This is a genomic window from Hymenobacter sp. IS2118, assembly GCF_000715495.1.
Lineage (GTDB): Bacteria > Bacteroidota > Bacteroidia > Cytophagales > Hymenobacteraceae > Hymenobacter.
The window spans coordinates 1-51,014 of record NZ_JNLX01000175.1 but is presented as its reverse complement, the minus strand read 5'-3'; the positions used below and the strand labels follow the sequence as shown (position 1 = coordinate 51,014).

Here is a 51,014-nt window from a genome sequence, read left to right as displayed (position 1 = left end):
GGCGGTGGTCTAATCTAAGGTGAAATGATTAATTTTAGGGATGGTTTTTACGCAACATTTCTGCGCTGCTTGCGGCAGTGAACATATTCGCCGTAACGGCAGCGCTGGGGGCCATGCCAAATACCAGTGCAAAGGCTGCGGGCATCAAGCCCGTTTTACCCCCGCCGCCGTGGCCAAAGCGCTGCAGTATGCGCAGGTGGACGAGTTGCTGGGCGAGCGCAACTCGCAGCGCAGCATTGCCCGCGTGACGGGTATCTCGCGGGTGACGATTGCCAGCCGGATAAAAAAAAGCGCAAGCGGCTTCGCCGGCGCTCCCGCGCTTGCGCCCCAAAAAGGACCAGAAAAAGGAGTGGGAAGCGCTGGAGCTGGATGAAATGTGGACCTTCGTGGGCCGCAAGAAGCGCAAAGTCTGGCTGTGGTTGGCCGTCGAACGGGCCAGCCGGCGCATCGTGGCCTGGGTGCTGGGCCGACGGGACGCGGCCACGGCCCGGCGCTTGTGGTTGGCTCTGCCTCCGCGCTACCACCGCCATTGCTGGTATTTTACCGACCTGTGGGAGGCCTACGTGGAGGTGTTGCCCCGCTGGCACCATCGCCGCTGCCCCAAGGGCAGCGGCGGAACAAGTATTGTCGAAGCCATCAACTGTTCGCTACGCCAGCGCTGTGGGGTGCTCGTGCGAAAATCTTGTTCCTTCAGCAAGTCGCTGAGTATGCACACCGCCCGGATTAAAATTGTAATTGACCGGTACAATACCACCTTGAATTAGACCACCGCCAAAATGAGTTCTTCGACGAGGTTGTAAAAGACCAAGCGAATGAAAACTTGAGAGCCAATTTCACTCTGTCATTCACCCCTAATGACATTGAATACATAATTGTCAAGAATAAACGAGAAATACCGCTGATTATTAATGACATAATGTCTATCAAGCATGCTTACAATGAAGACACAAAAAGGTTGTTAATTTCAAAAATCATTTCTTGCGAAAATATCGGCAACGATTTTTAGCACAAATTCTCATAAAAACCTTTCCCGGCTCCAGCGCTTCTTTTGTTACTCAAGCTTCCCCATCTTACTTCTTCTCGTCCACGAAGTTTTGGAAGGCGTAGGCGATGCCGATGTTGAGGCCCTGGGAGTATTGGAGGCCGGCGTCCTGGTCGAAGTCGTAAAGGGCTATACCGTTGATGGCCACGTTGATGTATTTGCCCACTTTGGCGGTAAGGCCGAGGTCGAGGCGGTGGTCGGTTTCTTTGCCGTTGAGGTTGCGGTAATTGGCAAACAGCACGTAACGGGCCTTAAGGGCCACGGTAGGACTCAGGGGCTTGTCGTACTCGGCCAGGATTTGGGCGGCCAGGATTTCCCAACGGGCGCTGCGGCCGGGGTTCACGCCATAGGGCGTGTCGCCGAGCACGGCCACGAACCGCTCGGCCCGGTTTACCACCGTGAGGCGGGGCGCGAAGGGCGCCAGGCGCACCCGAAACGTGGGATTGGGGTGGTACTCGAAGCCGTAAGCGGCGGTGATGAAAGCCGGCGCGAAGAAGCTGGACACCTGCCGGGCGCGCTCGTTGCCGAGGGCATCCTTGTCGTACTGGAAGCCGCCGGCAAACTGCGTGAGCAAATTCAGCGACAAAAACATGTTCCAGTCGGAGCTGATGTCGCGGCCGTATTTGGTGTCGAGGTACAGTCGGTCCTGGCCCTTGCGGTAGCCCAGGCCGCGGGTTTCGGAAAAGGCAAACAGGAAATCCGATTCGTTATCGAAGCTGTGCACGCCCAGCTTACGGTTGGCTTTCAGGTTGGCCAGGGCGTTGAAGCCGATGGTATTGACGCCGCCGCCGCGCCAGTTGCTGCTCAGCAACGACTCGTTGAGGCCGAGGGCGGTTTTGCCGGACTTGCGCCAGAGCGGTGGCGGCGGCGTGGCGGCCACGCGGGCAGTATCGGCAGAGGGCGTGGTTTGAGCGTGGGCGTTGGGAGCCAGCAGCCCGGCTGCCAGCACCCAGAGAAGCGGTAATCGCATGGGCAAAGGGATGAAGTGGAGCAGCAAAGAAATAGTTGGAGGAGCAAAGGAAACAAAAAGCCGCCGGGCCGCGCCTGCCGGTGGGCACCATTTTGTGCGCGGTAGAAACCTCGCTTTTGATGTGTAAATTTTGTATCTTGCCTGAGCCGAGAGTTTCCGCCCAGGAAAAGCCCCAAAAAGGCGCGATTTCTGGCTTGGCATCGGCTTTTGTCCACTTACTAGGAGTGCGCTATGGCCCTGCACCACCTCATTTATCAAAGCCAGGCGATGGTGCCCTTTGAGCAGCCGGAGTTGGCTGCCCTGCTCCAGCGGAGCCGGAATTTCAACCGCATCCATCACATCACGGGCTTGCTGCTGTATACTCCCGACGGCCGCTTCATGCAGGTGCTCGAAGGCGAGCAAGCCGTAGTCCGGAACCTGTATTTCAACCGCATCGTGGCCGACCCGCGACACTACAACTGCCGGGTGATTGCCAACGGTCCCGGCCTGCAACGCTGCTTTACCGATTGGACCATGGACTTCCGTAGTGCCACCGCTCTGGACCTGCGCCACCTGCTGGGCAACGTACCGCCGGATATTCCCGGCCTGCAGGTGCCCCGCCCCCGCACCTGCCCCGAGCTGCTGGAATTGCTGCTCGAATTTGTGGCCAGTGGCGCCCCCGAACCCTGGCTGGAAGCCTTACCGAGCTAGCGCCCGGCGGGACCGTACCGCCGGGCAAGGGGCCGGGACCGCGCGGTCCTGTTTGGCCTTCCCGGTATCTTTACCGCAATGCCTGCCCAGCCCACCTCCTACCCCGCTCCCGACGCCGTCGCGCCGTCCGTGGCTTCTGTTTCTTTCCTGGCCGCTACGGCCCGCGCGCTGCTGGACCGCTACGGCTCCGGCCCGCTCGATGAGTTGTCCGATTTGGTGGTGGTAGTGCCCACGCGCCGGGCCGTGGTGTATTTGAAAAACGAGCTGGCCTTGGCCTTGCCGGTGGGTGCGCCGCTGTGGGCGCCCCGCGTGGCCGCGATGGAAGACTACATGGTGGAGCTGGCCGGCGTACAGGTAGAGGAGCCCATCGCGCTGCAGCTGCTGCTGTTCGACATCCTCAAAAATATCGATACCAGTCTGGATTTCGACCGGTTCGTGGGCTGGGCCGGGCTGCTGCTGACGGACTTCTCGAACCTCGACCAGAACCTGGCGCCCACCCGCAAAGTGTTCGAATACCTGAGCCAGGCCAAGGCGCTGGAGCGCTGGGACCTGGCGGCCCTGCCCGCCAACAGCAAAGCCGCCGCCCACTCCTTCAGCTTCTGGGACCAGCTCGAAAAAGTGTACCGCGAATTGAAGCGGCGCATGCTGGCCACGCACCTCGCCTACCCCGGCCTGGCCTACCGCATGGCCGTCGAGAAGCTCGAAAAGCGCCTCCAGGACCCCGCCGAAGCCGAAGTAGCGCGCCATATTTTCGTGGGGCTGGGCAATTTATCGAAAGCTGAGGAGCAGCTGATTCGCTTGCTGATGGCCAGCGGGCGGGCCGAAGTGCGCTTCGACGGCGACCCATTTTACCTGGAAGAGGGCTCGCCCAACCGGGCGGGCCAGCACCTGCGCCGCTACCTCACAAACTGGAATCTGCCGCTGGAAAGCTTCGGCGGCGGCACCGAATGGCTGCGCGGCCAGCCCCGCCATGTACGCTACCTGGGCGTGGCCAACCCCAGCATGCAGGGCAAGCTGGCCGGCCAGCTTTTGGCCGAAGCCCGCCGCCAGTACCCCGATGCCACCGTGGCCGTGGTGCTACCCGACGAAACCCTGCTCCTGCCCGTGCTCCACGGCCTGCCACCCGACGAGGTGCCCGACTACAACGTGACGATGGGCCTGAGCTTCCAGGCCACGCCGCTGTTTAACCTGGTCGATTTGCTGTTTGAAGTACACCTCACCGGCATCCGGGAGGGCGGCGCCGAAACGGACTTCGGCGTGCCGCGCTATCACCACCTGGCCGTGACCAAGCTGCTGAGCCACCCCTTTTTGCGCCGCTACCAGCAGTGGCAGGACCGCCAGGCCGACCAGCCCCAGTATCACGGCGTGCTCGACCAGGTGTGCCGCGAAATCGTGCGCCTCAACGCCGTGCTGCTGCCCGCCGCCGAGCTGCTGAAGCTGGGCGCCCACCATCCGCTCATTGCGGCCCTGTTCAAAACCTGGAACAACTGCGACGACATTATTGCGGCCTGCCACGCCCTCATCGACCTACTCAAGCAAGTGTATGCCGATAAACAGTCGGGCATCGAAGCGGAATATTTGTACCTGTTCTACACGCTGATAAAGCAGCTCGATTCGGCCTTCGACTGCCGCGAGCAGCGCCTGTCGGTGCGCTCGTTCCGGCGCTTTCTTTATGAGCAGATGGGCCGCACGCGCCTACCGTTTTCGGGTGAGCCCCTGGCCGACGTTCAGGTGATGGGCCTGCTTGAAACCCGGGCCCTGGATTTCGACCACGTCATCATCCTCAGCTGCAACGAGGGCGTACTGCCGACACCCAAAAAGGCGCAGTCGCTGTTTCCGTACGACGTGCTGCAGGAATTTAAGCTGCCTACTTATGCCGATGCCGAAGCCATCACGGCCTACAATTTCTGGCGGCTGCTGCAACGCGCCCAACGGGTGGATTTGGTGCACGTGCTGCCCGGCGCCGACGGCATGAAGAGCGGCGAGCGCAGCCGTTTCCTGCTCCAGCTACAAAACGACCTGCTGCCCCAGAACCCGCACATGGTGCTGGAAGATTTAACAGTTTCGGTTCCGTCAACTGAGGTAAGAGTGGAGAGTGAAGGGTTAATAACTGAGCATGTGGCAGCCGTTGATTTAACGCTTCACGCTTCACGCTTAACTCCTAACGCCTCTTACACCGGCGACTTTGTGCTGGAAAAGGATGAGGAAATGCTCGCTGCCCTGCGCGGCGTGCTGGAACGCAACATCTCGCCCTCGCGCCTGAATGATTTTCTGGCTTGCTCGCTGCGGTTTTACTTTTCCAAGGTGGCCCGCTTTCAGGAGAATGAGGCGGTGGAAGAAACCCTGGAAGCGGGCAGCTTCGGCACGATGGTACACGCGGCGCTCGAAAACCTGATGCTGCCCTTCGAGCAGGACGCGCGGCCTATCACCGCCGCCGACATTCCCGAATTGCTGAAACAAGTGCCGGAGAAAGTGCGCAAGGCCCTGCGCCAGGAAGAAACCGAGAAGCACGCCCGCCCCGACGAGGGCCTGAACCACGTGTACGGGCAGGTGGCCGGGCGCCTCATTTCGCGCTACCTCGAAGGCCTGGAGCAGAGCGAAGGCTTGCCCCTGCGCCTCTTTAGCCTCGAAAAAGACCTGGCCGCCACCGTATTTGTGGACGTGCCCGGCGCGGGCCCGCTGGCCGTGCGCCTCTTCGGCAAAGCCGACCGCGTGGACCAGCTGCCCGACGGCCGCCTGCGCGTGGTAGACTACAAAACCGGGCTCGTGGAAGCCAACGACCTGAACCTGACCAACCGCGGCAAGCTTACCCCAGCCGAGGCCACCGAGCGCCTGCTGCACGAAGCCACCTCCAGCGCCGACAAAGTGCGCCAGCTCTGGCTCTACCGCCTCATGCTGGCGAGCACCGAAAAGCGCGAAACCGAAAACACGGCCATCGTCTCCATGCGCAACCTCGATAAAGGCCTGCTCTCGGCAGACTTGGGCTTCCTAACCCCCAACGGGGAAGATTTTGTCCGGGTTTCCGAGGACTTAGTGCGTAAAATTGTGCTGCGAATCCTGGACCCAGCGGAGCCCATCCGCAAAACCGACGATTTTAAGAAGTGCGAGTATTGCCCCTACCGAGGCATTTGCGCCCGCTAATTAGCCTTCCCCTTCTGTCATCCTGAGCTTGCGAAGGCCCTTATCAGGTTTGAACAGTTTGCAGTATTTGTAAACGGCGCAAGCGTGATGAGGGCCTTCACAAGCTCAGGATGACAAACGAATATTTTAGAAAATCCACCCATGACTGACCACAACATCAAAGACGAATTCATGCAAGCTGCCATCGACGAAGCCCGACTGGGCCGCTCGCAGGGCGGCATTCCCATTGGCTCGGTACTCGTGCGCGATGGCAAAATAGTGGGCCAGGGCCACAACAAGCGCGTGCAGGAAGACTCCGCCATCAAGCACGGCGAGATGGACTGCCTCACCAACGCCGGCCGGCAGCGCACCTACCGCGACACCGTCATTTACACCACGCTCATGCCTTGCTACATGTGCGCCGGCACCATCGTGCAGTTCAAAATTCCGAAGGTAATGGTGGGCGAGTCGCGCACGTTTGGCGAGTCGCGGGCTTTTTTGGAAAGCCACGGCGTGGAAGTAGTAGACCTGGACTTGCAGGAATGCGTGGATATGATGGACGAATTTATTGCCGCCGAGCCCACGCTCTGGAACGAGGACATCATGGAACTGTAATTAAAAAGAAGGCCCGCCGACAATTTAGGCGTGGTTTTTGGCGGGCCCACCGAGCTATTGTTTTGCTAAGCCGCAATCTGCCCGCCTTCTTTTTGCGTTGCTGCTTCTGCGTTAACCCTTTGTTATAGCTCATGCCCCACCACGCCGTTCACCGCTTGTTGCGTCCGCTGCTGCTATGGCGGGCCCGCCACGTCAGCGAGCGGATGTACATGCTGCTGCTGAGCATTTTGGTGGGCGTGGGTGCGGGCCTGGCGGCGGTGCTGCTGAAAACGGCCATTAGCGCGCAGCAGGAAATGCTGCAAGTGGCCATCTCGGAGCCGCAGCGGGTGTTCGCCCTGTCCATTTACCCCATCATCGGCATCACGCTCACGGTACTGGTTACCAAATACTTGCTGGGTGGGCAGCTGGGCCGGGGCATCGGGCCCATCATCTACAGCACGGCCCGCGAAAACAGCGTGGTGCCGCGGTCCAAGCTGTATTCGCAGATGATTACGGCTTTTCTTACGGTGAGCTTCGGCGGCTCGGCCGGTACCGAGGCCCCCATTTCCGTGACCGGGGCCGCGCTGGGCTCCAACATCGGCCGGGTGCTGCACGTGGACCGGCGGCGGCGGCGCCTGCTCACCGGCTGCGGCGCGGCGGCGGGCGTGGCGGCCATCTTCAACTCCCCCATCGCGGGGGTGCTGTTTGCGGTCGAAACCATTCTGTTGGGGTTACCAGCGCAGTATTTTATCCCCCTCCTGATTTCCTCGGCCACGGCCACGGTGGTTTCCAAAGCCCTCTACGCCGGTCAGCCCTTCGTGCTCATCACCACCAGCTGGCCCGTCGATGCCGTGCCGTTCTATATTCTGCTGGGCTTGTTCACCGCCTTTTTCTCGGTCTACATGATTCGGACCTACCATTGGTTCGAGCAGTTTTTTGGCCAATGGCCGGGCCTGAACTGGCGGAAGGTGCTGCTCGGAGGCACCTCGCTGGGCGTGCTCATCTTCCTGTTTCCCACCCTCTACGGCGAGGGCTACAACACGGTGGAGCTACTACTTGAGGGCCACGCCGAACGCCTCACCGACGGCAGTATTTTCTCGGTTTATCAGGATAATAACCCCTGGCTGCTGCTGGTGCTGGTGCTGTTCAGCCTGATGCTGAAGGTGGTGGCCACCAGCATCACGGTGGGGGCCGGGGGCAACGGGGGCATGTTCGGCTCGTCGCTGTTTGCGGGCGCGTTGGCGGGCTTTTTCTTTGCCCGGCTCATCAACCTGAGCGGCCTGATTTATATTCCGGAGGTTCACTTTGTGGTGCTGGGCATGGCCGGCACGCTGGCCGGCGTCATTCACGCGCCGCTCACGGCCATCTTCCTCATTGCCGAAATCACGGGCGGGTACGCCCTGTTCGTGCCGCTGATGGTAGTAAGCAGCTCTTCCTACCTCATCACCAAGTACTTCGAGCCCTATTCCGTGTACACCCGCAAGCTCACGGCCCGGGGCGTGGACGTGTACGCCAACCGCGACCAGGGTCTGCTGTCGCAGCTCGACCCACGCAAGTTGCTGGAAACCGATTTCATCGCCGTGCGCCCCAACACCACGTTGGGCGAGCTGGTGGACATTTTCCGCCACACCTCGCGCAACCTGTTTCCGGTAGTGGCGGCTGGCGGCCGGCTCCTGGGCATCGTCAGCCTGGATTCGGTGCGCGACGCCCTTTTCGATGATGCCCACTACACCACCACCCAGGTGCGGGAGCTGATGCAGCCCGCCCGTGCCGTGGTAGGCCCTACCGACGACCTCCAGCACACCCTAACGCTCTTCGACCGCCACGACGCCTGGGCCCTGCCTGTGTGCGAAGAGGACGGCCGCTACCTCGGCTTCATCCTGAAATCAGCCATTCTCGCCCGCTACCGCCGCCAGCTCATCCAGGAAAGCGAAGCTTAATTGGCAGTGAACAGTTATTTTTTGACTGCCAGCTGTTCACTACCAGCTGTTCACTACCAACTCATAACTTACGCAGCCAGCCGCTGGCGCGCGTCTCCGACGCGTGGCCTCCTGGCCTGGCGTTTCCAAACGCCGCCGTTCGCCCCGGCTGGTCTCGTTGGGCCGGCGCGTCAGAGACGCGAAACCAAGGGGCAACGCGTCGGAGACGCACGCCAGCAACTGAGTACCCGCAATGGTTACTTGCTTTAGACCTCAAGCATATCCGGGGTTCGGTGCGCGAGCATCAGCCCTATCATCATCAACAGCCCGGTGAAGAGAATCACGACGAAAAGGATGTTTTCGCTAACCTCACCGATGAGCATGTTTTGGGGAATGCTGTAGAAGAGCAGGACTGAAATCAGGCCTTTGGGTGCGATGAAAAGCTCGGGAATGAGGTCGGTTTTGGCCACGTACTTGAGGTACAAAAACCGAATAAAGGTGAGGACCGCCACGATGAGGACGCCCTGAAAAAGCAGCGACCAGCTCACCAGGTTGGAAAGCGTGATGGAAAAGCCGAACAGCAAGAAGAAGAATGTGCGGATGAGAAACGCCGATTCGGCGGTGATGCTTTTGAGCTGCTGGAGTTCGGCGGCCAGTTTTTCGGGCCGGAACCAGCGTTGCATGCGCGCGCCCCGAGCCAGCAAATCAGCGTTATTCACCACCAGACCAAACACCAGCACCAGCACCAGGGAAGACAAATGCAGCTTTTTGGCCAGGCTGTAAATGAGCACCAGGAAGGCAAACAAGAGGAAGAACTTGACGTGGGCACGCAACCGGCCCAGCAGGAAAACCAGCAGCGCGGTACTGAGCACGGCCACCACTATCACGGCAATCACATCGCGCCCGAAGGTGACTACCGACAGCCCCTGCGCAAAGTTGTCCTGCAGGGCAAAATTGAACAGCATGATGCCGATGATATCGGAAAACGTGCTTTCGTAAACGATAAACTCCTGTTTCTCACCGCCCAGCCCGGCCACGCTCGGAATGGCCACCGCGCTGCTCACCACGGCCAGCGGCACGGCATTGACGATGCAGCTCTGCCAGCCCACGTGTAGGTACGCATGCAGCAGCGCCGCAATGGCGCCCACCTGCACCAGCATAATGACCAGCGCCGCCAGAAATGAACGCTGAATAAGCGGAAACTTTTCCGGTGTCAGGCGCAGGTCCAGAGAACCTTCCAACACAATGAAAATCAGGCCGACAATGCCGAAAAGCTGCAGCACAACAGAGGGCACCACAATGGGCATTTCCCAGTAGGAGCTGGCCTGGCCGAGGGCAATGCCGGCCAAAAGCAGCAGCAGCACCGAGGGAACTTTGGTAGCCCGCGCCGTGAGGTCAAATAAGTACGACAAGAGCACGGCGAGGCTCAGGCCAATTAGTATCGTGTAAGGTCCCATGGGCCAAAACTAACGGCAAAGCCGCGCTTTAGTTGGTTTGCTTGCCAGCAGGGGGCCGTACTTTGCAGCTTTCCCCCTTCTGGCTGTGGCTGAAATTCCCCGCGATAACGCGTCTTTTGTAGCAGTGGTGGGCGGCGGACCGGCCGGCCTGCTAGCCGCCCAGCGCCTGGCCGAAGCGGGCTGCCGGGTGCGGGTGTACGAAGCCCAGGCCACGGTGGGGCGCAAGTTTCTGGTGGCCGGGCACGGCGGATTCAACCTGAGCAACGCCGAAGAGCTGAGCCGCTTTGCCAGCCGCTACGGCCCCGAAGAACCCCGGTTCCGGGACTTGCTGCACCACTTTTCGCCGGCCGAGCTGCAGGCCTGGGCCACGGGCCTGGGCATAGAAACCTTTGTGGGCACCAGCGGCCGCATTTTTCCGGTGGCCGCCCACAAACCGGCCGAGCTGCTGCGCGCCTGGGTGGCCCGGCTGAATGATTTGGGGGTTGAAATCCTGACCCGCCACCGCTGGCTGGGGTTTGCGGGCGCCTCAGGCCTGCGCGTGCGCGACGAGCGCGGCGGCCCGGAAGCAGCCCGCGAGCTGGTGCTGCAACCCGCCGCTACCATTCTGGCCCTGGGTGGTGCCAGCTGGGCCAAAACCGGCTCCGACGGCGCGTGGGCGCCCTTATTGGAGCAGTTGGGCGTGGCCGTTACCCCGTTTGCGCCGTCCAACTGCGGCGCCGAAGTGGCATGGTCCGCCTTCTTTAAGGAGAAAGCGGGCCGGGCGCCGCTCAAAAACATTGCCCTGCGCGTGAACAACGACCCGGCCCTGCGCGGCGAAATCATGCTGACCGAGTACGGCCTGGAAGGCACGCCCGTGTACGCCAGCACGCCCCAGCTCCGGGCCACCCTGGCCACTGGCGGCCCAGCCATCCTGCACCTGAACCTGAAACCCGACCTCACACCCGACGCCCTGCTAACCAAGCTACGGCAGCGCCGGCCGGGCACCTCCCTGCCCGATTTCCTCCGCAAAACCCTGCACCTGGGCCCGCCGGTGCCCACCCTGCTACGCGAAGTGCAACCCAACGCGGCCACGCTGAACCCGGAAGCGCTGGCCGCGCTGCTGCTAGCCGTTCCAATTGCCGTAGCGGGCCTGCGCCCCTTAGACGAGGCCATTTCCACGGCCGGCGGCGTCGCCTTCGCGGCCCTAGACGAGCACCTGATGCTGCGGCAGCGGCCGGGTACTTTCGTGGCGGGCGAAATGCTGGATTGGGAAGCGCCCACGGGCGGCTATCTGCTGCAGGGCTGCTTCAGCACCGGAGCATGGGTGGCCAAAGGCGTGCTGGCTTGGCGTGGTTATTAACTCACTAAATTCACGCAGTCAGAAACGCTGGCGCGCGTCTCTGACGCGTTGCCCACTGGTTTCGCGTCTCTGACACGCCGGACCAACGAGACCAGACGGTGCGAACGACGGCGTTTGAAAACGCCAAGATGGAAGTCACGCGTCAGAAACGAGCGCCAGCGCCTGATTGAGTTAGCCCTGTTGACGAGAATTTAGTTTCGACCAGAGACTAACAACTGCCAACTAACAACCAGTCACTAAAAACGCTATTTCCCGGCCCGGATGCGGGCAGCGGCTTGTTCGGCTTCGCGCAAAATTTGTTTGGCTTCGCTCAAAAGGCGGCGGGCGGGGGTCAGCTCGTCGCGGGCAATGAGGGCGAAAAGCAGGAAGAACGACACCAGGGGCAACACCCACCCCAGCACAAACCAGAGCCAGAACGAACGGCCACGGCTGTGGGCGCAGTAGCCAGTCAGAATCGGAATAAAGGAGATGGCCACCACCATCACAAAAAGCATGTCGACGAAAAGCATAGGCTTGCGTGCTTGGCGGTGGTGAGGGCTAGACCAGTAGCCGGGGTCCGGACAGGTCGAAGTTACAACTTTGTGGGGAGTAGAAGAAGCACCACGCAAGGAAATTTGTTTAAGCCTTACCACTATGCCGCGCTTTTTTCCGTAGTTCGGGGCGAAGTCGCACCTGCAACAGGGTTCGGCCGTCCTCTAACTTGCCCATGTGGGAACACCAAAGTCTGTTTCGCGTCTCTGCTCAGCTCTTCGCTGAAGGTATTTTTAATTTGCTGGACCGTAACCTCCGGCCCGAGGTTTTTTTGGTCGGCTTTGCCTCATCCAAAGAGCCCGACGAACCCGGCGCCGTAATTGTCGAGCCAACGACGCTGCGCTACACGCCCCTCGATTTCAGCGGCGTGAAGAACATGGCCGCGTCTCTGGAAACGAATACCGGCCCGCAGGGAATCGTGTACCACCTGCACCCCAACGACCACGACCGCGCTGCCAAACACCACTGGTACGAGCTGGTGTGCCGGGCCACCGAATCGACGCTGCAGGACCTGGCCACTACGCGTCAGGAAAACCGGCGCTCCTTTTGTGCCGTGCCCGTGAGCCTGCAGGGCTATCTCGTAACAGTAGTGCTGCAACTCTCGGCCGATTGCTACGACGGCTACTACACCCTGCCAAAATCGACTACCGGCCGGCCGGCCAACCTGCCCCACGCGGCTATTATCGAGTTTTTGCACGACTGCAACCGCGCCCTGCGCGAGGCCGACACGGTGGACAACGACCAACCCGTGCTCGACCGCGACTACAACGAGCTGCTGCGCTCGGCGGGCCGCCGCCTGATGCTGCGCGTGGCCCCGGCCGGCACCCACGGCCTCTACGATGCCTGCAACGGCGTGGCCGCCCTGCGCCACGAAGGCGACGAGGGCGTGGGCACCATGCTGGTGAGCCGGCGCCTGCACCAGGCCATTGTGCCGGTGCTTACCCTGGAAACGCCCGTGCCCATGCGCGACCACCGCAGCATTCGCAAGCTGCTGGAGCTGAGCGAAGGACACACAGCCCTGATTTCGGATGCCTCGCACGTATTCGGGTTGGGCCAGCTGGTGCCCGAGTCCGATGGCCAGTACGAGCCGCTGGTCACGGTGCACTTCACCAACCACTACAGCTGGGAAATGAGCCACGCCGGCCACGTGCTGATGCGCGTGGTGAGCAACACCCCGCGCCTGCCGCAGGGCCAGGTAGCGGCCGATAACTTTACGCGCACTGCCCGCATCGTTTTCCCCAACCTCTCCCTCGATAGCATCGGCTACCTCTGGGATTTGGCGCAGAAAGCCACCACCCAGCCCACCGGCACCATCCTGGTTATCAGCACCGGCGCGGCGAGGGAAGCCCAGCGCCTCACCCGACAGTGCTTCCGAGTGGTGCCGCGCATTATGACGCCTTCCGTGCTACGCCTCGTCACCAACATCGACGGGGCCGTACTTGTGGAACCCAACGGCATGTGCCATGCCATCGGGGCCATTCTCGACGGTTTGGCCACCGACAAAGGCGACTCCTCGCGCGGCGCCCGATATAATTCGGCCCTCCGCTACGTGAACAGCAGCAAATACCCCGCGCTGGCCGTGGTGGTGAGCGAAGACGGCTGGATTGATTTGTTGCCCTCTTGAGTAGGAGATGAAGGTTTGCGGGTCTGGATGTAAGGGGATGAGCGTACCTTTGCGGCGTGAATTACCTTCTAAAAACCGCACTGCGTACCATATTGGTGGCATTTGTTCCGGCCCTGGCCGCCTGCCCCTCTCCCACAACTCAGCGCCAACCTGACCCGGCCCAGGCGGCTGAAAAAGCCGTAATGGCCCGTCACGATTCGCTGATGGCGAAAATGGACCACCTGTATTCGCTGAAAGGCAAAATAACGGCGGCCAAAGCCCCGGCCGCCGGACCCTATCTGCATGGCCTGGCCGCCGCCGATGCCGCCATGATGGACTGGATGCACCAGTACCGCGCCCCCGATACTACCGCCGGGCCCGCTGCCCGCCTGGCCTACTTCCAGCAGCAGCAGCAGGTGCTGGCCGGCGTAAGTAAGCAATTTCGTGCAACGATAGACTCGGCTACGCTGTTTATTGGTCAACTGCCAGCAGCCGCGCCCGTTCCGGCGCCTGCCGCGCCCGCACTTACCAAATAAGTTATGCTGAAACGCCTTTTTCTGCTGCCTTTCCTGGCAGCATCGCTTCTCACGGCCTGCACCGACCCCGCTGCCCGCCTGCCCATTCTGGGCGAGCGCGACGTGCGCCCCCGCGCTGATGGCGGCCCCGCCGACACGGTTTTTGCCACCGTGCCTGCTTTCAAGCTCACCAATCAATCTGGTGAAATCATTACCAACCAGACGTTTGCAGGCCAGGCTTACATCGCCGATTTCTTCTTTGCCACCTGTCCCGGCATCTGCCCCAAAATGCAGGGCGAGTTGCTCAAGGTGTACGCCAAGTACGGCCAGGACCCGCAACTGGCGTTTCTTTCGCACACCATCGACCCCGCTCACGATACTGTGGCGGTGCTGCGCGACTACGCCGACCGGCTGGGCATGGGCAAGGCCAAAAACTGGCATTTCGCCACCACCGGCGCCAAGGGCGAGGCCAGCGCCAAGGACTCGGTGTTTCTGCTGGCCAAGGCTTATTACACGGCGGCCGAGCCCGACAAGCAGGCGCCCGGCGGGTTTGCCCACAACGGCACTTTCGCGCTCGTGGACGACCAGGGCCACATTCGGGGCCTCTACGACAGCCTCAACCCCCAGGAAGTGGACCGGCTGATGACCGAGCTACCCATCCTGCTGGCCGAAATTAAGGCCCGCCAACCGGCGGTGGCCCGCCAGTAGATGCGCATAGCGTTTCGACTTCTATTGGCGGGGGCGGGAATGGCCGTTACGTTGCCGGGCTGTTTCAGCAGCAATAAAAACCAGGGCGAGCGGCTGTACGTGGACCACTGTTCGAGCTGCCACGGCGGGGAGGGCCAGGGCCTCGCGCGCCTGATTCCGCCCCTGGCCGGGGCCGATTACCTGGCCCTGCACCGCGCCGAGCTGCCCTGTCTGCTACGCCACGGGCAAAAAGGGCCCATCGTGGTCAACGGCGTCACCTACAACTACGTGATGCCTGGCGAGAAGGGAATGAGCCCCGCACAGCTCACCAACCTGCTGAACTACATTGAGAACAGCTGGGGCAACAAGTCCAAGCCGCGCACCATCCGGGAAGTGGAGGAGCAGCTGCAGAACTGCCGCTAAGGCCCTGCCAACCGCAGCGGCGGCGGGTGCCACGCCCCAGTAGCGAGTTGCGGAAAAAACCAGCAGTCCGGCCGCTACCAGATAACGAATATTTTGGCTTGCCAAAGCCTGATTACCCTCTTTCCAACCTTTTTTCTGCCGTAGATTGCACCCTGATTCATTCGTATTCCTAATCACATTATGGGCCTGCTCGACTTCCTGAAAAACAAACCTGCCGACACCACGCCAGATAATCCTACGCCGGCCACTTCCACGCCTGCGCCCAACTCCACGGCGCAGCCCGCCGGCGGCCCCCGCTACCAGGGCTCCAAGTTTGTGGCGCCGCCCGAGCCGGTTGCGCCGGTGCCTACCTTCCAGATGCCGGAGCCCGAGCCCTTCCCCTTCGAGCCCGAAAACGTGCTGGAGCAGCTACTGCTGCTGGCCGCTACCGATGAAAATGCTCGTCCTGCCTTCTACCAGGCCTTGCTGCAAGAGGAAGTGCTGATGATTCTGGCGCCGATGGAAGGCATGAACGAGGGCGAAGTGGTGCTGGCCGAAGGCCAGGAAATCCAGCTGCAAATTCTGTCCGATGGCAAGCTGCCCATCTTCTCCTCGGTGCCCCGCCTCACCGATGGCGGCATGGACAACGGGCCCGTGAGCTACGTGCGCCTGCCCGGCCACGCGTTTTTCAACATGGTGCAGGGCCAGGACTGCGTGCTGAATCCGTTCTCGCCCGCGGGCAAGCTGCTGCCCAAAGACGAGTTGGCCGCCCTGCTGGCCGGGCAGCTCACCGGACCGCTCTCGCCGGGGGGCGGCGATGCCCAGGTACTGCTCAGCCAGCCCGCCGACTACCCTACCGCCGTGGCCGACGCCATTACGGAATGGGCGGCCTCCCAGCCCCACATCGCGGCGGCCTACCTGGCCCAAATGCAGCTGGCCGACAACCCCGATGTACCGCGCCTGCTGCTGGCCTTCGAGAGCAATAGCCCCGACCCTAGCTTTATGCAGGAGCTCGGCCCGGTGTTGCAGGACAAAAGCAACGCCTACCAGTTTGTTGATTTGATGCTGCTGGATGTAAATTCTGAGGAAGGCGTGAATCCGTATTTCCGGACTATCGAGCCGTTCTATAAGGCTGGGTAAGACCGTTAGCTCCAACAGCTTTTCTAAGAAACTGCCTGGGCAAATACGAACGTCATGCTTTATCTGGCGTCCGCTTCTTGAAGCATCTCTATCGCGCAAGTAATTCACTTACTATTGCGTGTAAAGATGCTTCGACAAGCCGACGCCAGGTAAAGCATGACGTTCTTTTGTTTAACGCTCAGCACAGGATTTTGGCACTGCAGGCCCGTGGCTTGGCACCAACTGGCATTGCGCGCTACCTTTCAGGGATGAAACTTGCTGCACTCCTGCTCCTGGCGCCTTTTGCCGCCCTTGCCCAAAACAAACCCGGCCCCTTGCTCCCGCCCGCCGACCCGCGCATTCAAAAACTGGTCGAGCAGATTTCGGCTAAAAACCTGGAAGCGGATATTCGCAAGCTGGTTTCCTTTGGCACCCGCCACACCCTGAGCGAGACGGACAACCCCACGCGCGGAATCGGCGCGGCCCGCAACTACGTGCGCGACGAGTTCCTGAAGTACAGCAAGGCCGGGGGCGGCCGCATGACCGTAGAGATGGACACCTTCACCATCAAGCCCGACGGCCGCCGTATCAACAAGCCCGTGCTGATGGCCAACGTGCTGGCCACCCTGCCCGGCACCGACCCCAACGACACGCGTATCATCCTGGTGAGCGGCCACATCGACTCCCGGGTTTCGGACGTGATGAACGCCACCGCCGACGCGCCGGGTGCCAACGACGACGGCTCGGGCACGGTGCTGGTGATGGAGCTGGCCCGCGTGCTGGCCGGCGAAAAATTCCCCTGCACTCTCAAGTTTGTGGCTGTGCAAGGCGAAGAGCAGGGCCTTTATGGCTCCAGCCACCTCGCCGCCCGCGCCAAGAAGGAAGGCTGGAACCTGATTGCCATGCTCAACAACGACATCGTGGGCAACTCGCACGGCTTCGACCCGGTGATTAACAACGACAAGCAGCTGCGCGTGTTCAGTGAAGGCGTACCGGCTAACGAAACGCCCGAGCAGGCCCGCGTGCGCCGGCAGCTCAGCAACGAGAACGACGGCATCAGCCGCCAGCTGGCGCGCTACACCCAGCGCGTGGCCCAGCAGTACGGCAAAGGCCACGAAGTGGTGCTGGAGTACCGCCCTGACCGGTTCCTGCGCGGCGGCGACCACACGCCCTTCAACCAGCAGGGCTTCCCCGCCGTGCGCTTCACGGAGATGAACGAGGACTACACCCATCAGCACCAGGACCTGCGCACCGAAAAGGGCCGCGCCTACGGCGATGTGACTGAGGGTGTGGATTTTGCTTACCTGCGTCGCAACGCCGGCATCAACCTGGCCACCATGGCCAGCCTGGCCCTGGCCCCCGCCGCCCCATCCAAGGTAGAGGTCCTCACCGCCAACCTCACCAACCGCACCGAGCTGCGCTGGGAGGCGCCCACCACCGGCGCCAAGCCCGCCGGCTACGTGGTGCTGGTGCGCGAAACCAGTTCGCCCCAGTGGCAGCAGCGCATCCCCATGACCGGCACGACGGCCAACCTGGACATCAGCAAGGACAACTTCATTTTCGGCGTGGCCAGCGTGGACGCGGCCGGGCACGATAGCGTGCCGGTGCTGCCGGTAGTGGGTCGGTAGGCACTTCTTGAGAAAGTGCTGAATGGCTCACGCAACCATACCGGTAGCTCGCGGGTCATGACTGCGAACTCCTTTTTCAGTCATGCGCTACTTACTCATTTCCGCGTTTCTCCTTTTGCTGCTGGCAGCTGGCTGCAAGAAATCAGCTCCCGCTCCTACCTTGGATGGCACTTATACGGGCACCTTCCAGCGGGAGCCCGGCGGGCCGGTGGCACAGGTGAGCCTAGTTTTTTCGGCTGGCGAATGGAGCGGTACCAGCCAAATAACCAAATATCCGGCCCTGTGCTCAGGTACTTACACGGTGACCAGTAACGAGCAAATAACGTTTACGAATGGCTGCCCTTGGACAACGGATTTTGACGGGACGCTCATCCTGAGCGGTGAATACGAGTTTAGCGCCAAGAACAATTTGGTGATAATTTCAAAGCAAAGGAACGGCGAAAGAGACATTTACCGCCTGACCAAGCAGTAACAAGCCGGTTCCCAACGCGACTTTGGGATAGCCGTCAAGCAAGCAAAAAAGGCTCCGCTCAAATAAGAGCGGAGCCTTTTCTACTTACTTGCTAAAAATCCTACTTCTTTCCGCCAGCAGCGGCCAGTACCGCTTGGTTCAAGCGCGTGTATTCGGCTTTCACCACGGCGTTCTTTTGGTCACTCAGTAGCTCCAGCGACTTGTTGGCGGCGGCGATGGCGTCTTTATTGTTGCCCTGCTTTTGCAGCAGCTTGCCGCGCCAGTAGTAGCCGTCGCAGCGGGCCGGATTGGCGGCGATGTACTCGCTGAGCCAGCCCAGGGCGGGCGTCAGGTCCTTGCCGGCGTTGTAGTAATACTGCACGGCCATCATGTAGGGCTTCTTCTCGCCTTTCATGGCCTCCTGAATCTGGGCCATCACAATTCGGTCGGGGTCGGCGGTGATGGGCAGCGCCACTTGGGTGCGGTCCCAGCTCACCACGAGGTCGGCGGAGGCGGGGCGGATGTTTTCCACGGTCAGCGACATGGTTTCCTGAGGAGCGGCCAGCTTGGTGGGCTTCGCCTTCACCCGCAGCACGTCGAGGTCCGGTTTGTAGGCGTAGGTGCCCCACTGCGCGGTGTCGCGGTTCAGGATGAAGGTCCACTCTTTGGCATCGGGGATGGCCAACAGGGCGTAGGCCCCGGCGGGCACGGCCTGGTCACCAATTTTGACTTCCTCGCCGAAGCGCACTTTGGTCACGGTGTTGGCGCCGGTGCGCCACACGGTGCCGTTGGGCACGAGCTTACCGAAGGCCTCCCGCCCTCGCAGGGAGGGCCGCGAATACGTAAGGTCGATGAAGGAGGTGGAGAAATCCTGGCGGATGTGCGTGGCCGGGCTCAGCGGCGGCACCGTGAGCTTGGTTTGGGCCTGAGCGGCAGAAGCCAGCAGCAAGCCAGTGGCGAGCAGTGCAAACGTGTGTTTCATAGGTGCAAAGATGCTGAGGATGCAGCGATTGCCGAGCCCGCATTGGGGGAGTCCGAAACAAGACCATGCTTCAGACGTTCAGATAGAACGGCTACCTGCTCGCGCCGTTAACTTCTTCGCCGCATGAAAATTCTCCTCACCGGCGCAACCGGTTACATCGGACAGCGCCTGCTGCCGCTGCTGGCCGCCGACCACGACGTGGTGTGCCTCGTGCGCGACCCGCGCCGCTTCTCCCTGCCCGACTCGGTACCCGAAGCGCTGCGGGCCCGCGTGCAAGTGGCCAAAGGTGACCTGTTGCGGCCCGCCACCCTCAAACACCTGCCCACCGACATCGACGCCGCCTACTACTTGGTGCACTCCATGAGCGGGCACGGCGAAAACTTCTTCACCCTGGAGCAGCAGTCGGCGCACAACTTCACCCAGTACCTCAACACGACCGCCGCGCGGCAAGTCATCTACCTCTCCGGCATTGCCAATGACCAAGGCCTGAGCGTCCACCTGCGCTCACGCCGGGCCGTGGAAAACGTGCTGGACCAAGCCACTAGTGCCCAGCTCACGGTGCTGCGCGCCAGCATCATCATCGGCTCGGGCTCGGCCTCATTTGAGATTATCCGGGACCTAGTCGAGAAGCTGCCAGTGATGGTCACGCCGAAGTGGTTGAACTCACGTTGCCAACCCATTGGCATCCGCGACATCATGTTTTACTTGATGTCGGTTTTGGATAACGCCGACTGCCTGGGCCAGGCCTTCGACGTGGGCGGGCCCGACGTGCTGACCTACCGTCAGATGCTGCTGGGCCTGGCCGCCGAGCGGGGCTACAAGCGGTGGATTGTGACCGTGCCCGTGCTCACCCCGCGCCTCTCGTCGTGGTGGCTGTACCTAGTCACGAGCACCACGTTTTCGCTGGCCCAGAGCCTGGTCGAGAGCCTCAAAAACGACACCGTGTGCGACCCGGCCAAGAGCATCAGCGGTGTGATTCCGCACGAGTGCATGGGCTACCGCGCCGCGCTGGCGCTGGCCTTCACCCGCATCGAGCAGAACGAAGTAGTGAGCAGCTGGAGCGACGCCCTGAGTTCCGGCACCATGCGCCAAAACTACATGGACGCCATCCAGATTCCCAAGAACGGCATGTTCTTCGACCGGCAGCTCATGCCCTTCCAGCGGCCAGCGGCGGAGGTACTCGACAACATCTGGCGCATCGGCGGCGACCGGGGCTGGTACAAAACCGACTGGCTCTGGCGCCTGCGCGGGCTCATGGACAAGGCCGTGGGCGGGGTGGGGCTGCGCCGCGGCCGCCGCTCCCCTTCGCGCCTTCGCGCCGGCGACCCACTGGATTTCTGGCGCGTGCTGGTGGCCGATAAAGCCAGCCAGCGCCTGCTGCTCTACGCCGAGATGAAGCTACCCGGCGAGGCCTGGCTGCAGTTCCGCATCGTGGACCAGCCCGGTGGCGGGCACGCAGTAGAGCAGCTCGCCGCCTACCGTCCCCGCGGCCTGGCCGGGCGGCTGTACTGGTACGCCGTGCTCCCGTTTCACGGCATCATCTTCAAGGGCATGGTGAAAAACCTGATTCAATACGAAGCTATGACTGAGGCGGAAGGCCGGGAATCCGGCTTGGCCCATTAAAGCAAGATTTGTAGGCCCAAGCTGTAATGTCTAATTATTTCTAGGCAAACCATAATGAACCAGTTTATTAGAAGCAACATGCAGCTTTTTTAAAGTCGGGCAGAGCTAAAAGCAGTTTTGTAGCGTGGTGGTTTAAGCGTCTAGATTTGGGCACTCCTTTCTCACCGTAGCTCAATGCCTCGCCAATGACCATTCCCCACGCTCACGGCTACGATTTTTACACGCCCTTTTACCTGCTCGCCACCCTCACCAACGTGGTGCTGCTGCTGTGGGAAGGCTGGCGGCGCGGCTTCCCGCTGCGGCCGTGGCTGGCGCTGGTAGCAGCCAGCAGCCTTGCGCTTATTCTTGGAGCCAAGCTAATTACGCACCCTATTGGCGAGTGGGCTACGCTCCTCTTCACCGACGCCCCGGCTGATACGGCCCGCTCCATCTTGGGTGGGAGCCTGGCTGCGGTGCTTACCGCCGTAGCCCTACGGCGCTGGCTGGGCCTGAGCCGGGCGGTGCTCGACGCACTGGCCCTGCCGCTGTGCGGGGCGCTGGTGGTGCAGTGCCTGGGCTGCGTGCTTACCGGGTGCTGTTTCGGGGAGCCTACTACTGGCTTTTGGGGTCTTACCTATGCGGCCGGTACGCTGCCGTGGGCCACGCAGGTACAGGCGGGGCTACTGCCGGCCACTGCGGCGCACAGCCTGCCGGTAGCCCCCACGCAGCTGCTGGCGCTGCTGTTGTGCGCGGCGGTGGGCGGGGTGCTGTTGGCGGTGCGGCGGCGGCGCTGGCCGGTGGGCTCGTGGCTGCTGCTGCAAACGGGCCTGTTGCTGCTGGGCCGCGTGGCGCTGAGCTTTTGGCGCGACCCGGCGGGCGAGCCCGTAGCGGGCAGCGTGCATCCGGTGCTGGGCGGGCAGTGGTCGGAGCTGCAATTGCTGCTGTTGCCGCTGGCGCTACTGGCGCTGGGTGTGTGGGCCTGGCGCGTGTACGGACCGGACGCGCTGGCCGCATTGGCACCGACCCCAGCTGGGTCCGTGGCGAGCCCGACGCGCACGGTAATTGTGGCAGTGACCATACTCGGCCTATCGGGCTTACTGGGCCAGCAGGCCCTCACGTTGCCCGAGGTACTGGTGGTGCGGGCGCTGCTGCTCGTGGTGTTAGTGGCTGAGAGCGGGGCTTTTCTGGCTACGATTCGCGTGCAGGGTCTACGCCTGGCGGGACTGCCGTTGAGCCTGGCCGTAGCCGGCCTGGTGCTGCTGACCACGGCTCAGGCACCGGCCCCCGGCAAGCTGGCACCGCCCACAGAACAGGAACGCACCACCGTGCTAACCGGAGGCGTGCTAAGCAACTACCACGAGGCCGAAGGCTACATTAGTGAGAGCAGCGGCTGCAGCGGCCAGCAGCGCCTGGCGCTGCAGCAGCAGGTGCGGGCGGCGGGCGGCGAAGTGGCTATTGAAACGAGGCAACCTTCGGGTAGGGTACGCATCTGGGGCGGCGGGGTGTGGGCCGGACAGCAGCGCATCGACATGCAGCTCCGGCCCGACCCCGATGGCAACAGCAACACGGTTATTACCGACCGCGACACCACTTTGCGCAAGACGCTGGTCGATGTGCATGTTTATCGGGAGTTTCAACGCGAGAACGATTGGCGGAGCTACCGGTTGCGCGTGGGAGTTCACATGGGACAATTGGGTTACTTCACCTATTTTGACACGGATGACACCCGAAGCAGCACGGTTGTCATGCCAGAATTGATGGTAAGGATGGGTAAACCATCGGTACTCTACGGGCAAGCGGACTTGTGCTACGGGGCCGAAAACGCGATGGGAGCCTATACCAGTCGCTTAAGCCTGGGGTCGGGCCTAGGCAGCAGCAACGGCTCGGGGCTGCAGGTGGGCTATGCGCACTCGCCGCACTCACCCACTTCCAGCCTGGGATTTGTGAGTGCCCTGCTGCTGCTGCCGGGCAAGTCCGGGGTCAGCATCGAGCCGTACTACGCCACCGACCTGGGCCGCCACAACAATTTCAGCATGCGGCTAAACTACCGGCTTAGTCGCTGATTATTCACTAGACTCGTTCCTGAATACAGGAAATCGTAAAGTTGGCGGTCATGCTGAGCGCAGTCGAAGCATCTCTATCGCTTCGTTGGGTCGATTGGATTACTGTTGCGGTAGAGATACTTCGGCTGCGCTCAGCATGACGGGTTTTTTCGTTTTTTGCTTATTCGGGAACAAGTCTACTAACTATTTTCATGAGTCATCGGCTTTCATCCATTGGGCTTGGGATATTACTCTATGGCCTTGCAATTTGCATTGCGCAGGCGCAAACTCGCGCCTCGCACACGGCCAACGCAGAAAAGCGGAGCCTCCTACTGCTTAGTGGCGGCTACACTTCGGGCCGATTTGCACACAGCACCCTCGACTACCGCCCTAAAATTGATTTACTAGGTGGTTTTGGCAAACCACGCTCCGGCCAGCCCGTGGAGCATCGATTCAATGGCGTGCTCCTCGGTGTTGCCTTTGAGCGGGAGCATCACCACGCCAGCCGTGGTCGTACCACGAGCTTGCTGGCCGGGCTCAACCTGCTAGCCGCCGCCGACCAACTCACAATTGGCGACGGGCGACGAGCCCGGCTTGCTCTGGGGTCCCTACATCCACACCTGGAATTGGGCCTGACCAACAAAACCTGGCAGTTGCGCGGCGGATTCGGCGTGTTGGTGGGCCGGGTGGGGTACTATGGCTCTTCAAGGGCGAGCTACGTGGCTACTTCCACCGTCGTGGACACCGTGACGGCAGTGCCCACGTTTCAGTACCGGTTGGGGTGGCGTAACTGGGTGCTGGTCGAAAGCGGATACGGTGCCAATGGGCTGTTGGGGTTGGCAAATCCCGCGTGGCAGGCCGGCATTGGTACTGGCTTCGGCCCGCGCAGCCCGTTTGTCGTGGTACTGGGTGTCACCGAGCCCGAATCAGCTGATTTCAAGCGCGAAGAGTCCGGTTTTGGTTACCTGCGGCTGGAAATGGCACCGGCGGCTAGCCAGTGGCGGGCTAGTGGTTTCGTCACCTTTGGCTCTGCGTCGTACGGACGGCTCGCTATCCAAGCGGCCTACCGCTTGCCGCTGCAAGCAGCGGCTCACGCTCCGCAGCCGTAGAGCTACCCAACAGTTTGTTAGATGAACCAAGAGCAGTTTCCGCCGCAACGAACAGAATTAAAAATCTAACTATCGATTTTTTAATTCTTCATTTTGAATTCCTTCGAAAACTGTACACGAACTTGGTAACCGCTCTAACAAGCTCAATAGCCTACCCAAATACCGGCACCACGCGCCCCTCCTCCACTTTAAGGGCCGCATCATACTTGTTGCCGGTTTTGGCTGAGATGAAGCCTTTGATGACGCTGGTTTCACCCCGTCGCAGCAGCTGCTTAAGCTGCGTTTCGGTGAGGGTTTTGCCGCCCCACTCGAAGGCTACCCGGAACTGACAGTCTTCGCGGAAGCGCGAGCAGCCGTAGGCGGCTTTGCCCCGGAGCATGGTGCCCAGCTTGCATACCGGGCACGGAATCTGGCCCGAGTCGGGGGTGGCACCGGGCTTGGGGTCGGCCACCAATTGCAATGTGGGCTGAAAGGCCGCATCAAAGGCAATGGCGGCGTCGAACTTCTGGCCATCAGCGCCCACAAAACCCTTCATGACGGGCGTTCGGCCCTTAGCTAGCAGGGCTTTAGCCTGTGGGTCGCTCAGCTTTTTACCGTGCAGCTCGGCCGGCAACCGGAACGTGCAGCCCTCGCGGAAGCGGGCGCAGCCAAAGGCCGTTTTGCCGCGCAGCACGTGGCCGGTTTTACAAACCGGGCAGTAGCCCAAGCCTTTGGCTGAGCTGTTAGCTGTTAGCTGCTGGCTGTTAGCTTTTCCTTGAGCGGAGCTAACAGCTAATGGCTGAGAGCTACCAGCTGAAGAAGAAGTTACCATGCGGCCGCGGCCGTCGGTTTTTACTTCCTGCACCATCTCGCGCACCAGGTCGCTGAGCTCGGCCAGAAACTGCTCCGACGACAGCTCGCCCTTCTCAATCTGGCGCAGCTTCTGCTCCCACTGCCCGGTGAGCTCCGCCGATTTTAGAGTAGGATTACGGATGAGGCCGATGAGCTCGACGCCGGTGGGCGTGGGCAGCAGGCGCTTCTTCTCGCGCCGGATGTAGTTGCGCTTAAACAGTGTTTCAATGATGGCGGCGCGGGTGCTGGGGCGGCCGATGCCGTTTTCCTTCATGGCCTGGCGCAGCTCCTCGTCGTCGATGTTGCGGCCGGCGGTTTCCATGCCGCGCAGTAGGCTGGCTTCGGTGTAGTCCTTGGGCGGCTGGGTGGTTTTGCTGTCGAGGCGTGGCACGTGGGGGCCGCTTTCGCCCTGCGCGAAGCTGGGCAGCACGGTGCTCACCACGTCTTCGGCCTCCTCGCCGCCGGGCTTTTGGTTGGGCGCGGGCGCCGGCGTGGGCGCCTGCTGCTCCTCGGGGTTGCCGTACACCACGCGCCAGCCGGGGCTAAGAATCTGCCGGCCGCGCACCCGGAACGGGCGCTCGGCGGCCTCGGCCAGCACGGTGGTGTTGCTCACCTCGCAATCGGGGTAAAAGGCCGCGATGAAACGCCGCGTGATAATGTCGTACACGCTGCTTTCCATACCACCGCCGGGGCCCGCCGCGCCGGTCGGGATAATGGCGTGGTGGTCGGTCACCTTAGCGTTGTTGAACACCTTGGGCGTCTTCGGAATCTTGGTGGCGAGCAGCGGCGCGGTCAGGCTGTCGTAGCCGATGCCGCGCAGAATTCCGGGGATTTTCGGGTACTGGTCGTCGGGCAAAAACGTGGTGTCCACCCGCGGATAGCTCACTGCCTTCTTCTCGTACAGGCCCTGCACAATCTTAAGCGTGTCCTCGGCCGAGAGGCCCAGCTGGTTGTTGCACTGCACCTGCAGCGAGGTTAGGTCGAACAAACGGGGCGGCGACTCCCGGCCTTTTTTAATTTCTACGCCCGTGATAACCAGTGGTGCAGGCCGCACCGCTTCAAGTGCTTCTTGCGCTTCCTTTTCGGTCACGAAGTAACCCAGGGCCCGCAGCCGCGACTTCTCATCGGGGGCGTCTTCGGCCTCCTTGGCTTGTTTGGGCGGGGCAATGTGGCTGAACATCGTGCCCCGGTATTCGGTGCGTAGCACCCAGTAGGGCTCGGGTCGGAAATTCTGAATTTCGTGCCAGCGGTCCACTATCAGGGCCAGCGTGGGCGTTTGCACCCGGCCGATGCTCAGCAGCTGCTTGTCTTGGTAGGTGGTGTATTTGAGGGTGAACAGGCGGGTGGCATTCAGACCCAGCAGCCAGTCGCCCACGGCCCGGCTTTTGCCGGCCTGGTACAGCTTATCGAACTCCTTACCGTCGCGCAGGTTGGCGAAGCCCTGGCGGATGGCCTCCTCGGTAAGCGACGAAATCCAGAGGCGCTTCACGGGCTTGCGGCACTTGGCTTCCATCAGCACCCACCGCTGAATCACCTCCCCTTCCTGCCCGGCATCGCCGCAGTTTATCACTTCCTCGGCCTCGTCCACCAGCTTCCGGATGGTGTGGAACTGCTTCACCACGCCCTCGTCGCGGCGCATGAGCTTGATGCCAAACGAGTCCGGAATCATGGGCAGGCTGTGCAGGCTCCAGCGCTTCCATTCGGGCTGGTAGTCGTCGGGCTCCTTAAGCTGGCAGAAGTGCCCGAACGTCCAGGTGACCTGGTAGCCGTTGCCCTCAAAGTAGCCGTCCATGCGGCGGGTGGCGCCCAGCACGTTGGCAATTTCGCGGGCCACGCTGGGCTTTTCGGCAATGCAAACCTTCACTATCGCTGATTTTCGCTGAGTAAGCTGATGCCGCTGATTTAATGCAGCGGCGTCGGAATCAACAAAGGTAACTGCGAAAAAGGTCGGTTTTGGCAGATACCGGGGCAGCTTGGCGGCCTAATTACGCCCACGCATTTCCGGCTGCCAACTGTTACGCTGGACGTAAGCATCAGGGTCGAAAACAGACAGGCTTCAACCGGCGGCTGATGCGCCGGGAAAGTTGGTGCTGCTGATAGGCCATAATGACCCGGGCTTCTTCGCGTTGGCCCCAGCCTCCGAGCGTGAGCAGTTCCAGGCCCACTACAGCGGCTCCGACAACCACAAACCCCAAAGCATTAATGGGCCGTTCGTCGAAGCCGGGCGCACCGAAACCGAAGCCATTACCACCACCGGTGTCAGGAGCCGGTTGGCTCAGCGCCGTGACGGCACCAACTCCGGCCACCATAGCAGTGCCGCCGGCTACATAGGCACACATTTTACGCTTGGCGGCAAACAGCCGGTGAATCGCCGCTATTGTGTCGGCTGCCAACGCCGGGGCCACAACGGGCAGGGAAACGGCAGGAGCGGCTTGCGCGGCAACGGGCAGGCGGGTGGCTAACAGGAGGGCGAAGACAAAAGGCAGGCGCATCTAAACAGGGGTTAGTTGACGGAAGTAAAGGACCTGACTATGTAACGAAACAACAAATGCGCCATCGCAAGTCTAAGGCCCTTTTTTACCATTGATAAAACCCTGATAACATGTCAAATACACCCCCAATCCCACCTCAGCTGGCGTCCCTAAAAATGATAAATATATCCGCCGGTCTGCACCAGTTTGGGCAAAAGGTCGTCGCACAGCCCTACCCTTTTTCCCCAATTTATCCTTCTCACAAGCTAAAGCTTATGCGGTATTCTGCTACCCCAGCGCCGCTTGCAGTTCCCGGTGCATAGCCTGGGCCAGGTGCTGAGCTTCGTCCATACGCGAATCAGCGTACCGCTTGTTGTCATCAGCGTCAGCAGTGGTATTCCATTCACGCAGCTCGGCCAGGGTGCGCAGGCGCGTGAGGGACTCATGAAGCGGGCCGTCGAGGCGGGCGCGCAGGGTATCGTCGACGGCATGGGCGGCCTGAAGCTGCAGCAAATCGGTGGCCACCAGCGCCAGCTGCTCAAGGAGCTGGGATTCGGGCTGGGTGAGCTGACGGGGCTTGCGGTCGAGCACACACAGGCTGCCAATGCCCATGCCACCGGCGGCGCGCAGAGCCTGTCCGGCGTAGAACTTCAGGTCCATTTTCCGGGCCGTAAACGGATTAATCAGCGAACAAGGCTGGGAGGCAATATCTTCAAATACGGCGGGCCCTTCCTGCAATATGGCAACTGAGCACATGCTGTCCTCGCGGTTGACAATGGTGGCTTCGGGCAGCCCCGCGTTGCCGATGAACACCACGTCGTGCTCCCGCACTAACGACACCAGCGCAATAGGCACGTCGAAGAGCTTGGCCACCACGCTCACAAAATCATTGAACACCCCCTGGCCGGGCGTGCCCAGCACCCGGTAGGGCCGCAAGGCTTCCAGGCGTTCGTGTTCGTAGGCGGGTATCAGGTCGGGGTAAGAGGAATCGGTCAAGGCGTATTGGTTAGTGCCCATACACTGGCAGAATTGTCAGTGTAATGTTGTAAAAATACGTCAGAAGTCCCGGCGTATTGTTAAAAGCAATTTCCCAGACCCACTTATTAGCTTCTGCCGCCAGTACCTCAAATAGAACGCTTGGTTGAAGATTCCGTCAAATATAGTATCTATCCTGAATATCAACTAACTAAACAGCAAATTGCAACCCCAAACAGATAATTGCCTCGACCGGCAACAACCTTTGGGATTGCAGCGTGGGCAGCGTTGCTCATCTGGTCGCGCCCTAGGACGTGAGGACATTAAGAAATGAGTTATTTATCTAAGCTAATCAAGTGCTGCTCCAATATGCCAGAACGCGAGGAAGGAAACGATGGTCTTCTCGTAGCGGGTGGCCAAGCGGCGATACTGCTTCATGCGTCCGAAAAAGCGTTCGATTTTGTTGCGGTCGCGGTAGGCATTCTCGTCCAGGGGCAGCGGTTGGGTGCGGTTGGGGTGGCTGGGGATGACGGCTTGAATGCCGCGTTGAGCGCAATAGGCGCGGGTTTGGTCGCTGTCGTAGGCCGTGTCGGCCACCACTTGACCCACGTCGAGGCCGTCGAGCAGGGGCAGCGCCTGCGGGCTGTCGCCGGCCTGGCCGGGGGTGGCGAGCAGGCGCACCGCGTTACCCAGCGACTCGACGCAGGCGTGAATTTTGGTACTCATCCCGCCCCGGCTGCGGCCGAGGCACTCGGTCACAGCGTCGCTTTTTTTTGGCCCGCTGCGTGTTGGTGCGCCCGCACGACGGTCGAGTCGAGCATCACCCAGTCCAACTCCGGAGCCTGAACGGCCTGGAAGAGGCGGTGCCAGACGCCTTTTTCGGCCAGCCGGCGGAAGCGTTTGCGGGCCGTGTCGGACTTGCCGAAGCGTTCGGGCAGGTCGGCCCACGGGCAATCGGTGCGCATTATCCACACCACAGCGTTGAAAAACAGCCGGTTGTCGGCGGCCGTCGCCCCGCCATCGGCGGCCTTGCCGGAGAGGTGCGGGGCAACTAGGGCCCAGGTAGCATCAGAAATTTCGTGACGGCGCATCCTGAAAAGTAACTAAGCAGTAAACATATAGCTGATTTCTTAATGTCCTCACGCCCTAGCGTTCCGTTTGCACCAGCCCGTCGCCCTCCCAGGCAATTAGCTCGGCTTGTAGATTGTGGCGTGCCTGGGCGTCAAGCTTGAGGGCGTTGTAAACAGCATCGTGAAACCAGACGGCCAACTCAACCACCGGAGCATCCTGAAGCGCGGCGGCGTCCAGCCGTTTCAGCAGGTTCTCAATGTGCTGCAAGGTGTGGTAGTGCCGCGACGGGGCCTGGTAGGCGGCCGCCAACGTTGCGAAGGCGGCCGCACGCCGGGCGGGGTCCGGCACGAGCGGAGCTGTGAGGCGATGCCAGCGGGCAAGTAGTTCGTTCATGTCAGCTAGTAACGCCAAGACACCCGTCCAAAATTTTTTTCCTCGGAAATACTACCCGCAGGTGCAGCCCGGCCAAGCGAGGCAAGCCTGGCAATAGCCTGGTTGACCAAGCCCGACTTTGGCTGTTTGGCTCTGCTCATTGGCAGCACCTTGCCTCCTAATCGAAAAAAATAATAGCGTAACTATATAGAAAACAACAAACTACTGACAAGGTCCAGCTTAGCCGTGTCAAGTTGAAAACTGCCCTGGCCTTGGCCGAACCCCTCAACAGCAGGCACCGTACCCTAAGCATGCAACCCACCAACCCACTTCTAACGCCGCCCGTTGCCAGTACCACCATCCCAGTGATTGAGGAAACAGCGCGCATCGACAAACAGGTGGTAGAAACCGGCCGCGTAGTGGTTCGCAAAACGGTACACCACGAAACCCAAACCGTGGACGTACCCACCCAGGAAGAGCAGGTAGAAGTAACCCGCGTACCCCTCAACCAGGTAGTGGAGACCCCGCCCGAAGTGCGCCAAGAAGGCGACACAATGATTATTCCGGTGCTACGCGAAGAAGTAGTCGTCACCACCCGCCTCGTGCTGGTTGAAGAGTTGCACGTACGCAAACGCACCCTCACCCTGAACAACCCGCAGGAAGTGAGTTTGCGCCGCGAAGAAGTGCATTATGAGCGCATCGAAACCCCGCCGCCCGCCGCAGCTTCCTGATTTACAGACTTTCCTTTTTTTCTTCCTTTCCACATTTTCATCCCTCTTACCATGTCTCAAACCGTAGTAGGCTTGTTCGATAGCGCTTCAGAAGCGCAGCAAGCCGTTCAAAACCTCATTTCCGCTGGCTTCATCAAAAGCAATGTAGACGTAGCCGCTCAGGATGCCCAGAACGCCAAGCGCATGACTGGCACGGCCGGCAGCACCGGCAGCAACAATGACCCTTCCGATTTCCAGAATACCAGCGGCACAGCAGTTGAAGGCATGGCCGACGCTAGTTCGCGGGCCACGGGCCGGGCCGAAGACGGCATTGGAAACTTCTTCGACAACCTGTTTGGCGGCAGCGACAACGACGATGCCCGCGCTTACACCAGCGCTACCCGCAGTGGCCGTTCGGTAGTAACTGTGCACGCTGCCACGGCCCAAGAGGCTGAGCGTGCCCGCGACCTGCTCGACGACAACGGCGCCATCGATGTGACTGCCGGCTACGCCAGCGGCAGCTACGGTCAGACCGGTGCCCAGGGATACGCCGCCGATGCTGATGCGACTCAGAAAGTCAACATCATCGAAGAAAACCTGCAGGTGGGCAAGCGCGTGGAGCAAACCGGCGGGGCCCGCCTCCGGAGCCGCATTATCGAAAAGCCTGTGGAAGAGCACATCCGGCTGCGCGAAGAGCACGTGAACGTGCAGCGCCGCGACGTGAACCGTCCTGCCACAGAGGCCGATTTTGCTGCCTTCAAGGAGGGTGAAATCAGCGTAACCGAATCGGCGGAACGGGCCGTAGTGGCCAAAGAAGCCCGCGTGGTGGGCGAGGTCAGTATCGACAAGCAAGTGACTGAGCGCGAAGAGGTAGTGCGTGACACCGTACGCAGCACCGATGTGCAGGTAGAGCAGCTCGACGCCACTAAAACCCGCACCACCAACGATATAGACAATAACAAAGGCACGAGCAACCGCTAGTTTTTGCCAGGCACAAAAAAGCGGCGGCTGAGTATTCAGCCGCCGCTTTTTTGTGCCCATTGTTTTCAAAAATCTATAATTAAGGCTGCGCCAGAGGCTTCTTAGCAGCTTGAGCCAAACGTAGTTTGCTGTGTTTCTTGCCGTAGCCAAAATAGATAATCATGCCTAGGGCAAGCCAGGCAACGAGCCGCAGCCACGTTTCCCAAGGCAGCGAAAACATCATCACCAAGCACACCACAATGCCCAGAATGGGCACCACCGGCACCCACGGCGTGCGGAACGGGCGCGGCGCATCGGGGTTGGTGCGGCGCATGATGAGCACGCCCAGGCACACCATCACGAAGGCCAGCAGCGTGCCGATGCTCGTCATCTCGCCCACTACTGAAATGGGCACGAAGCCCGCAAACACCGCAATGAAGGCCCCGAGCAGCAGCGTGGACTGCGCCGGCGTATTGAACTTGGGGTGCAGCCGGGAAAAGACCGGTGGCAGCAGCCCGTCCTTCGACATGGAGAAAAACACCCGCGACTGCCCCAACAAGTCCACCAGAATCACGGACGTGTAGCCGATAAGAATGGCCAGAATCACGGCCGAGCTCAGCCAGGCATACGGCGTTTTTTCGATGGCAATGGCTACCGGCGCGGCGCTGTTTTTGAACTCCGTGTAGTTGGCCAGGCCCGTGAGCACGTGCCCGAACAGCACGAACAGCACCGTGCACACCGCCAGCGAGCCAAGGATACCGATGGGCATGTTGCGCTGCGGGTTTTTGGTTTCCTGCGCCATGGTGGCCACAATGTCGAAGCCAATGAACACAAAGAAGATAACGCCCGCCCCGCGCAGGATTCCGCTCAGCCCGAACTCACCAAACTCCCCGGTGTTGGCCGGAATGTAGGGTTGGTAGTTGGCCGGGTCGATGTACTGCCAGCCCAGCGCGATAAACACCAGTACCACCGCCACCTTCAGCGCCACCACAAGCGCGTTGAACCACGCCGAACCCTTGGTACCCCGCGTGACAATGGCCGTGATGGCCAGCACGATGAGCATGGCCGGCACATTCACGTAGCCCGACACCGTGGTACCATCGGCCAGCGTGGCCGACTCAAAGGGCGACATCACCAGCTGCGCCGGGATGTGCAGGCCGTATTTACTCAGGAATTTAATGAGGTACTGCGACCAGCTAATGGCCACCGTAGCCGCGCCCACCGAGTATTCCAGCACCAAATCCCAGCCAATAATCCAGGCAAACAGCTCGCCCATAGTGGCATACGAATAGGTGTAGGCGCTGCCCGATACGGGTACCAACGCCGCAAACTCGGCGTAGCAAAGGGCGGAGAAAGCGCAGCCAACCGCCGCGACAATAAAGGAGAGCGTAACGGCTGGCCCGGCGTTGTTGGCCGCCGCAATACCGGTGAGGGAAAACAGACCCGCTCCAATGATAACGCCAATGCCAATGGCAATGAGGCTAAAGCCGTTGAGACTACGTTTGAGGGTGTTAGCCCCCGTTTCGGCCGCTTCCAATTGAAGCAGCGCCAATGATTTTTTAAGCATAAAGAGAATTAGAATACGAGGCTACTTTGACGTGCTCCCGCATTCTGGCACAAATGAAATCAAGCCGATTTTCGGCCTGAGAAAAACACCCCACCCCCGACCCCTCCCCTCCGGGAGAGGGGAGCCTGACGTAAGCTGACGACTGACTCCCCTCTCCCGGAGGGGAGGGGTCGGGGGTGGGGTTACGCCAACACCTGAATAACAGACTCCGAAAACCGCTCCATTTCCTCCAGCTGTGGGCTGGCTTGCAACAGGAAAAAGTCCACCCCCACCTCCTCAAAGGCCCCAATCCGGTCCTGAAGCTGGGCGGGCGTGCCGGTGAGACCCGTGCGCAAGCCGCGGTTCGACACGGAATAATCCTGCAGCGACACTTGCTGCTCTAGCTGCGTGCCAGCCAGCCACTGCTGGTAGTTGCCGTAGCCCGCCGCCGAGGCCTTCACGTTGGTGATGCGGTCGAGCTCCTTCTTTACGTCCTGCTCGTTTTCGCGCACAATGGTGTAGCCGGCCACGCCGAATTTCATCGGCGGCAGGCCCTTCTGCTCGCGGCGGCGGCGCATGTCGGCTATGCGGGCTCCGATTTGCTCCGGCGAGTCGCCGTGCATCACGTAGCCGTCGCACTGCGTCGAAATCAGGTCCTTGGCCGCCTCCGACTCGCCCCCGGCGTACAGAAACGGGGCCTTGGCGGGCTTGGGCTGCAGCACGTTGTCGGCCACTTGGTAGTACTTGCCCTCGTAGCTGAAATGGTCCTGCTGCCACACGTTGGTCACTACGTCGAGCCACTCGCGGGTGCGGGCGTACCGGTCGTCGTGCTGCTCAAAGTGCAGGCCGTATTTGGTGGCCTCATCGCGCCACCAGCTCGATACCACGTTGAGCGACAGCCGGCCCGGCGCAATCAGGTCGATGTTAGCCGCCTGTTTGGCCAGCTGCGCGGGGTTGTGGAACGTGGGGCGCACGGCCACCATTATTTCCAGCTGCTCGGTCACGGCGGCCAGCGCGGCGGCCGTGCTCCAGGCTTCCATAGAAGGCGCTTCCGTGCCCTTAATGTCGTTGAGGTACAGTTCCGCAATCAGCGTGAGGTCGTAGCCCAGGACCTCGCTGCGCTGCGCCAACTGCTTGACGTAGCTCCAGTCGGTAGGCATGTGCTCGTCCTCGACGTTGCGCAGCCAGCCCCCAAAAATGGGCATCCAATATCCGAATTTCATGGTTTTACGATTTAAATAAGCCCGTCATCCTGAGCGCCGCCGAAGCATCTCTACCTCAGTAGTAATTCACTTCGCTGCAACGAAGCGGTAGAGATGCCTCGGCTGCGCTCAGCATGACCGTTTTGTTTTTGTTAGTTGAACCACTACGCCGTTGCCAACTCGGGTTGAGCAGCCACAGCGACTGGCAGCTGCGCTTCCAGGTAGTCCACGAAGCGGGCGTAAGGGTCGAAACCCACCACGTTCACGGCATCGGCCACGAAGTTGGAAAGCGCGTTGATGTCGTAGAACAGCACGTCGCCGGTGCGGTCGTCGATGAGGTACTCAATGCCGCCCACGTCGATTTTGGCGGCGGCCACAATGCGCTCCACGGCGGCAATCACCTCCAATGGCGGCGTAAAGGTTTCCACCTGAATACCCTTTTTCGGCGCTTCAGTCAGGCAGAATTCCGCCGATTGCTCCTCCGGAATCTGGCAGATTTCGGCGGGGCACAGGTTGAAGCTCTCGCCGGTGGTGAACACCTTCATGGCGTAGAGGAACTTACCGTCCAGCATTTCCACGCGGTGAATGTTGCCGCCACGGGGCGTCACGTACTCCTGCACCAGCGCCGTCTGGTCGATGCCTAGGTCAATCTGGTTGTTGTCCACGGCCGCCTGCAAGCCCTCCGGCGTATCGAAACGGATGATGCCCGCGCCACTACCGCCAATGTTCACCTTCACCACAATGGGAAAGCGCAGCTCCTTAGCCGCATCCACCGCCCGGGAAGCGTGATTGATAACAAACGACTTCGGGTATTTCAGCCCCAGCGACTCAAACAACGAGAGCTGGCGCGCCTTGTTGGTTTCGATGGCCGTAGCCGCCGACCCGTTGATGATGCGCGTGCCGATGCGCTCCAGGTGCGTGGCGTAGCCAGCCGTATGGAAAATGCCCTGGCCGTGGCCGCGCAGGTAGGCGGAGGAGCTCATGCGGTTCACTACCAGGCTGTAGCGGCTCTCCTGCTCGGCAGGGTTGAAGAGGTGGTGGGCGGCGTCGATTTTCTCGTAGGGCAGCCTGCGGCGGTCCAACTCAGCGAAGAGCGGCTTGAACCATTCGGGGTGCTCGAAATAGATGCCAATAGGCTTCGTCGTCAGCGACATAATCAGAGAATAATGGAGTTTGAAACAGAGACAAAAGTTCTCCGGACAGTGCGCGGCGCACGGTGGCACGCATTCCGGATAAGAATCAGATTGAGCCCGTGACATTAGTTGGATGCCTGCCTCTTGAGGATTTTGTCCTGCCCGGCGCCTGCCCTCACGCCCCGCAGTACGGGTAGGCAAGAGCAAGTCGGCTTTCGCACGAAACCGCTTCAGCACCAAGGCACCAAATCGGCAAAAACCCAGAAGAGAAAGGAGGTAGCCGCTCGAAGCAGCCACCAGATACAGGCGTGCGGAAGCACTCAGCTTCCACTGCCGCCTATCTACCCACGAACGTCAATCGGGGGAAGCTAAGCCGGACAACAACAGCAACAACAGCCCATACCAGCCTGGCGCATAAGCGCGGAGGCGGTAAGAATTCCGGCGTTGAAAATGGGAAGGTTGTAGGCGGCGTCCACGGCAAGTTGTTTTTATATGGTCAGCAATTAACTTCGCTGACCTTCGGTTGGCACCTTGCCCGCGGTTGCGGATGGTTGCCGGCGCGTCGTTGAGCCTGTCTCTCAGCGCCTCTGTATAAAAACAATCCTTTGGGAGAAAGAATTGATTCTGCAAAGATACAGCGAAGGCCCCGACTTGTTTAAAATCGGAGCCTTCGCTGCATAAATCACCTACGGCATGCTCGTGTAGGAACGCGCTTTGCCGCGTTCGGCGGCCGCAACATTGCACCGCCACGGTTACGCCGCAATACCGCACCCCAACGATTGAACGCGCCAAGGCGCGTTCCTACAACCAAGCGGGCGCAATATGATGGAACGCGCCGGGGCTGCTGCCCTTACTTCCGCAGGGCTACGCGCACGCCGGCCATCAGCCAGCGGCCGGGCATTTGGGCGCCCAACAGGTCCGAATACTTGGCATTGAACAGGTTCTGGGCCTGCCCCACCACCCAGAGTCGCTCGGGCAGCAGGGCCACATCGAGGCGGCCGTTGATGACGGTGTAGTTGGGCGTGAGCGCGGCATCGTTGACGGTGAGGCTGGGCGTGGTTTGCTGGGCGGCGCGCTGCTTGTGCACGCCCCCCAGGCTGGCCGTGAAGCGGCGGTGCACGAGGCTCACATTGCCGCTCACCAACTGCTTGGCCACGTTGCTCAGGTACTGCGACACTACGTCGCCGGCCACGTCGAGGTGGGTATAGGTGTAGCCCACGCTACCCTCCAGACGCAGGCCGGGGCGGAGCTGGGCGCTGGTGCTGGCTTCGAATTCCAGGCCCTGGGTGGTCACGGCAAACAGGTTTTGGGCGAAGCGGTAGGTGGCGGTGGGGTTCAGGTTGGTGAAGCCGGTGCTGGTCTGCACTTCGCCGCCGGGCGTGGGCACGTAGTCAATCAGGTTGCGGCCGTAGCGGTTGAAGTAAGTGGCCCGCAACGTCAGCGCCGGGCCGAATACGTAGTCCAGCCCGCCCTCGTAGCTCCAGGTGCGCTCGGCATCCAGGCCGGGGTTGCCCACATTGAAGCCGTTGGGCACGGTGCCAGGCCGAATGGCCGAGTTGTACTGCTCGGTGAAGTTGGCCGCCCGAATGGCCCGGCCCATGGCGGCCCGCGCCGTCAGCTTTTCGCCCAGCTGCTGGCTGGCCGTGAGTTGGGGCAGCACTTCGGTGCCGTAAGACTCGTCGTGGTCGAGGCGCAGGGCGGCGGTCAGGTTCAGGGTGGCGGTGGGGCGCAGGCCGGCCACGGCAAACGCCCCCTGGTGCCCCACGGCGTGGTTGCCGCGGTCGTTGCTGCGCACGCGGCGGCGGTCGACCTGGCCGCCCAGGGTCAGCTGCACTTTCTCGGAGAGGCGCAGCTGGTGCTGGCCCTGCACGTTGAGGTAGTGCATGAGGTGGTCGCTGGCGGCCGAGGTGGGCGTGTACAGGTAGTAATCGGTGCTGGCGGTGCCCACCAACTGCAGCTCGGTGCGGGCGCGGGGGTTCCAGTCGTAGCGCAGCTGCCCCTGGTACCAGTCGCGGGCGGTGGTTTCGCGGGCGCGGTCGCCGGCGTTGGTGGTGTAGAAGTTCTGGGCGTTGTAGTCGCGCCGGTCGAAACTGGCGCGGGCGGCGGCGCTCAGCTTGTCCGTGGCCTGGTAAGCGGCCGAGAGCGAATAGGTGTTCAGCTTGAAGTCGCTGTGGCCGCCGCCGGGCAGGTTCAGGCGCTGGCCCGCAGCACTATTATTGAGAACGCCGCCCGCCATCCGCAGGCCATTATCCTGGCCATAGAAACCGGCATTGGTGCTTTTGAGGTCGTACTCCCCGGCCAGAAAGGTGCCGCCCACTTCCACGCCGTCGGGCCGGTGGGTGGCGGCAAAGGTTTTGGTAACGATGTTGACAAAACCACCCACGGCATCGGGGCCGTAGAGGGCCGCGCCGGGGCCGCGCACCACTTCAATCTGCTCAATTTCGGCCGGCGTGATGGGCAGGTAGCCCGCAAAATGCCCCGTGAGCGGGTCGTTCAGCCGCATGCCATCCAGCAACACCAACACCTGATTGAAGGTGGAGCCGCGCAGGGTGATGTCGGCCTGGGTGCCAAAATTGCCCCGACTCTGCACTTCGATGGCGGGTAGCAGGCGCAGTAGGTCATCGAGCGAAGCCACCGGGTATTGGCTGAGCGTGCGGCCGGGAATCACGGTCACGTAGCGGCCCGTCTGGCCGGCTACCTGGTCGAGCCGGGTGCCGTACACGGTGACTTCGTTCAGCGCGCGGGCACTGTCGGCCGGCGTCTGGGCTACGGCATTAAGCGAAAGAAAAAGACCCGGAAGCAGAACCGGAAAACGTAAAAGGTGCATCATTGATGGGATTATTGAACACCCAAAATTACGGGACGGAAACGAGGTGACGCGCTTTCCCTACTTTCGTAGCCAAAACAGACAACATCGGATTCCCAACGGTGTCTGTTTCGCACGAATCATTCCCACTCAACCTTTTTTCATGAAGCATCTTTTTGCGCTGGGCCTGCTGGGCCTGGTGGCCACCTCGCCGGTCCTGGCTCAGGCCCCCGCCGCCCCCGCCCCGATGGCGGAATCTCCCTACCGCGCCTCGGCCACCAAAATCAACGACCTGGTGCACACCAAGCTCGACGTGCGCTTCGACTACGCCAAGCGCTACCTCTACGGCAAGGCGTGGATTACGCTCAAGCCCCACGCCTACCCCACCGACACGCTCCGGCTCGACGCCAAAGGCATGGACATCAAGGCGGTGGCGATGATGAGCGGCACTCAGCAAACGCCCCTGAAGTACACTTATACCGACGGCGCCAACCTGCGCATCAACCTGGGAAAAACCTTTAAGCCGGGCGAGCAATACACCATTTACATCGACTACGTGTCGAAGCCCGACGAGCTGAAGGTTCAGGGAAGCGCCGCGATTACGGATGCCAAGGGCCTCTACTTCGTGAACCCCGACAGCGCCGTGGCCGGCAAGCCGGTGCAAATCTGGACGCAGGGCGAGACGGAAGCCTCCTCGGCCTGGTTTCCCACCATCGACCGGCCCAACCAGAAAACCACCCAGGAAATCAGCATGACCGTGCCCAGCAAGTACGTCACGCTCAGCAACGGCGCCCTGGTGAGCCAGATGCCCGCCGGCCCCGGCCTGCGCACCGACGTGTGGAAAATGGACCTGCCTCACGCGCCCTACCTGTTTATGATGGCCGTGGGCGACTTCAAAATCACCAAGGACACCTGGCGCGGCAAGGAAGTGAGCTACTACCTGGAGCCTAAATACGCGCCCTTCGCCAAGCAGATTTTTGGCAATACTACCGACATGCTGGAGTTCTACTCCAACCGCCTCGGTGTGGAGTACCCTTGGAATAAATACGCCCAGATTGTGGCCCGCGACTACGTGAGCGGCGCGATGGAAAACACCACCGCCACCCTGCACGGCGAGCAGGTTCAGATGACGGACCGCGAGCTGCTGGACCGCGAGTTTGGCAGCGAGTCGGTGATTGCCCACGAGCTGTTTCACCAGTGGTTCGGCGACTATGTAACCGCCGAATCCTGGTCAAACATTACCGTGAACGAGTCGATGGCCGATTTTTCGGAGGGCCTCTACGCCGAGCACAAGTACGGCCGCGACGCCGCCGACGCCCACTACTATCGCTACCTGCGCCGCTACCTGAGCAGCCCGCGCGACGCCACCAAAAACCTGGTGCGCTTCCATTACGACAGCCAGGAAGACGTGTTTGACCTGGTGAGCTACCAGAAAGGCGGCGCTATTGTGGACATGCTGCGCACCTACCTCGGCGACGACGTGTTTTTCGCCGGCCTCCAGAAATACCTTCAGGACAACAAGTTCGGCAACGGCGAAGCCCACCAGATGCGGCTTGCCTTCGAAGCCGTGTCGGGCCAGGACCTGAACTGGTTCTACAACCAGTGGTACTTCGCCCCCGGCCACCCGGTAGTTACCATCGACTACGCCTGGGACGCGGCCAAAAAAGTGCAGTCCGTGACCGTGAAGCAGACCCAGCCGGGCGAGCCCTTCCGCCTGCCGTTCGCCATCGACTACTACGTGAACGGCAAGATGCAGCGTCAGGAAGTAGAAATGACGGAGGCCACCCAAACCTTCACCATGCCCCTTTCGGCTAAGCCCGAGCTGGTGAACGTGGACGCCAACAAGAAAACCCTGTGGCAGAAGACCGATAACAAGCCGCTCGCCGACTACGTGTATCAGTACAACAAAGCCCCCTTGTATGTAGACCGGCGCGAGGCCGTGGCAGCGGCGGCCACGGACCAAACCAGCAGCGCGGCCCGTGGCGTGCTTCTGGCCGGCCTCAGCGATAAATTCTACGGCATCCGCCTGGCCTCGCTCCAGGCCCTGAAGCTGGACGATGCGGCCGTGGCCAAAGCCGCGACGCCCGCCCTGCGCAAGCGCCTCGCCACCGAAAAAGACCCGCTGGTGCTCCCCGAGCTGCTGAGGACCGTGGCCAAACTGAAGGACAAGAAGAACGAAAAGTTCTTCGCCCAACAGCTCAACAGCCAGTCGTACAAGGCCCAGGGCGCGGCCCTGGTGGCGCTTGCCACGCTGCAGCCCGCACAGGCGCTGGCCCGCGCCAAAACCCTCGAAACGGAAAGCAACGGCACCCTGGCCCAGGCCGTGACGGAGGTGTACGCCCAGAGCGGCACCGCCGCCCAGTGGCCCTACGTGCGCGACAAGTTCGACGCGGCCCGTCCCCAGGGCCAGTTCAACCTGATGGAGCCGATGGCCACCATGCTCGGCCGCCTCGACGACGCCACCGCCGTAACCGAAGGCATCACCCGCCTGAAAGACCTCGGGGTGAAGTACAAAAGCTACGGGGCCGACAAGCCCGTTATCGACATGCTCCAGGGCATTGCCAAGGCCCAGGCCGGCCGGCCCGCCGCCGCCGAAGCACAACAGGCCGTAGCCAAAGCCGTGGCCGAGATTGAAGCCGCCAAGTAAAAGCTTGCCCGAGCAGTTGGGTTAGCTACCACAAAGAAGGGGCCCGTTGCATAAGCAACGGGCCCCTTCTTTGTGCCTTTCGCTCGGTGCTAAGCAGTGACTGGGGCACTAGCGCTACAACGGCTGAGCATTCCTTAGCGCGTTCAGTTGTAGTTTATGGCGACTTGGCCGCACGCCTGATAAGAACTTATGCGGAGGCGTTTTTGGCTTTGTGGCTGGTTTTGGGGCTGGCTTTTTCGGCCGAGGCTGCTGCTTTAGCGGGGTCCACGGCCGGGCCCTCGTACGTGCTGGAGTCCTTGTCGGCGGGCACGACATCGGCGGTGGTGCCGTAAATATGGTCGAACTCGTTCAGGTTCTCGGTGTCGACATCCAGGTTCTTCAACAAGCCCTCGTGCAGGTCGTAGACCAAGCCGTGGAGCTTAGGTGGGTTGGGGTTGTTGCGGGCATTCTGCATGATGCTGGTCTTGGCCAGGTTGCGCACCTGTTCAATAACGTTGAGCTCGACGAGACGGCGCAGCCGTTCGGTCACATCTGTGATGCGTAGCAACTCGGTTTCGTGCAGGCGCACCACGTCGCGCACATTGGTCAGCCAGTTGTCAATCAAGCCATACTGCTTGCTGGAGGCGGCCGCCGCAACACCGCCGCAGCCATAGTGCCCTACTACCAGAATGACCTCCACTTTAAGTACTTCCACGGCGTACTGCAATACCGATAGCAGGTTCATATCGGTGTGCACCACCACGTTGGCAATGTTGCGGTGGGTGAACATCTCGCCCGGCCCGGTGCCGGTGATAGCGCTGCCCGGCACCCGCGAATCGGAGCAGCCGATGAAAAGGTAGCGGGGCTTCTGCCCCACGGCCATCTTTTGAAAATACGCAGGGTCTTCGGCAAGCTTGGTTTCTACCCAGCGGCGATTGCCTTCCAGAATGTGGTCCATGTGAAAAATGTAAGGTGAAGGCGCAAGCCGTGCAGGTTACGTAAACAGAACACGTGGCGCACGCAAAAAATTAAAATTAATGCCCGGCTACCATCACCTGCCGGATGCCCCGCAGCTCCAGCTCGATGCCACGCGCCGGAGCGGCCTGCCGGAAGGCTTCGATAGCCTCCAATACGTCGTGGTCGATGACATCGGACCGGGTACCGTCGAGAATGACGCGGCTGCCGGCAGGGAGCTGCTCCAGGGTGGTCACGATGCTGGCTTTGTTGAGAAACGATACGTGCTCGGGCAGCCGCAGGTGCAGCAAGCCAGGCTCATCCTCGGCGGTAGGCTCGTTGCGCAGGTACGAGCCGGCTTTGGAATTATCGCGCAGGATAAAGAAAAAGCCCAGCACCAGGCCAATAGTCACGCCTTTGAGCAGGTCCGTGAAAAGCACCGCTATAATGGTGATGATGAATGGAATGAACTGCTCGCGCCCCAGGCGCCACTGCATGCGGTACAGGGCCGGCTTGGTGAGCTTGTAGCCCACCAGCAGCAGCACGGCGGCCAGAGCCGACAGCGGAATCAGGTTCAGCACGGAGCCCAGAAAAACCAGGCTCACGAGCAGCAGCAGCCCGTGAATAAACGCCGACATGCGGGTTTGGCCGCCAGCGCTGATGTTGGCCGATGAGCGCACGATAACGGCCGTAATGGGCAGTCCGCCCAGCAGTCCGCTCACCAGGTTGCCTGCGCCCTGCGCCATCAGCTCGCGGTTGGTGGGCGTGTGGCGCTTTTGCGGGTCGAGGTTATCCACGGCTTCCACGCTGAGCAGGGTTTCGAGCGAGGCCACGAGGGCAATGGTGAGGGCCACGCCATACGTAGCGGGGTTGCTGAGCGCACTGAAATCGGGGAATATCATAGCACCCAGCAGCTGCTGCACCGAGGAGATGACGGGCAGCGTCACGAGGTGTTCAGGCCGCACCCGCAACTCGGGCGCCACCGCCTCCAACAGCTGGTTGAGGCCCACGGCTACCAGCACGGCCACCAGCGCGCCCGGCACCAGGCGCGCCCACGGCTGTCGGCGCACGGCTTTGGTATCCCACAGCAGCATCAGTGCCAGCGAAACGGCACCTATCAGCACCGACCCCCAGCTCAGGCCCCGAACAGCGGCCCCAATAGCGGAAAAGGTATTGAAACCGTCAACCTGCGAGAAATTCAGGTCCTCGAAAAAATCAGAATCCGCCCCCAGAAAATGAGGAATCTGCTTCATGATGAGGATAATACCAATGGCAGCCAACATGCCCCGAATCACGGCAGCCGGAAAATAGAGGGCAATGATGCCGGCCCGGCCCAATCCCATGATAATCTGCATCACTCCGGCAACCGCCGTAGCCGCCAGCATGGCCGGAAACGAACCCAGGGTAGCAATGCCCGAGAGCACAATGGTGGTGAGGCCAGCTGCCGGCCCGCTCACGCTCACGGCCGAGCCGCTCAGCCAGCTGACCAGCACCCCACCCACAATACCCGCCACAACGCCCGAAAGCAAGGGTGCACCCGAGGCCAGCGAAATACCCAAACACAAGGGCAGCGCCACCAGAAACACCACCAGGCCCGCAGGAGCGTCCTGGCCCAACGACCCGAAAATTGATGGTTTAGGCAGTGGAACAGAGGCTTGGGGAGCGGCAACTGGGGAACCCTGGCGCGAAGGCGTTGGACTAATTTCCGGCATGTATCTGAATAGCTGAGCTTGCAAATTGAATAATTCTTCCACCTGACGAGAACACAGAATTTGCGACACAAGGTTACGGTTGTCCCATTAAGACCGAATTAAAGTTCTATTAAAACAGCATTAAAATGCAGCGGAACTTACAAGCGCGCCCTTTGGGGCCACTCCAGCCATACCTGGGCCCCGCGGCCAATTTCACTTTCCACGCGCACCGTGCCGCCGTGCAGGGCCATGAGCCGGGCGGTGAGCGGCAGGCCAATGCCGTGGCCGGGCACCGTACGCACCGAAGCAGCCCGAAAGAATGGTACGAATACGTGCTGCAAATCATCCGGGCTCAGGCCCGGCCCCTCGTCCGAAACCAGCAGCGTGATGCGCGACCCGACGAGCGCCAGCTTGGCCGTGACGGTCCCACTGTTGCCGGCCGAAAACTTACAGGCATTGTCCAGCACGTTGAGCATGGCCGACTGGATGAGGGCTCCGTTGCCCCGCACCGTAAAGGCCGTCGCGTCGTCTACTTCGCCAAAATCCAGGTCGACGCGGCAGGTAGGGTGGCGCCGCAGAATTTGCTCGTGGACCTGCAGCAGCAGCTCGTCGAGACGCACCAGCCCCATGGGCACCTGCGAAGTGTCGTCCGAAGCGCGGGCAATCTGCAGCAGCCCATTGGTGAGACTATTGAGCTGCCGGGACGAGTCCAGCGTGCTTTGCAGCACGCGGCGGTATTCGGCGGGCGAACGCTCGGCTTGCAGCAAGGCAACTTCCAGCTCCCCTATCAGGGCCGTGAGCGGCGTGCGCAGCTCGTGCGAGGCATCCCGCACAAAAGTGCGCTGGCCCACAAAGCTGGTTTCGAGACGGTCGAGCAAAACGTTGAACCGCTGGGCCAGCCGCCCGATTTCGTCGTTGGAGCCTTCGGCCTGGGTGAGGCGCTGGCTCAGGTCCGTAGCCGTAATGCCGTCTACCTCCTGCACCATGCGGCGCAACGGGCTCAGCGCCTGGCCGGCAAAAATCCAGTTGCCAATGGCCATCACCCCCAACGCGGCCAACAGGCCAAAGGCGAGCAGCTCGCGCAGCTGGGCCAGTTGCTCGCGGCTGTCCTCGTCTACCGAAGAGGCCACCACCACCAAAGGCCCCAGGCGGGCGTCGTGGTAAAGCAGGCCCACGGTTTCGTGGTAGTTGGACTCGGTTTCTAATACTGCCTTGCCCGAACGGCGCACTTCTTCCAGCCACGCGAGCGGTACGGGTTTGGCGGGGCCCTGCCCTTCCCGGAACACCAGCCGGTTGCGGGCGTCGTACACGCGGCCCTCCTCGTCGGGCAGGGTGCGGTAGAGCTGCCGCAGGTAGCGTCGGTACGAGGCTTGTTGGTCGGCGGTGGCCTCGTTATCCTGGCCGTCGGCGTAGGCGTGGCCCACTACCAGGGTCCGCTTAAATAGCATTTGGGTGAACAAGGTGCGGTGCGACTGCAGCGTGACCACGTATATCGCCAGGGCAAACAAGAGCAGCGTCACCGCCAGAATAAACCCAAACTGCAGGGCAAGACGCAGACGAATGGACATCGTGGAGGCAGTCGGTTGTTAGTTGCTAGTTGCTGGTGCTCGGTTACGGCGGCGTTGTTTCAATCAGCAGCCAATGACCGGTATTCAGACCCTATTCCGGGGCGGAAACTAGGCCTCGGTTTTCATCACGTAGCCCATTCCCACCAGCGTATGAATGAGCTTGGGCTCAAATCCCTTGTCGATTTTCTTACGCAGAAAGTTGATATACACGTCAATAACATTGGACCCGGTATCAAAGCTCATGTCCCAGACGTGCTCCAGCAAATCGGCGCGGGAGGCCACGCGCCCCTGGTTGCGCAGCAGGTATTCGAGGAGCGAAAATTCCCGCGCCGTGAGCTGCACCAGCTGGCCCGCCCGCTCCACGCGTTTGGCGGCGGGGTCCAGGCTTAAGTCGGCGAGGTGGAGCGCGGCTTTGGGACCGGGCGCTTCGGTGCGGCGGCGCACCAGGGCCCGCAGCCGGGCCAGCAGCTCCTCGAAGGCGAACGGCTTGACGAGGTAGTCGTCGGCCCCGGCATCGAGGCCCCGGATTTTGTCGTCGGTCTCGCCCAGGGCCGTGAGCATCAGAATGGGCACGCCAGGGTCGTGGGCCCGCACTTGGCGGCATACTTCGAGGCCACTCAGGCCGGGCAGCATCTGGTCCAGAATCAGGCAGTCGTACTGGGTGGACTGGGCGTGGCGCAGGCCCAGCAGCCCATCGGCGGCCAGGTCCACGATGTAGTCCTGCTCTGTCAGACCCTGGTGCAGGAAAGCAGCAACCGAGGGCTCGTCTTCAACTAAAAGGATTTTCATGCGGCCGGAAGGTAAGACCGTTTGTGAAAAACAACTAGCGTCACTGCTGGTTGAAATACATCGTTAAGTATAATTATTTAATATTTAACCCTCCTAAATTATTTGAAGGCCTCGCTCTGTTATCCACCTCCAATTCTGGCAGTTTATTTCTGACTATCAACCTTTTATCCTAGCGCAGCAACGCGCTTCATTATTTGTAATCGTTCTAAATACTCTCCCCTGCAAAACACTGATGAAACGAACCCGTAGGCCTTTCTAAACAGCAACCCAGCTTTTCCGCTTCCTCATGCCTCAAGTTACCCAAGCCCCGCCACCGGCCACGCTGGCCCCCACCCAGGCCGTCAGCCTCCACATCAACGGCCAGGCGCACACCCTCCAGCTTGCGCCCTGGACCACCCTGCTCGATGCCCTGCGCGAGTACCTGGACCTGACCGGCACCAAGAAGGGCTGCGACCACGGCCAGTGCGGCGCCTGCACGGTGCTGGTCGATGGCAAGCGCATCAACTCCTGCCTCTCGCTGGCGGTGATGCAGGAAGGCACCGACATTCAGACCATTGAAGGCATGGGAACCGAGGGTAGCCTGAGCCCGCTGCAACAGGCGTTTATCGACCACGACGCCTTTCAGTGCGGCTATTGTACGCCGGGCCAGATTTGCTCGGCACAAGGCCTCATCAACGAAGGCAAGGCCAAAACCGAAGCTGAAGTCCGGGAGCTGATGAGCGGCAATGTCTGCCGCTGCGGTGCCTACAGCAACATTTTGAGCGCGGTGATGGAAGTAGTGGGGAAAGAATTAAAAATTGAGAATTAAAAATTAAAAGTGGCCGGTTATCACGAATAATCAATCCACTTTTTTGACCCCAATTTTTAATTTTTAATTCAACATTTTTAATTCAAGAAGATGAATAGTTTCACTTTCACCCAAGCCACCGCCGTGGCGGGCGCCGTGCAGGACAATACCGCGCACCCCGACGCGGCCTACATTGGCGGCGGCACCAACCTGATTGACCTGATGAAGGAAAACGTGGCCCGCCCCACGCACCTCATCGGCCTCAAAAACCTGGGCCTCGACACCATCGAAACGCTGCCCGATGGCGGCCTGCGCCTCGGCGCTCTCGCCACCAACGCCGCTACCGCCTGGCATCCCGAAGTAGAAAGCCGCTATCCGCTGCTGAACCAGGCCATTCTGGCCGGGGCCAGCCCGCAGCTGCGCAACATGGCCACCGACGGCGGCAACCTGATGCAGCGCACCCGCTGCTACTACTTCTACGACCTCACTACGCCCTGCAACAAGCGTGAGCCGGGCAGCGGCTGCTCGGCCATCGGCGGCTACAACCGCGTGTGCGGCATTCTGGGCACCAGCGACTCCTGCATCGCCACTCACCCAAGCGACATGTGCGTGGCCCTGGCCGCCCTCGACACCACGGTGCGCGTGAGCGGCCCGAACGGCGAGCGCACCATTAAGTTCGAGGATTTCCACCGCCTGCCCGGCGACCACCCCGAGCGCGACAACACCCTGGAACCTGGCGAGCTCATCACTGGCCTCGACCTGCCGAAAAAGGGCTTCTCCCAAAATTTCAGCTACCTGAAGCTGCGCGACCGCAGCAGCTACGCCTTCGCGCTGGTGAGCGTGGCCGCCGCGCTGGAGCTCGACGGCAATACCATCATCGATGCCCGGCTGGCGCTGGGCGGCGTGGCCCACAAGCCCTGGCGCGACCAGGAGGCCGAGGCCCTGCTCATCGGTCAGCCCGCCACGGCCGAAACCTTCGGCCGCGCCGCTGCCAAGGTGCTGGCCGGCGCGAAAGGCCACGGAGCCAATACGTTCAAGATTGAGCTGGCCCGCCGCGCCATTGTGCGCGCGCTCAAGCAAGCCACCGAAATGAAGGAGGTGGTGGACACCAACGCCTTCCAGAATTCCAACCCCTAACTGAATTGGTAGCTGCACCCAGCCGGGCAGCCCACTCCCAGTACTAATTCAGCCCCAATCCGCAACCACATGACTCTCCAAACCAACTATATCGGTAAGCCCACGAGCCGCGTCGACGGCCCGGCCAAGGTGACTGGCACCGCCAAGTACGCCGCCGAATACAACGTGCCCAACCTGCTGTATGGCTACGTGGTGAGCAGCACGATTACCAAGGGCAAAATCATTAAAATCGATACCGCGCCGGTGCTGGCGCTACCCGGCGTGCATCAGGTGTTCTCGCACGAAAACGTGCCTTCGCTGGCCTTGTTCGACCGCAGCTATAAGGACATGCTTGCGCCCGGCGGCTCGCCGTTCCGGCCCCTGCATTCGGCCGAAATCAAGTACAGCCAGCAGCCGGTGGCGCTGGTGGTGGCCGACACCTTTGAGCTGGCCCGCTACGCCGCCTCCATCCTGCGCATTGAGTACGAGGAAGTAGCTTTTGAAACCGAGCTGCGCAAGCACCTCGACGATGCCTACGAGCCGGGCAGAGGCAAAATAGGCTTCCAGCCGCCCAAGTCGCGCGGCAACTTTGGCAAGGGCTGGAAGGAAGGCGTGGCCCACGTGGAGGCGCAGTTTTCGCACCACGCCCAGCACCACAACCCCATGGAAAACTTTGCCACCACCGTGGAGTGGCTGGGCGATAAGAACCTGAACATCTACGACAAAACCCAGGGCGCCTTCAACAGCCAGCAGGTGGTGACCGGCATTTTCGGGCTGAGCAAGGAGCAGGCGCGGGTGATTTCGAAGTACACCGGCGGCGGTTTTGGCTCCGGCTTGCGGCCGCAGTACCAGCTGTTTCTGGCCGTGCTGGCTTCGCTGGAGCTGGAGCGCTCGGTGCGGGTGTCGCTCACCCGCGAGCAGATGTTCAGCTTCGGCCACCGGCCCGAAACCTTGCAGCACGTGGCCCTGGCCACGGCAGCCGACGGCTCGCTCACTAGCATCAACCACGTGGCGGTGGCCGAAACCTCGCAATTTGAGGATTTTACCGAAAACGTGGTGGGCTGGAGCGGCATGCTTTACGACTGCAAAAACGTGCAGCTGGGCTACCGCCTGGCTAAGCTCGATGTGTACACGCCGCTTGACATGCGGGCCCCCGGCGCGGCCCTGGGCTCTGTTGCGCTGGAAATTGCGATGGACGAAATGGCCTACGCCGCCGGCCTCGACCCGCTTGAGCTCCGCCTGCGCAATTACTCCGACCGCGACCAGGCCCAGGACCTCCCCTTTTCCAGCAAGGCCCTGCGCAAGTGCTACCACGAGGGCGCGGCCAAATTTGGCTGGGAGCAACGCACTGCCGAGCCCGGCTCGATGCGCGACGGTAACCTGCTGGTGGGCTGGGGCATGGCCGGCGGCGTGTGGGACGCCACCAAGCTGCCCGCCACGGTGAAGGCCAGCCTCGACGCCGACGGCCACCTCACGGTGAGCAGCGGCACCAACGAAATCGGCACCGGCACCTACACCATCATGACGCAGATTGCGGCCGAAAGCATGGGCCTGCCCCTGGAGGCCGTCACCTTCGTACTGGGCGACACCACGCTGCCCGTTTCGCCCCTGCAAGGCGGCTCCTGGACGGCTGCCTCGGTAGGCAACTCCGTGGTGGAAGCCTGTACCAAGCTCGGCGAAGCCCTGCTGAAACAGGCCCAGAAGATGGATAACCCAGCCTTTAGCGGTGTCAAAATCGAAGAGGTGGAGTTTGCCAACGGCCAGATGCGCCTGCGCGCCGACGCTACCCAGGCCATCGTGCTGCGCGACGTGGTGCAGGCCAGCGGTGAGCCCAGCATTGAGGCCGAAAACTCCACCATCATGGCCAAGCTGGAGATGCTGAAGCCGCCAAAATACTCCATGCACGCCCACAACGCGGTATTTGTGGAAGTGAAAGTGGACCCCGACCTGATGACTGTGCACGTCACCCGCGTGGTGAATGCCGTGGCCGCCGGCCGCATCCTCAACCCCAAAACGGCCCGCAGCCAGGTACTCGGCTCCGTGGTCTGGGGCCTGGGCATGGCCCTGATGGAAGAATCGGTGATGGACCACCGCTTTGGCCGCTACATGAATAAAAGCCTGGCCGAATACCACGTCCCCGTCAATGCCGACATCCACGACATCGACGTAATTTTCGTGAGCGAGGAAGACGACAAAGTGAACCCGCTCGGCATTAAAGGACTGGGCGAAGTGGGCATGCTCGGCGTAGCCGCCGCCGTGGCCAACGCCATCTACCACGCCACCGGGAAGCGCGTGCGCGACATGCCCATTACGATTGACAAACTGCTGTAATAACTCCGGCGGCCAGTGCCGCTGACATGACATGGAAACGCCCCGCAACGGATTGATTGCGGGGCGTTTTTGTTTGGGGTAACGAGCAGGGCTTTATGCAGGTTGGGTGTTAGTATTCCGTCTGCCCACAACCGCTGCTGATTGAAAATATATTGTTGAAGTTAAGTACAAAAACCGATAGATATTCTCCTGCTGGAACTGATGCTGGGATTTGCAATTAGCTGATGATATAAGGTCAAGCCCAACTTGCATAAAACCCAATGTTGGCTGTAGTAGCTTTTGTCGGCTTTATTTTAGGTTAAGATAAATTGTTGTACCGAAGTAAACTACAAAAAGAATGTAATCAACTACTGTAATTTCCCTTCCTTCATATATATCCGTTCGTCCTCCTTTATTTGGGGCAACCAATTCTTCTTTCTGTGTCTTTAGACTAATAATTCGTAATAGTTGAAACAAAATAAGAGAGATTATAGTGGTTCTCAGTCCAGTGGCGGCATGTCCACGAAAATTTTGCAAACTCGGATTGTCTTTGAGTTGATAATACAAGTATAAGTGTCCAAATGAAAAGACAACCCAAATTACAAAGACCGTCAAGTTTCGAAGAGATACATAGTTTAATAGGTAAAGAAGTAATTGTGTCATCAATGTGTAGAATAAAAGTAGTGTCCTATTAGAACTGTCACTATTTATCTTTAAGAAAAAATAGGCGAAAATACCGGTTAATAATAAATAACCGGATGTTGTGATTTTGTCCCATGAGGTTAGTTTGTCGAAATAAAAGATTTGTTTTGTCATGGGTCGTTTTGCTATTACAGCCAACATTTAGATACCCGCTACTACACAGTAGCGGGTATCTGCGCTTAGTACGCAGGTTAGTAGCGGCAATCTACCTAACGTAGGTCAGATACCCACTACTGCTGCCCCCAAACCTCCCCCCTACCATCCCGCGCATCAGGCCGGAACCATCGGGGTGGTACAGGATACGGGTGGTACATTTATTTTTGTACCACCCGTATCCTGTACCACTCATGCGTGTCATCCTGCCCCGCGCGGGCACCCTGCCGGCGCTTCGTCGCTACCTGAACCTGTCCCAAGCCGACCTGGCCCACCTGCTGGGCATCAACCGGGTGCGTGTGACCGAGGCCGAGGCCGGCACCCGCTTCCTCACTGCCGAGGCCCGCGACGCGCTGAGCGCCCTGCTGGCGGCCCTGCCCCTGGCCACCCGGCAGGCCCTGGCCGGGGACCCCGGCCACGCCGCGCCGCCCCTGCCGCC

At 60.9% G+C, this 51,014-nt stretch carries 40 protein-coding genes, 1 pseudogene and 1 riboswitch; of the genes and pseudogenes, 24 read left to right on the top strand and 17 right to left on the bottom strand.

What is annotated here, in order from left to right:
* Positions 1 to 169: 169 nt before the first annotated feature.
* The gene (locus GM79_RS25105; protein ID WP_152559931.1) at positions 170 to 373 is read left to right on the top strand and encodes a hypothetical protein; all 204 of its coding nucleotides are present in this window, start codon (positions 170 to 172) and stop codon (positions 371 to 373) included.
* The gene (locus GM79_RS18435; protein WP_051718714.1) at positions 321 to 764 is read left to right on the top strand and encodes an IS1 family transposase; all 444 of its coding nucleotides are present in this window, start codon (positions 321 to 323) and stop codon (positions 762 to 764) included. Before GM79_RS25105 ends, GM79_RS18435 begins: the two co-directional genes overlap by 53 nt.
* A gap of 306 nt (positions 765 to 1,070) precedes the next feature.
* Here the strand turns inward: GM79_RS18435 and GM79_RS18430 are convergent, their stop codons facing one another.
* Positions 1,071 to 2,012 (bottom strand): DUF3078 domain-containing protein, encoded by a 942-nt coding sequence (locus GM79_RS18430; RefSeq protein WP_035566933.1) that lies wholly within the window; start codon positions 2,010 to 2,012, stop codon positions 1,071 to 1,073.
* 231 nt (positions 2,013 to 2,243) lie between these two features.
* On the opposite strand from GM79_RS18430, the gene GM79_RS18425 reads away from it, so the two are divergent.
* The 4 genes from GM79_RS18425 (at position 2,244) to GM79_RS18410 (ending at position 8,356) form a co-directional block, all read left to right on the top strand.
* Positions 2,244 to 2,702, top strand: a complete 459-nt coding sequence (locus GM79_RS18425; RefSeq protein WP_051719057.1) for a BLUF domain-containing protein — start codon at positions 2,244 to 2,246, stop codon at positions 2,700 to 2,702.
* Between the two features lie 78 nt (positions 2,703 to 2,780).
* Entirely contained in the window at positions 2,781 to 5,843 is a 3,063-nt protein-coding gene (locus GM79_RS18420; RefSeq protein WP_051719056.1) for a PD-(D/E)XK nuclease family protein, read from the top strand.
* A 141-nt stretch (positions 5,844 to 5,984) separates the two neighbouring features.
* Entirely contained in the window at positions 5,985 to 6,437 is a 453-nt protein-coding gene (locus tag GM79_RS18415; protein ID WP_035566932.1) for a nucleoside deaminase, read from the top strand.
* Positions 6,438 to 6,568: 131 nt separating this feature from the next.
* Positions 6,569 to 8,356, top strand: a complete 1,788-nt coding sequence (locus GM79_RS18410; RefSeq protein WP_035566930.1) for a chloride channel protein — start codon at positions 6,569 to 6,571, stop codon at positions 8,354 to 8,356.
* Between the two features lie 245 nt (positions 8,357 to 8,601).
* Here GM79_RS18410 and GM79_RS18405 read toward each other — a convergent pair whose 3' ends face one another.
* On the bottom strand, positions 8,602 to 9,792 hold the full coding sequence (locus GM79_RS18405; RefSeq protein ID WP_035566929.1) for a cation:proton antiporter: 1,191 nt from the start codon (positions 9,790 to 9,792) through the stop codon (positions 8,602 to 8,604).
* An 85-nt stretch (positions 9,793 to 9,877) separates the two neighbouring features.
* Here GM79_RS18405 and GM79_RS18400 point away from each other — a divergent pair, with 85 nt between their 5' ends.
* Entirely contained in the window at positions 9,878 to 11,131 is a 1,254-nt protein-coding gene (locus GM79_RS18400; RefSeq protein ID WP_035566928.1) for an NAD(P)/FAD-dependent oxidoreductase, read from the top strand.
* Between the two features lie 245 nt (positions 11,132 to 11,376).
* Here the strand turns inward: GM79_RS18400 and GM79_RS18395 are convergent, their stop codons facing one another.
* Positions 11,377 to 11,640, bottom strand: a complete 264-nt coding sequence (locus GM79_RS18395) for a hypothetical protein (RefSeq protein WP_152560076.1) — start codon at positions 11,638 to 11,640, stop codon at positions 11,377 to 11,379.
* A 197-nt stretch (positions 11,641 to 11,837) separates the two neighbouring features.
* On the opposite strand from GM79_RS18395, the gene GM79_RS23330 reads away from it, so the two are divergent.
* The 7 genes from GM79_RS23330 (at position 11,838) to GM79_RS18360 (ending at position 18,088) form a co-directional block, all read left to right on the top strand.
* On the top strand, positions 11,838 to 13,286 hold the full coding sequence (locus tag GM79_RS23330; RefSeq protein ID WP_051719055.1) for a DNA integrity scanning protein DisA nucleotide-binding domain protein: 1,449 nt from the start codon (positions 11,838 to 11,840) through the stop codon (positions 13,284 to 13,286).
* A gap of 56 nt (positions 13,287 to 13,342) precedes the next feature.
* A complete protein-coding gene (locus GM79_RS18385) occupies positions 13,343 to 13,801 on the top strand; it encodes a hypothetical protein (protein WP_035566926.1) in 459 nt (152 codons plus the stop codon).
* A 3-nt stretch (positions 13,802 to 13,804) separates the two neighbouring features.
* Positions 13,805 to 14,488, top strand: coding sequence for an SCO family protein (locus tag GM79_RS18380; RefSeq protein WP_035566925.1), 684 nt, complete (start codon positions 13,805 to 13,807; stop codon positions 14,486 to 14,488).
* Between the two features lie 39 nt (positions 14,489 to 14,527).
* Positions 14,528 to 14,890, top strand: a complete 363-nt coding sequence (locus tag GM79_RS18375; RefSeq protein ID WP_235184106.1) for a c-type cytochrome — start codon at positions 14,528 to 14,530, stop codon at positions 14,888 to 14,890.
* 180 nt (positions 14,891 to 15,070) lie between these two features.
* Positions 15,071 to 16,009, top strand: coding sequence for an enhanced serine sensitivity protein SseB C-terminal domain-containing protein (locus tag GM79_RS18370; protein ID WP_035566923.1), 939 nt, complete (start codon positions 15,071 to 15,073; stop codon positions 16,007 to 16,009).
* 248 nt (positions 16,010 to 16,257) lie between these two features.
* On the top strand, positions 16,258 to 17,616 hold the full coding sequence (locus GM79_RS18365) for a M20/M25/M40 family metallo-hydrolase (RefSeq protein ID WP_081867867.1): 1,359 nt from the start codon (positions 16,258 to 16,260) through the stop codon (positions 17,614 to 17,616).
* Between the two features lie 82 nt (positions 17,617 to 17,698).
* A complete protein-coding gene (locus GM79_RS18360; protein ID WP_035566920.1) occupies positions 17,699 to 18,088 on the top strand; it encodes a hypothetical protein in 390 nt (129 codons plus the stop codon).
* A 100-nt stretch (positions 18,089 to 18,188) separates the two neighbouring features.
* Here the strand turns inward: GM79_RS18360 and GM79_RS18355 are convergent, their stop codons facing one another.
* On the bottom strand, positions 18,189 to 19,049 hold the full coding sequence (locus GM79_RS18355; protein WP_035566917.1) for a DUF2911 domain-containing protein: 861 nt from the start codon (positions 19,047 to 19,049) through the stop codon (positions 18,189 to 18,191).
* 123 nt (positions 19,050 to 19,172) lie between these two features.
* Between GM79_RS18355 and GM79_RS18350 the strand changes: the two genes are divergently transcribed.
* From GM79_RS18350 to GM79_RS18340, 3 genes are all read left to right on the top strand, one after another.
* A complete protein-coding gene (locus GM79_RS18350) occupies positions 19,173 to 20,672 on the top strand; it encodes an SDR family oxidoreductase (protein ID WP_035566915.1) in 1,500 nt (499 codons plus the stop codon).
* A gap of 185 nt (positions 20,673 to 20,857) precedes the next feature.
* Positions 20,858 to 22,714, top strand: a complete 1,857-nt coding sequence (locus tag GM79_RS18345; protein WP_035566912.1) for a prolipoprotein diacylglyceryl transferase family protein — start codon at positions 20,858 to 20,860, stop codon at positions 22,712 to 22,714.
* A 419-nt stretch (positions 22,715 to 23,133) separates the two neighbouring features.
* Positions 23,134 to 23,802 carry a hypothetical protein gene (locus tag GM79_RS18340; protein ID WP_152560075.1) on the top strand — a complete coding sequence of 223 codons (669 nt, stop codon included), beginning with the start codon at positions 23,134 to 23,136 and terminating at the stop codon, positions 23,800 to 23,802.
* 151 nt (positions 23,803 to 23,953) lie between these two features.
* Here the strand turns inward: GM79_RS18340 and GM79_RS18335 are convergent, their stop codons facing one another.
* The 5 genes and pseudogenes from GM79_RS18335 to GM79_RS18310 form a co-directional block, all read right to left on the bottom strand.
* Entirely contained in the window at positions 23,954 to 26,497 is a 2,544-nt protein-coding gene (locus GM79_RS18335; protein WP_035566908.1) for a type IA DNA topoisomerase, read from the bottom strand.
* Positions 26,498 to 26,666: 169 nt separating this feature from the next.
* Positions 26,667 to 27,125, bottom strand: coding sequence for a hypothetical protein (locus GM79_RS18330; protein ID WP_035566906.1), 459 nt, complete (start codon positions 27,123 to 27,125; stop codon positions 26,667 to 26,669).
* Between the two features lie 267 nt (positions 27,126 to 27,392).
* A complete protein-coding gene (locus GM79_RS18325) occupies positions 27,393 to 28,121 on the bottom strand; it encodes a GAF domain-containing protein (RefSeq protein ID WP_051719054.1) in 729 nt (242 codons plus the stop codon).
* A gap of 306 nt (positions 28,122 to 28,427) precedes the next feature.
* Positions 28,428 to 29,143 (bottom strand): annotated as a pseudogene (locus GM79_RS26160) (IS5 family transposase); the annotation flags it as partial.
* Positions 29,144 to 29,225: 82 nt separating this feature from the next.
* Positions 29,226 to 29,543: a hypothetical protein gene (locus GM79_RS18310; protein WP_051719053.1), complete on the bottom strand. Its 318-nt coding sequence runs from the start codon at positions 29,541 to 29,543 to the stop codon at positions 29,226 to 29,228.
* A 233-nt stretch (positions 29,544 to 29,776) separates the two neighbouring features.
* On the opposite strand from GM79_RS18310, the gene GM79_RS18305 reads away from it, so the two are divergent.
* Together GM79_RS18305 and GM79_RS18300 are read left to right on the top strand one after the other, a co-directional pair.
* Complete coding sequence (locus GM79_RS18305) at positions 29,777 to 30,253, top strand: YsnF/AvaK domain-containing protein (protein ID WP_235184105.1); 477 nt, start codon at positions 29,777 to 29,779, stop codon at positions 30,251 to 30,253.
* Positions 30,254 to 30,304: 51 nt separating this feature from the next.
* Entirely contained in the window at positions 30,305 to 31,213 is a 909-nt protein-coding gene (locus tag GM79_RS18300; protein WP_035566897.1) for a YsnF/AvaK domain-containing protein, read from the top strand.
* 79 nt (positions 31,214 to 31,292) lie between these two features.
* On the opposite strand, the gene GM79_RS18295 is transcribed toward GM79_RS18300, so the two are convergent.
* The 4 genes from GM79_RS18295 to GM79_RS18280 all read right to left on the bottom strand — a co-directional run bounded on the left by GM79_RS18295 (position 31,293) and on the right by GM79_RS18280 (position 37,903).
* Complete coding sequence (locus GM79_RS18295; protein ID WP_035566893.1) at positions 31,293 to 32,759, bottom strand: amino acid permease; 1,467 nt, start codon at positions 32,757 to 32,759, stop codon at positions 31,293 to 31,295.
* Between the two features lie 182 nt (positions 32,760 to 32,941).
* Positions 32,942 to 33,961, bottom strand: a complete 1,020-nt coding sequence (locus GM79_RS18290; protein ID WP_035566891.1) for an LLM class flavin-dependent oxidoreductase — start codon at positions 33,959 to 33,961, stop codon at positions 32,942 to 32,944.
* Between the two features lie 143 nt (positions 33,962 to 34,104).
* The gene (locus GM79_RS18285) at positions 34,105 to 35,094 is read right to left on the bottom strand and encodes a RimK family alpha-L-glutamate ligase (protein ID WP_035566889.1); all 990 of its coding nucleotides are present in this window, start codon (positions 35,092 to 35,094) and stop codon (positions 34,105 to 34,107) included.
* Between the two features lie 464 nt (positions 35,095 to 35,558).
* Positions 35,559 to 35,671, bottom strand: a riboswitch (SAM riboswitch).
* Between the two features lie 252 nt (positions 35,672 to 35,923).
* Positions 35,924 to 37,903: a TonB-dependent receptor plug domain-containing protein gene (locus GM79_RS18280; RefSeq protein ID WP_035566887.1), complete on the bottom strand. Its 1,980-nt coding sequence runs from the start codon at positions 37,901 to 37,903 to the stop codon at positions 35,924 to 35,926.
* Between the two features lie 139 nt (positions 37,904 to 38,042).
* Between GM79_RS18280 and GM79_RS18275 the strand changes: the two genes are divergently transcribed.
* The gene (locus GM79_RS18275; protein WP_035566885.1) at positions 38,043 to 40,526 is read left to right on the top strand and encodes a M1 family metallopeptidase; all 2,484 of its coding nucleotides are present in this window, start codon (positions 38,043 to 38,045) and stop codon (positions 40,524 to 40,526) included.
* A 187-nt stretch (positions 40,527 to 40,713) separates the two neighbouring features.
* Here the strand turns inward: GM79_RS18275 and GM79_RS18270 are convergent, their stop codons facing one another.
* The 4 genes from GM79_RS18270 to GM79_RS18255 form a co-directional block, all read right to left on the bottom strand.
* A complete protein-coding gene (locus GM79_RS18270; protein ID WP_035566883.1) occupies positions 40,714 to 41,463 on the bottom strand; it encodes a carbonic anhydrase in 750 nt (249 codons plus the stop codon).
* A 76-nt stretch (positions 41,464 to 41,539) separates the two neighbouring features.
* A complete protein-coding gene (locus GM79_RS18265; protein WP_235184104.1) occupies positions 41,540 to 43,075 on the bottom strand; it encodes a SulP family inorganic anion transporter in 1,536 nt (511 codons plus the stop codon).
* A 233-nt stretch (positions 43,076 to 43,308) separates the two neighbouring features.
* A complete protein-coding gene (locus GM79_RS18260; RefSeq protein ID WP_035566881.1) occupies positions 43,309 to 44,718 on the bottom strand; it encodes a sensor histidine kinase in 1,410 nt (469 codons plus the stop codon).
* Positions 44,719 to 44,826: 108 nt separating this feature from the next.
* A complete protein-coding gene (locus GM79_RS18255; protein WP_035566878.1) occupies positions 44,827 to 45,507 on the bottom strand; it encodes a response regulator transcription factor in 681 nt (226 codons plus the stop codon).
* A gap of 286 nt (positions 45,508 to 45,793) precedes the next feature.
* Here GM79_RS18255 and GM79_RS18250 point away from each other — a divergent pair, with 286 nt between their 5' ends.
* The 4 genes from GM79_RS18250 to GM79_RS18235 form a co-directional block, all read left to right on the top strand.
* Positions 45,794 to 46,315, top strand: coding sequence for a (2Fe-2S)-binding protein (locus GM79_RS18250; protein ID WP_051719052.1), 522 nt, complete (start codon positions 45,794 to 45,796; stop codon positions 46,313 to 46,315).
* A gap of 90 nt (positions 46,316 to 46,405) precedes the next feature.
* Positions 46,406 to 47,431 (top strand): FAD binding domain-containing protein, encoded by a 1,026-nt coding sequence (locus GM79_RS18245; protein ID WP_035566875.1) that lies wholly within the window; start codon positions 46,406 to 46,408, stop codon positions 47,429 to 47,431.
* A 69-nt stretch (positions 47,432 to 47,500) separates the two neighbouring features.
* A complete protein-coding gene (locus tag GM79_RS18240) occupies positions 47,501 to 49,741 on the top strand; it encodes a xanthine dehydrogenase family protein molybdopterin-binding subunit (RefSeq protein ID WP_035566872.1) in 2,241 nt (746 codons plus the stop codon).
* Between the two features lie 1,028 nt (positions 49,742 to 50,769).
* Positions 50,770 to 51,014 (top strand): helix-turn-helix domain-containing protein (locus GM79_RS18235; RefSeq protein ID WP_035566869.1); only part of this gene is annotated, 245 nt, incomplete at its 3' end.

Bases quoted from the DNA above. Each gene is read 5' to 3' on its own strand.
- GM79_RS18430 (WP_035566933.1), bottom strand. From the start codon at position 2,012: ATGCGATTACCGCTTCTCTGGGTGCTGGCAGCCGGGCTGCTGGCTCCC.
- GM79_RS18425 (WP_051719057.1), top strand. From the start codon at position 2,244: ATGGCCCTGCACCACCTCATTTATCAAAGCCAGGCGATGGTGCCCTTT.
- GM79_RS18420 (WP_051719056.1), top strand. From the start codon at position 2,781: ATGCCTGCCCAGCCCACCTCCTACCCCGCTCCCGACGCCGTCGCGCCG.
- GM79_RS18415 (WP_035566932.1), top strand. From the start codon at position 5,985: ATGACTGACCACAACATCAAAGACGAATTCATGCAAGCTGCCATCGAC.
- GM79_RS18410 (WP_035566930.1), top strand. From the start codon at position 6,569: ATGCCCCACCACGCCGTTCACCGCTTGTTGCGTCCGCTGCTGCTATGG.
- GM79_RS18405 (WP_035566929.1), bottom strand. From the start codon at position 9,792: ATGGGACCTTACACGATACTAATTGGCCTGAGCCTCGCCGTGCTCTTG.
- GM79_RS18395 (WP_152560076.1), bottom strand. From the start codon at position 11,640: ATGCTTTTCGTCGACATGCTTTTTGTGATGGTGGTGGCCATCTCCTTT.
- GM79_RS23330 (WP_051719055.1), top strand. From the start codon at position 11,838: ATGTGGGAACACCAAAGTCTGTTTCGCGTCTCTGCTCAGCTCTTCGCT.
- GM79_RS18380 (WP_035566925.1), top strand. From the start codon at position 13,805: ATGCTGAAACGCCTTTTTCTGCTGCCTTTCCTGGCAGCATCGCTTCTC.
- GM79_RS18375 (WP_235184106.1), top strand. From the start codon at position 14,528: ATGGCCGTTACGTTGCCGGGCTGTTTCAGCAGCAATAAAAACCAGGGC.
- GM79_RS18370 (WP_035566923.1), top strand. From the start codon at position 15,071: ATGGGCCTGCTCGACTTCCTGAAAAACAAACCTGCCGACACCACGCCA.
- GM79_RS18365 (WP_081867867.1), top strand. From the start codon at position 16,258: ATGAAACTTGCTGCACTCCTGCTCCTGGCGCCTTTTGCCGCCCTTGCC.
- GM79_RS18360 (WP_035566920.1), top strand. From the start codon at position 17,699: ATGCGCTACTTACTCATTTCCGCGTTTCTCCTTTTGCTGCTGGCAGCT.
- GM79_RS18355 (WP_035566917.1), bottom strand. From the start codon at position 19,049: ATGAAACACACGTTTGCACTGCTCGCCACTGGCTTGCTGCTGGCTTCT.
- GM79_RS18350 (WP_035566915.1), top strand. From the start codon at position 19,173: ATGAAAATTCTCCTCACCGGCGCAACCGGTTACATCGGACAGCGCCTG.
- GM79_RS18345 (WP_035566912.1), top strand. From the start codon at position 20,858: ATGACCATTCCCCACGCTCACGGCTACGATTTTTACACGCCCTTTTAC.
- GM79_RS18330 (WP_035566906.1), bottom strand. From the start codon at position 27,125: ATGCGCCTGCCTTTTGTCTTCGCCCTCCTGTTAGCCACCCGCCTGCCC.
- GM79_RS18325 (WP_051719054.1), bottom strand. From the start codon at position 28,121: ATGGGCACTAACCAATACGCCTTGACCGATTCCTCTTACCCCGACCTG.
- GM79_RS18310 (WP_051719053.1), bottom strand. From the start codon at position 29,543: ATGAACGAACTACTTGCCCGCTGGCATCGCCTCACAGCTCCGCTCGTG.
- GM79_RS18300 (WP_035566897.1), top strand. From the start codon at position 30,305: ATGTCTCAAACCGTAGTAGGCTTGTTCGATAGCGCTTCAGAAGCGCAG.
- GM79_RS18295 (WP_035566893.1), bottom strand. From the start codon at position 32,759: ATGCTTAAAAAATCATTGGCGCTGCTTCAATTGGAAGCGGCCGAAACG.
- GM79_RS18290 (WP_035566891.1), bottom strand. From the start codon at position 33,961: ATGAAATTCGGATATTGGATGCCCATTTTTGGGGGCTGGCTGCGCAAC.
- GM79_RS18285 (WP_035566889.1), bottom strand. From the start codon at position 35,094: ATGTCGCTGACGACGAAGCCTATTGGCATCTATTTCGAGCACCCCGAA.
- GM79_RS18280 (WP_035566887.1), bottom strand. From the start codon at position 37,903: ATGATGCACCTTTTACGTTTTCCGGTTCTGCTTCCGGGTCTTTTTCTT.
- GM79_RS18275 (WP_035566885.1), top strand. From the start codon at position 38,043: ATGAAGCATCTTTTTGCGCTGGGCCTGCTGGGCCTGGTGGCCACCTCG.
- GM79_RS18270 (WP_035566883.1), bottom strand. From the start codon at position 41,463: ATGGACCACATTCTGGAAGGCAATCGCCGCTGGGTAGAAACCAAGCTT.
- GM79_RS18260 (WP_035566881.1), bottom strand. From the start codon at position 44,718: ATGTCCATTCGTCTGCGTCTTGCCCTGCAGTTTGGGTTTATTCTGGCG.
- GM79_RS18255 (WP_035566878.1), bottom strand. From the start codon at position 45,507: ATGAAAATCCTTTTAGTTGAAGACGAGCCCTCGGTTGCTGCTTTCCTG.
- GM79_RS18250 (WP_051719052.1), top strand. From the start codon at position 45,794: ATGCCTCAAGTTACCCAAGCCCCGCCACCGGCCACGCTGGCCCCCACC.
- GM79_RS18245 (WP_035566875.1), top strand. From the start codon at position 46,406: ATGAATAGTTTCACTTTCACCCAAGCCACCGCCGTGGCGGGCGCCGTG.
- GM79_RS18240 (WP_035566872.1), top strand. From the start codon at position 47,501: ATGACTCTCCAAACCAACTATATCGGTAAGCCCACGAGCCGCGTCGAC.